Genomic DNA, 57081 nt, shown 5'->3' on the forward strand with positions numbered 1-57081 from the left:
TGGGACAGTGCCGCACCGAAGCTGTCCTGGATGCGCCTGAGTGCCGCTTCGTCCTTGCCCTCGAAGCGCAGCACCAGCACCGGTGTGGTGTTGGAGGCGCGGCACAGTCCCCAGCCGTCCGGGTAGTCGACGCGGATCCCGTCGAGCGTGGTCTTGACGCCGTCGGTACCGAAGTCGCCCTCGCGTGCCAGGCGTTCGACCAGCGCGAACTTGGTCTCGTCGGTGACGGTGATGTTCAGCTCCGGGGTGCCCAGGTCCTGGGGATAGCGGTCGAAGAAGGCATCGGCGTCCCGCTCCTGGCGGGAGAGGATCTCCAGCAGGCGGGCGGCGCCATAGAGGCCGTCGTCGAAGCCATACCAGCGCTCCTTGAAGAAGATGTGACCGCTCATCTCGCCGGCGAGCTGGGCGCCGGTTTCCTTCATGCGACCCTTGATCAGCGAGTGGCCGGTGCGCCACATTTCCGGCGTGCCGCCGGCCTCCTCGATCACCTGGGCCAGGTTGCCGGTGCACTTGACGTCGAAGATCACGCGCGCCCCGGGGTTGCGTGAGAGCATGTCCTCGGCGAAGGCCATCATCAGACGGTCGGGATAGATCAGCTCGCCCCGGGGAGTGATCACACCCAGGCGGTCGCCGTCGCCGTCGAAGGCCAGGCCGATATCGGCGCCGCTCTCCTGGACGGTGCGGATCAGGTCCTCGAGGTTTTCCGGCTTGCCCGGGTCCGGATGATGATTGGGGAAGGTGCCGTCGATCTCGGCGAACAACGGGGTCATGTCGGCCCCCAGTCTCTCGACCAGCATGGGGCCCAGTTCGCCGGTGACGCCGTTGCCACAGTCCACCACCGCCTTGAGCGGGCGCGCGAGCGAGACGTCGCCCAGGATGCGCTCGAGGTAGGCCGCGCGGACGTCCTCTTCGCGGACCTGCCCCTGGCCGTGGCTGAGATCGCCTTCCACGATGCGGCGATAGAGCGCGGTGATGGCATCCCCGGACAGCGTCTCGCCGCCGAGCACGATCTTGAGTCCGTTGTAGTCGGGCGGATTGTGACTGCCGGTGATCACCACGCCCGAGGCGCTCCCCTCGAGCACATGGGTGGCGAAGTAGAGCACCGGGGTCGGCACCATGCCGATGTCGATGACGTCGCGCCCGGAAGCGGTGAGGCCGCGAGTCAGAGCGGCCTGCAGGCGCGGGCCGGAGAGGCGTCCGTCGCGGGCCACGATCACCGTGGACTCGCCACGCGCGGCGGCCTCGCTGCCGATGGCCTGGCCGATCCGCTCGACGGTCTCCTCGGTCAGGGTGTCGTCGACGGTGCCGCGAATGTCATAGGCACGGAAGATGGAAGCAGGTACGGAGTTGGCTGTCTGGGTCATTGGACTATCCCTAATTGGTAATGACGGACTCGGCAGGCCGCGCCGCGTATCGGCGCGGGTCCCGCGTTCCAGGCCCGGGCGTCTCGTCCTTGTGCGATCCTTGCCCGCGACCGTGTGGCTCGCTGCGTCGGCGCTAGCGGCGACCGGAGCTGCCGAAGCCGCCTGCACCGCGCCGGCTGGCGTCGAAGTCTTCGACCACGTCGAGTTCGGCCTGTACCACGGGGACAAGCACATACTGTGCCAGGCGTTCGCCCGGCTCGAGCGTGAACTCATGGTGACCGCGATTCCAGACCGAAATCATCAGCTCGCCCTGGTAGTCGGAATCGATCAGGCCGACCAGGTTGCCGAGCACGATGCCGTGCTTGTGCCCCAGGCCGGAGCGCGGCAGGATCATGCCGGCGAGACCGGGATCGGCGATATGGATGGCCAGTCCGGTGCGTACCAGCTCGCACTGGCCGGGAGCGAGGGTGAGCGGGGCATCGAGCAGGGCGCGCAGGTCCATGCCGGCACTGCCGGTGGTGGCGTAATGCGGCAGCGGGAAGTCGCGAACCCGGTCGTCGAGGATCTTGACGGCCAGCTTGGGTATGGTCTGTCCAAGGGTGGCCGCGTGAGGCCTGGCGGGGTGTGGGGGGGATAACGTGTCAGCCATGGGGGTTCCTGTCAGGAGGATGGGGTCTCGTGGCTGGCGGTCAGGCGCTCGAGAATCGCCTCGAAGACCGCCGAGGCCAGCGTCTGCTTGGTTTGTGCCGGCAATTCGCGACGTCCCGGTGAGCGGTCATCATCGCGCCACAGCAACAGGGCCGCATTGTGGTCGGCCCCGAAGCCCAGCCCTTCCTGCGACACGTCGTTGGCGACGATCATGTCCAGCCCCTTGCGCAGGAGCTTGTCTCGGGCATAGGCCTCGAGGTCGCGGGTTTCGGCGGCAAAGCCGACGACGAAGGGGCGGATCCGGCGGTCGAGGGCGGCGATCTCGGCGATGATATCGGGGTTCTTGGCCAGCTTCAGGGTCAGGTCGTCGCGCTCCGCGGTCTTCTTGAGCTTGTGTTCGGCGACGTGTTCGACCCGATAGTCGGCGACGGCCGCGCAACCGATGAAGACATCGCTCTGCTCGGCGAGCCGGCGCGACGCTTCGAACATTTCCTGGGCCGACTCCACATCGAGGCGCTCGACGCCCGGGGGCGTGTCCAGGGACACCGGGCCGCTGATCAGCTTGACCGTGGCGCCCCGACGGACGGCCGCCTCGGCCAGCGCATAGCCCATCTTGCCCGAGCTATGGTTGGACAGGTAACGCACCGGGTCGATGGCCTCGCGCGTGGGGCCGGCGGTGATGACGATGGTCAGGCCGCGGGCGTCGGCTGTCGCTCGAGACGGAGCGAAGAGGGACGACGTCACGGCCAGCAGGGATTCCAGGATCGTCTCGGGCTCGAGCATGCGGCCGGGGCCGATATCGCCGCATGCCTGGTCGCCGGCATCGGGGCCCAGCAGCCGCCAGCCATCGTCCTCGAGTTGCCGGGCATTGCGCTGGGTGGCGGGATGGCGCCACATGGCCTGGTTCATGGCCGGGGCCATCACCCGTTCGGCATCGCTTGCCAGGCACAGGGTGGTCAGCAAGTCGTCGGCATGGCCGTGGGCCAGACGTGCCATCAGGTCGGCGGTGCCCGGCGCGACCAGGATCAGCTCGGCCCAGCGGGCCAGCTCGATATGTCCCATGCCGGCCTCGGCCTCCGGATCGAGCAACGAGGTCCGTACCGTTTCGCCGCTCAGTGCCTGGAGGGTCAGCGGGGTGATAAAGGCCTGGGCCCCCTCGGTCATGACCACGCGCACCTCCGCGCCGGCCTTCTTCAGGAGCCGCGCCAGCTGGGCGCTCTTGTAGGCAGCGATACCGGCACTGATGCCGAGCAGAATGCGTTTGCCGAGCAGTGTTGACATGACACGATCCGAACCGGAATCCAGGCACCTACCTTATCATCAGCGCCGGGCTTTGCGTAGCCACGGCAAGCTGGACAACGGCGGCGACACTGGTAGTTTGGTGGAGTGAACAGCAGACGCAAGGAGGCGTCGATGTCGATTCGTGACTGGCCGGAAGGCGAGCGGCCCCGGGAAAAGTTGCTCGCCCTGGGCGCGGCCGGACTGTCGGATGCCGAGTTGCTGGCCATCTTCCTGCGGGTGGGGGTGAAGGGGCGCTCGGCAGTGGATCTGGCCCGCGACCTGTTGACGGGGTTCGGCGGCCTGCGCCAGTTGCTGGAGGCCGATCGCACACGGTTCTGTGCCGAGCACGGCCTGGGCGAGGCCAAGTACGTCCAGCTCCAGGCGGTGCTGGAGCTTTCCCGGCGCCATCTGGCCAGTCAGCTCGAGCGTGGCGGTGCCCTGACCTCACCGGCACTGGTACGCGCTTATCTGGCGTCGCAGTTGCGCCACCTCGGGCATGAGGAGTTCGCTGCGCTGTTCCTCGACAGCCAGCATCGGGTGATCCGCTTCGAGTCGTTGTTTCGCGGCACCCTGGACAGTGCGTCGGTGTATCCCCGGGAGGTCGCCCGGCGCGCCCTGGAGCTGGGGGCCGGGGCGATCATCTTCGCGCACAACCACCCCTCCGGCGTCGCCGAGCCCAGCGACGCCGATCGCCGCATCACCGATCGGCTCAAGGAGTCGCTGGGCCTGTTCGAGATTCGGGTGCTGGACCATTTCGTTGTCGGTGACGATGAGGTAGTATCCTTTGCCGAACGCGGCTGGTTGTAGGGTGCCGGGCCGCTTGGGCTTGCCGTGGACCACCAGGTCTGGTATAAAGTGCACCCTTTGAATTCCCTTGGGTTAAATAAGGGGCAGTGAGACGGTGGCCAGCCGTTCGCCCTACCCGGTTTGCCCGACAGGTTTTGAACAACTCGCCAAGCGGTTGGAGGCTCCCATGTCCAAAGTATGTCAGGTTACCGGCAAGCGCCCGGTGACTGGTAACAATGTATCGCACTCCCAGCGCAAGACTCGCCGTCGTTTCTTGCCCAACCTGCATACCCACCGTTTCTGGGTGGAGTCCGAGAAGCGCTTCGTCAAGCTGCGTATCTCCTCCAAGGGTATGCGTATCATCGACAAGAAGGGCATCGAAGCGGTGCTCGGCGATATCCGCAAGCGCGGTGAAAGCATCTAAGGGGGCATGAGTCATGCGTGACAAGATCAAGATGGTGTCCAGCGCCGGTACCGGCCATTTCTACACCACCGACAAGAACAAGCGGAACACCCCGGACAAGCTCGAATTCAAGAAGTTCGATCCGGTGGTCCGCAAGCACGTGATGTACAAGGAAGCCAAGATCAAGTAAGCCTTGATCGCTTCCACCGCAGGCGAGAGTCTGCCCCGGAACCCGGCTCGCGCCGGGTTCTTGTGTATCTGAGCCTCGCCAGCAGGAATCGCCATGCCCGAGTTGCCCGAAGTCGAGACCACGCGCCGCGGTATTGCCCCGCACGTCGAGGGGCGTGAGATCCGCGAGGTGATCGTCCGCGAACGGCGCCTTCGCATGCCGGTCCCGGAGGGGATCGAGGACGCCTTGATCGGCGCCCGTGTCGGCACGCTCGGCCGACGGGCCAAGTACCTGCTGGTACCCGTCGCCGGTCCGCTTGGCGAGGCGTCGACGCTGCTGTGGCACTTGGGCATGTCGGGCAGCCTGCGCATTGCGCGCATCGGCGAGTTGCCGAAAAAGCACGACCATGTCGACCTGGTGCTGGAAGACGGTGCCATCCTGCGCTATCACGACCCCCGCCGTTTCGGCTTCATCGACTGGCTGCGGGGCGCCATCGAAACCGACCCGCGGTTGGCCCGGCTGGGGCCGGAACCCCTGTCGCCGGAATTCGATGCTCGGCGGCTTTATGCGCTGTCACGCAAGCGTCGCATTGCCGTGAAACCCTTTCTGATGGACAGCGCCGTGGTGGTCGGGGTGGGTAATATCTACGCCGCCGAGGCGCTGTTTCTGGCCGGTATCGATCCGCGTCGTGCCGCCGGACGTATCTCGCAAGCGCGCTATGAGCTGCTGGCGGCAGCCGTGCGTGAGGTGCTGGCGGCGGCCATCACCCAGGGTGGGACGACGTTGCGCGACTTCGTCAGCGGCACCGGTGAGCCGGGCTACTTCGCCCAGCGCCTCAATGTCTACGGTCGCGTTGGCCAGCCCTGCCGGCGCTGTGGCGCCGAACTCCAACTGGTGACCCTGGGCCAGCGGGCCAGCGTGTTCTGCGGCTCCTGCCAGACGTGAGCGAGCCACCGGCATCCGTCGAGTTTTGCCCGACGGGGGCCGTGGCGCGTTAGAATGCCTTTTTACCTACTCCCGTTTTCTGCATGTCGGAGATCTCCGTGACCGAACGCCTGCGCTTGAAGAAGAATGCCGATCGCCGTTTGAAGGCCGGCCATCTATGGCTGTATTCCAACGAGATCGACACCCAGGCCACGCCGCTCAAGACCTTCGAGCCGGGCGCCCAGGCAGTGATCGAGGCCGCCAATGGCAAGGCGATGGCGGTGGCCTATGTCAACCCGCACTCGTTGATCTGCGCGCGCGTGGTGTCCCGCGATCCCAATGTCCGCCTCGATCGCTCGCTGCTGGTGCATCGCCTGAAGCAGGCACTCGGATTGCGCGAGCGGCTGTTCACCAAGCCTTTCTATCGCCTGATCCATGGTGAAGGCGATCTGCTTCCGGGGTTGATCGTCGATCGCTTCGATGACGTCCTGGTGGTGCAGCTCAACACCCTGGGGATGGAGCGTCTGGGCGAGGAAGTCGTCGCCGCGCTGGACAAGGTATTGTCGCCACGGGCCATCGTATTCAAGAACGACTCGTCGGGGCGCCGCCAGGAGCAGCTCGAACGCCAGGTATCGCTGGTCAAGGGGGAACTGCCCGAACAAGTGCTGCTGGAAGAGAATGGCGTGCGCTTTGCGGTGCCGGTGCTCGAGGGCCAGAAGACCGGCTGGTTCTATGACCATCGTGCCAATCGCGCCTGGTTGAACGGCTTGGTGGCCGGCAAGCGGGTACTGGACGTGTTCAGCTACATCGGTGGCTGGGGCGTGCAGGCGGCGGCGCATGGGGCCAGCGAGGTGCTGTGCATCGATGCCTCGGGCGAGGCCCTGGAGCGGGTCGCCGAGAATGCCGCCCTGAACGGCCTGACCGAGCAGGTGGCTATCGGTGAGGGCGATGCCTTCGAGGTGCTCGCGGCGCTCAAGGCCGACAACGAGCAGTTCGACGTGGTGATCCTCGACCCACCGGCCTTCATCAAGAAGCGCAAGGACATTCCCAACGGCGAGCGGGCCTATTCGCGACTCAATCGCGAGGCCATGCGGTTACTGGGGCGTGACGGCCTGCTGGTCTCGGCGTCGTGTTCCATGCATCTGGCACCGGAGCGTCTGATGGAGTGCATACGGGGGGCGGTGCGTCACCAGGATCGCCATGGCCAGGTGATCTACCAGGGACACCAGGGGCCCGACCATCCGGTACATCCGGCGATTCCCGAAACCGCCTACCTCAAGGCATTGGGCGTGCGAGTCTTCAGGGATTGATGCCATGGCGGACTATGTACGGGTATTTCGGCACTCCAACGCCCTGCTGGTCAGCCATATACAGAATGTCCTGATCGCGGCGGGGATTCCCGCCGAACTGCGCAACATGACCCTCGGCGGCGGGGCCGGTGAGCTGCCGCTGGGGGAGTGCGAGCCCGAGGTCTGGGTGGCGGCGCACAATGCCGCGCGCGCCGACGCCCTGGTGCGGGAGAGCCTGCAAGGTGCCAGCGACCCGGCACCCGACTGGGTCTGCCCCCACTGTGGCGAGTCACTGGGGGGCGCCTTCGAGACTTGCTGGAAATGCGGCACCGACCGTTCCCATGGAGCCTGATACGTCCCTGAGCGGTCGTGCTCGGCGCATGCCCGCCGGGTATGTCGAGATCTACGGTGCCGCCCTGATGCCCGAATAGTGAACCGGAAATCTTCTCGAATCGCGGTGTCCTGGCAAGATATCATCCGGATTTTCGAGCAATATTTGCGAGATCGCTGCGAATTCTCGTGTGGTTTTATCATGATTGCTCCGCTGTGCTGTAATGAGACATAGACGTCTCATCGCGTCGCGATCTCACACGTTAATTCGGAGGTGTCATGAAGATTGCCGTGCCCAAGGAAATCAAGAACCACGAGTATCGCGTGGCGCTGACACCTACTGGCGCCCGCGAGCTGGTGAACCGAGGTCATCAGGTCAGACTGCAGGCGGGTGCCGGGGAGGGTGCCGGCTTTCCCGACGCCGACTACGAAGCGGTGGGAGCCTTGCTCGAAGCCGATGTTGCCAAACTGTGGGAGGACGCCGAACTGATCCTCAAGGTCAAGGAGCCGCAGCCCGAAGAGGTCGAGCGTCTGGCCGAAGGGCAAATCCTGTTCACCTACCTGCATCTGGCAGCCGAGGAGGAGCTTACTCGGGGCCTGATGAACAGCGGGGCGACCTGCATCGCCTACGAAACCATCACCAGCCCCCAGGGCGGCCTGCCATTGCTGGCGCCGATGAGCGCGGTAGCGGGGCGTATGGCGGTGCAGGCCGGTGCCCACAGCCTGGAGAAGGCCCAGGGTGGTGCCGGCATGCTGCTGCCGGGGGTGCCGGGGGTGCCGCCGGCCCGGGTCACGGTGATCGGCGGTGGTGTGGTCGGTGAAAATGCAGCCCGCATGGCCCTGGGATTGGGAGCCGAAGTCACGATTCTCGACAAGTCGTTATCGCGCCTGGAGGTGTTGGATCATCGCTATCAGGGACGCTTGAAGACAGCCTACTCCACGACCGACGCCATGGAGGAGGCGATCCGTGAATCGGATCTGATCATCGGCGCGGTACTGGTGCCCGGTGCGGCGGCCCCCAAGTTGATCACTCGCGCCCAGCTCAAGGACATGAAACCCGGTAGCGTGCTGGTCGACGTGGCCATCGACCAGGGCGGCTGTTTCGAGACCAGCCGGGCGACCACCCATGCCGAGCCGACCTATGTGGTCGATGGCGTCGTACACTACTGCGTGGCCAACATGCCCGGCGCCGTGGCGCGGACCTCGACCCAGGCACTGACCAACGCCACCTTGCCGTTCGTCATGGCGCTGGCCGACAAGGGCTGGAAACGGGCGCTGGCTGACGATCCGCATTTCCTGCCCGGACTCAACGTGCATGCCGGCCAGGTGACCTATCCCGCGGTGGCCGAGGCCTTCGGCCTGGACAGTGTCGATCCCGCTAGCCTGGTGAAGTAAAGGACGCACGACACGCCACCCCGGTCGCCTTGACCGGGGTGGCGCGGTAAACTGGGTCCACTTGCCATTTACCCAGTGGATCAGTCCGATTTCATGACCAAGACACGTGTTCTTACCGGTATCACCACCACCGGCACGCCGCATCTCGGCAACTACGTCGGTGCCATCAAGCCAGCCATCGCCGCGAGCCAGGACCCTAGCGTCCAGTCCTTCTACTTCCTCGCCGATCTGCACTCCCTGATCAAGTGTCAGGACCCGCGGCGGGTGCAGGAGTCGCGACTGGAGATCGCCGCCACCTGGCTGGCGCTGGGGCTGGATACCGACAACGCCATCTTCTATCGCCAGTCGGACATTCCCGAGATCCCCGAGCTCACCTGGCTACTGTCCTGCGTCTGTGCCAAGGGGCTGATGAACCGTGCCCACGCCTACAAGGCGGCGGTAGCGGAGAACGAAGCCGCCGGTGACCAGGATCCCGACAAGGGCATCACCATGGGGTTGTTCGGCTATCCGGTGCTGATGGCCGCCGACATCCTGCTGTTCAACGCCCACAAGGTGCCGGTGGGGCGTGACCAGATCCAGCATATCGAAATGGCCCGCGACATGGCCGGGCGCTTCAACCACCTCTACAAGGGCGACTTCTTCACTCAGCCCGAGGCGGTGGTCGACGAGAAGGTGGAGGTGCTCGGTGGTCTCGACGGACGCAAGATGTCCAAGAGCTACAACAACACCATTCCGCTGTTCGTGTCCGAGAAGAAGCTGCTCAAGCTCGTCCGCAAGATCAAGACCAACTCGCTCGAGCCCGGTGAACCCAAGGATCCGGACACCTGCACCCTGTTCCAGATCTATTCGGCCTTCGCCACCGTGGAGGAAAGCGAAGCCATGCGCCAGCAGTATCTCGAGGGGATCGGCTGGGGTGAGGTCAAGAATCGGGTCTTCGAGTATCTCAATGCCTACCTGCGCGAACCCCGCGAGCGTTATCTGGCGCTGATGGAGGACCCAGGCCATATCGAGGCGGTCCTCGAGAAGGGCGCCGAGCGGGCCCGGGCCGAGGCCGCGTCCCTCATGGACCGCTTGCGTCACGCGGTGGGACTGGGTCGCTTCATCTGATCCCCTCAAGGAGAGAACCTCGTGCCCCGGCTCTGGCCGGGGTACGTCCTTATCGGGGCCCGTCATGGTAAAGTAACGGCCTCAGGCGCCGCCAAGAGCGTCTACGGTCCAGACCCGATGTCCACAATCGCGCGAGACGAGAGATGAACGAACCAGGCAAACGACCGCTGTACGTGCCCTATGCCGGGCCCACCCTGCTGGAAATGCCGCTGCTCAACAAGGACAGTGCCTTTACCCTCCAGGAACGCATCGCTTTCAACCTGATCGGCCTGCTGCCGCACAACGTCGAGTCCATCGAGGAACAGGCCGAGCGCGTCTATCGCCAGTACCGGCTGTGCCAGAGTGACCTCGCCCGGCATATCTTTCTGCGCGCCATCCAGGACGACAACGAGACGCTGTTCTTCCGCCTGCTGGAGGAACACCTCGAGGAGATGCTGCCGATCATCTATACGCCCACGGTGGGCGAGGCCTGCGAGGAATTCTCCAATATCTATCGCAACCATCGCGGCCTGTTCATCTCCTATCCCGACCGCGAATACATGGATGACATCCTGCGCAGTGCCACCAAGGACAAGGTGAAGGTGATCGTGGTCACCGACGGCGAGCGTATTCTGGGCCTTGGGGATCAGGGTATCGGCGGCATGGGCATTCCCATCGGCAAGCTGTCGCTGTACACCGCCTGCGGCGGCATCAGCCCGGCCTACACGCTGCCGATCATGCTCGACGTGGGAACCAACAATCAGGCGCTGCTCGACGACCCCATGTACATGGGCTGGCGTCACGAGCGGATCTCCCAGGACGAGTACGATGCCTTCGTCGCCGACTTCATCACCGCGGTGAAGCGTCGCTGGCCGAATGTGTTGCTGCAGTTCGAGGACTTCGCCCAGTCCAATGCCATGCCGCTGCTCGAGCGTTACCGCGACGAACTGTGCTGTTTCAACGACGACATCCAGGGCACCGCGGCGGTCTGCGTGGGGACCCTGATGGCGGCCTGCAAGGCCAAGGGCGAGAAGGTCAGCGACCAGCGTGTGGCGTTCGTCGGCGCCGGCTCGGCGGGCTGCGGCATCGCCGAGCAGATCATCGTGGCGATGCAGGCCGAAGGGCTCTCGGAGGCCGAGGCCCGGGCACGAATCTTCATGATCGATCGGCATGGCCTGTTGACCGCCGACATGGACGGCCTCTACGACTTCCAGTCACGCCTGGCGCATGCGCCGGCCAAAGTGGCGGAGTGGGGCACACGTGGTTTGCTGGAAGTGGTGCAGAATGCCCGTCCCACGGTACTCATCGGTGTCTCCGGCCAACGCGGCCTGTTCACCAAGGAGGTGATCCAGGCGTTGCACCAAGACTGCGCTCAGCCGCTGGTAATGCCGCTGTCCAATCCCACCTCGCGGGTCGAGGCCACCCCCGAGGAGATTCTCGGCTGGACCGACGGCCAGGCCCTGGTGGCGACCGGCAGCCCCTTCCTGCCGGTGACATTGAAGGGCGAGACGTTCCCCATCGCCCAGTGCAATAACGCCTACATCTTCCCCGGCATCGGCTTGGGAGTGATCGCCGCCAAGGCCTCGCGGGTGACCGATACCATGCTGATGGCGGCCTCCAATGCGCTGGCCAAGGGGGCGCCCATGGTCAAGCATGGTGAAGGCGCGCTATTGCCGGCGCTTGGCGATATCCGCGAGATCAGCCAGGCCATCGCCTTCGATGTCGCCAAGCAGGCCCAGGCGGATGGCGTGGCGCTGACCAGTGACGACGAGACGCTATGGACGGCCATCGAGCGCAACTTCTGGTACCCGCGCTATCGCGAGTATCGTCGCCGGGCGTTTTGAGCCACGGGCCACGAGCTACGGGCAGTTTGCGGGTGTTCGAAACCGACCACAATTCTGCTCGAAGCTCGAAGCTCGAAGCTCGAAGCTCGAAGCTCGAAGCTCGAAGCTCGAAGCTCGATCATGCCGTACCGATCATCTTGCGCAGCACGTAGTGCAGGATGCCGCCGTGGCGGTAGTACTCCAGCTCGTTGGCGGTGTCGATACGGCACAGCGCCTCGAGCTTCTTCTCGCCCTTGTCGCTGCCGATCGTCACCTCGACCTTGCCGCCCGGGGTCAACTCGCCGAGCCCTTCGATGGAGATCGTCTCGTCGCCGGTCAGGCCCAGTGTCTTGCGGCTTTCCCCCTCGGGGAACTGCAGCGGCACCACCCCCATGCCGATCAGGTTGGAGCGGTGGATGCGCTCGTAGGACTCGGCGAGCACCGCGCGCACGCCGAGCAGGCGAGTGCCCTTGGCCGCCCAGTCGCGTGATGAGCCGGTACCGTACTCCTTGCCGGCAATCACCACCAGGGGCGTGCCTTCCTCCTGGTATTTCATCGCCGCGTCATAGATCGCCATCTGCTCGCCGCTCGGCACGTGGCGGGTATAGCCGCCCTCGACGCCGGCGAGCATCTCGTTCTTGATGCGCACGTTGGCGAAGGTGCCGCGCATCATCACCTCGTGGTTGCCGCGCCGCGAGCCGTAGGAGTTGAAGTCGAGCGGTTTGACGCCGCGCTCCTGCAGGTAGCGCCCGGCAGGGCTGTCGGGCTTGATGGCGCCGGCCGGTGAGATGTGGTCGGTGGTCACCGAATCACCGAGCATGGCCAGGATGCGGGCGTCCTTGATGTCCTCCACTGGCGCGGGCTCCCTGCCCATGCCCTCGAAGAATGGTGGGTGCTGGATATAGGTGGAATCTTCCGACCATTCGTAGACCTGGCTCTGCGGTACGTCGATGGCCTGCCAGACCTCGTCGCCGTCGAAGACCTCGGCGTACTCCTTACGGAACATGTCGGTCTTGACCTGCTCCACCGCTTCGGCGATCTCGGTCTGGGAGGGCCAGATATCCTGCAGGTAGACCGGCTTGCCGTTCCGGTCGACGCCCAGCGGTTCCTTGGAGAGGTCGAGGCGTACATTGCCGGCCAGGGCGTAGGCCACCACCAGCGGCGGCGACGCCAGCCAGTTGGTCTTGACCAGTGGGTGTATGCGACCCTCGAAGTTGCGGTTGCCGGAGAGTACCGAGGCCACGGTCAAGTCGCCGTCTTCGATGGCCTCTTCGATGGCTTCGGGCAGTGGCCCGGAGTTGCCGATGCAGGTGGTACAGCCATAGCCCACCAGGTTGAAGCCCAGCGCGTTGAGGTCGTCCTGCACGCCGCCGGCAGCCAGGTAGTCGGTGACCACCTTGGAACCCGGCGCCAGGGAGGTCTTGACCCAAGGCTTGGTCCTGAGCCCTTTCTGCAGCGCCTTTCTGGCCAGCAAACCGGCGGCCATCATCACGCTGGGGTTGGAGGTGTTGGTGCAGGAGGTGATGGCGGCGATCACCACGGCGCCGGGGTTGAGCTTGAAGGCCTCGCCGTCGAGGGTGACGTCCTGGCTGTCGTGATGCTCGTAGCTTTCCTCGATCCCCACCGCGGTCTGGCCGCCTTCGGAGAACAGGCGTCCCTTCTCGGTGGACGGCAGTTCCCCGCCGTTCTCGTGCATCAGCTTCTCGAAGGTGGCCTTCATGTCGGACAGCGCGACTCGGTCCTGAGGCCGCTTGGGACCGGCCAGGCTGGCTTCGACGTCGCTCATGTCGAGGTGCAGGGTGTCGCTGAAGATCGGCTCGGCACCCGGCTCTCGCCACAGGCCCTGTTCCTTGCAGTAGGCTTCCACCAGCGTCACCTGGGGCTCGCTGCGGCCGGTCAGGCGCAGGTAGTTCAGCGTTTCGTCGTCGACCGGGAAGAAGCCGCAGGTGGCACCGTATTCCGGGGCCATGTTGGCGATGGTGGCGCGGTCGGCCAGCGGCAGGTCCTGGAGACCGTCACCGTAGAACTCGACGAACTTGCCGACCACCCCCCGCTGGCGCAGCATCTGGGTCACCGTCAGCACCAGGTCGGTGGCGGTGATGCCCTCGCGCAGCTTGCCGGTCAGCTTGAAGCCGACCACTTCGGGGATCAGCATCGAGACCGGCTGGCCGAGCATGGCGGCTTCGGCCTCGATCCCACCCACGCCCCAGCCGAGAATGCCCAGGCCGTTGATCATGGTGGTGTGGGAGTCGGTGCCCACCAGGGTGTCGGGATAGGCGAAGGTCCTGCCGCCTTCCTCCTTGGCCCATACCGTCTTGCCCAGGTACTCCAGGTTGACCTGATGGCAGATGCCGGTGCCCGGCGGCACCACGCGGAAATTGTCGAAGGCGTCCTGCCCCCAGCGCAGGAATTCATAGCGCTCGCGGTTGCGCGCCATCTCGATGGTCACGTTGTCGCGAAAGGCGGTGGGATTGCCGTACTTGTCGACCATCACTGAGTGGTCGATGACCAGGTCCACCGGTGACAAGGGATTGATGCGTGAAGGATCCTCGCCGAGTTTCGCCACTGCGGCGCGCATCGAGGCCAGGTCGACCACCCCTGGTACCCCGGTGAAATCCTGCATCAGCACCCGCGCCGGGCGATAGCCGATCTCACGGCTCGAGCGTGCCTCTCGTTGCCAGTCGACCAGCGCCTGCACGTCCTCGCGGGCAACGCTCTCGTCATCGGCGAAGCGTAGCTGATTCTCGAGCAGTACCTTGAGGGTGATGGGCAGCCGTGAGATGTCCCCCAGCGCCTCCGCCGCCTTGGGCAGGCTGTAGTAGTGATAGACGCGCTCGCCCACCGTCAGGCAGGCAAGCGTGTTCGGTACGGAATCGGCGCTCATGGTCTTCTCCTCATCGGTGAAGGGTCATCCGGGCGGGACTATTCGTATCACATGGTCATGATAGATGCTGTTTTCAAGCACTGCCGATGGCTCCAGCCGACCGGCCTCAGCGACTATGCTGTGAAAGAGGGCCGGCGATTCGTCCCGGCTCGATCACAACGACTTGAAAGCATCGTGCACTGCCCCCAATGTACATGGCTTGGTGGGCAGTGCTGTCGTGTAGGGGGCGCAGCATGCATGAGGAAATGTTGACCTCGCAAACGGTGCACTGCCCGTATTGCGGCACCGAATTCGACCTGCTGGTGGATGCCAGTGAGGGGAGCCATCAGACTTGGGAGGACTGCCCGCGCTGCTGCGCGCCGATCCAGGTCCGGGTGGCGGTATCGCTGCATAGCGGTGAGCTCGAAGGCATAACCCTCTGCCGCGATGACGAGGCCTTCTAGGGGCTGGTCACGGCTCAGGGCCGGATAGGGATTGGCTATATTGCCGATTGGGCTTATCAAATTGCGCTATTCTGGCATCTGCCTTTAGGCTGGATGTCGTTTTTCACCCTCCATTGATTCACCTCAATCTCAAGGAGATTTGCATGAGCGTACTGGTTGGACGTCAAGCACCCGATTTCGAAGCTGCGGCTGTCCTGGGTGACGGTTCCATCGTCGAGAATTTCAAGCTGTCCGACAGCAACGGCAAGCTGCGCGTGCTGTTCTTCTGGCCGCTGGACTTCACTTTCGTGTGCCCGTCCGAGATCATCGCCCACGACAACCGTCTGGCGCAGTTCAAGGAGCTCGGCGTCGAAGTGATCGGGGCGTCCATCGACTCCCAGTTCACTCACCACGCCTGGCGCAAGACCGCGCCGGAGAAGGGCGGTATCGGTGAAGTCGGCTTCCCCATCGTGGCCGACGTCAAGCACGAGATCACCCAGGCCTACGGCATCGAACATCCGGAAGCCGGCGTCGCCATGCGCGCCTCCTTCCTGATCGATGAACACGGTGTCGTCCAGCACCAGACCGTCAACAACCTGCCGCTGGGTCGCAACGTCGACGAGATGCTGCGCATGGTCAAGGCGCTCAAGCATCACCAGAAGCACGGTGAAGTCTGCCCGGCCGGCTGGGACGAAGGTGAGGAAGGCATGCAGGCCGACGCGGAAGGCGTCGCCAAGTACCTGGGCGCTCACTCCCAGGAACTGTGAGCCTTCGGGCTGGCAGCGAGGCGGCCTGCGGGCCGCCTCTTTGCATTGCGACCCGCGAGGTGAGGCGGTGTTACAATGAAAATGGTGCAGTGCACTGTGGCATGGTGATACGGCGGTCATGCCAGAATGCATCTGTTGTCAACTGGACAGCTTTTCCCGTCAGCTCGAGTCCCGAGGTTTCCTTATGAGCGAAGTGCGCCACGAACGCCTGATCATTCTCGGCTCCGGCCCGGCCGGTTATACCGCCGCCGTCTATGCCGCCCGCGCCAACCTCAAGCCGCTGCTGATCACCGGCATGCAGGCCGGTGGTCAGTTGACGACCACCACCGATGTCGACAACTGGCCCGGTGACGATGTCGGCGTGCAGGGGCCCGAGTTGATGGAGCGCATGCGCAAGCATGCCGAACGCTTCGATACCGAGGTGCTGTTCGACCATGTCAACGAGGTCGAGCTGCGCGAACGTCCCTTCACCCTCAAGGGCGACAACGGCACCTACACCTGCGATGCGCTGATCATCGCCACCGGTGCCAGTGCCCGCTACCTGGGGCTGCCTTCCGAACAGCGCTTCATGGGGCAGGGAGTGTCTGCCTGCGCCACCTGTGACGGCTTCTTCTACCGCAATCAGGAAGTCGTGGTGGTGGGCGGCGGCAACACCGCCGTGGAAGAGGCCCTGTACCTGTCGAACATCGCCTCCAAGGTGACCCTGGTGCATCGCCGCGACAGCCTGCGGGCCGAGAAGATCCTGCAGGACAAGCTGTTCGACAAGGTCGAGAACGGCAATATCGCGATCGAGTGGAACCATACCCTCGACGAAGTGCTGGGCGATGACACCGGCGTGACCGGTGTACGCCTGAAGTCCACCGAGAATGGCGCGACCAAGGAGCTATCGGCACCGGGCGTGTTCATCGCCATCGGCCATACGCCCAACACCGCGATCTTCGAGGGTCAGCTCGATATGCAAGGCGGCTACATCAAGGTGCGTTCGGGGCTGGACGGCAACGCCACGGCCACCAGCGTGCCGGGGGTGTTCGCGTCCGGCGATGTCATGGATCACGTCTACCGCCAGGCGGTCACCTCGGCGGGCAGCGGCTGCATGGCCGCGCTCGACGCCGAGCGTTATCTCGATGAACTGGCCTAGGCTATTGGCTTCGGGCTTCGGGCTTCGGGCTTCGGGCTTCGGGCTTCGGGCTTCGGGCTTCGGGCTTCGGGCTTCGGGCTTCGGACTTCGGGCTTCGGGCTTGATACAATCTTGCCGTAGCTCGTAGCTCGTAGCTCGTAGCTCGTAGCTCGTAGCTCGTAGCTCGTAGCTCGTAGCTCGTAGCTCGTAGCTCGTAGCTCGTAGCTCGTAGCTCGTAGCTCGCGCGCAGCGCGTCAATAATGCGGCGGCCTGTCCTCCTCGGGCTGCCAGCCGCCTTCCCTGTCGTCGCCCGCCTGTAGCGCCTGCTGCTGCTCACGCAGACGACGCTGGATCAGGTCGCTGATGCGTTCGAGCTGCGACAGCCGCTGTTCCTGGGCGGCCACCGCCTGGTCCAGGGTATCCAGCCAGTGTTCCTGATAAGCGATGCGGCTCTCCAGGTCGTCGAGCCGTGCCCGCTGGTGCGCGAGCGAGACGTCCGCTGTCATGTTAGAATCATCTGGTTGAGTGTTGCCGTTCATCGCGACACCTTCGCTGTGTAAGTCGACGCCCAGTGCTCCTCGTGCCGCTGGGCATTCATCATGATCGTTTATCCATTGCCACAACAAGAGAACTCGAGGTCCATGAATCGCAAGGTCTTACTTCGTTGTAGTCTGATAAGTCTGTTACTCGCTGCTCCTGCTCCGTTGTTGATCGCCCTGTTCGTTTCCTTCACCGGGGGCGTTCTGTCGCGGGAACTGTTTGCCGCTCTCGAACTCGGGGGGGTGGGCGCCGTCTATCTGGCCGCGGCCGTGGCGGTGTTCGTGCTGTTGCTGGCCGCCACATTGGCGCTCAATGTGCTGACCCCGCAATTGGCTACCCTGGCCGAGGTCGAGGACGATGATCGCGAGATCGGCGAGGTCAAGTGGTTCAACGTCAACAAGGGGTATGGCTTCATTACCCGTGACAGCGGTGAAGACGTCTTCGTGCATTTTCGCGCCATTCGCGGCAAGGGGCATCGTACCCTGGCCGAAGGCCAGAAGGTACGCTACCACGTGATCGAGAATGAGCGCGGATTGCAAGCCGATGATGTGACAGTTATTACCTGACGTTGCCGACACACGATTCGGCGCCCCGCCCGGCTCTGCCTGGTGGGGCGTCGTCGTATTTACTGCCCCGAATCCGGCCAGTCGATCGCCTCCTCCCGACCATCGGGCAGGACCCGCCAGAAGCGATCGGGATCGTCGCCGGGCTGCCAGCCGCCCAGCGAGCAGCGCACTTCGCAGTCGAGCCGCATGGCGGCCTCGCGGGCGCAATCCACGTCCCGCGGCCAGGGGGTGGCACTGCTGTCGAACCACAGGCTGGCGTAGCCATCCGCCGCTTGCTCCACCAGCAGCACGGGAATGCGATGCCCGTCGCTATGACCGGTGGTGCGCGCCTGACGCTTGCCGCTGCGTTGCAGGGGCGGGGCATCCAGGCATTCAGCGAGCCAGGCGTTCAAGGTGTCGAGGGATACCCGGGCCAGGTAGATTTCGATATCGGGATAGCGCTGCATGTGGGACCTCAGTAGGCCGGCGAGGGAGCGACGAACAGGCGTTCGAGAATGGCCTCGTAGATATCGCTCAGGGTGTCCAGGTCGGCGGCGCGAACCCGTTCGTTGACCTTGTGGATGGTGGCATTGAGCGGTCCCAGCTCGACCACCTGGCTTCCCAAGGTGGCGATGAAGCGGCCATCGGACGTCCCGCCCGCGGTGGACAGCTCCGGCCGTCGGCCCAGCACGTCCTCGACGCCGGCCAGCGAGGCGTCCACCAGTTCGCCTGCGGCGGTAAGGAAGGGTTCGCCGTTGAGCGTCCAGTCGAGGCGGTAATCGAGCCCATGGGCATCGAGAATCGCCTCGGCACGTTCGCGCAGTTGCCAGTGGGTGACCTCGGTGGAATAGCGGAAGTTGAAGATCACCTCCAGATCACCGGGAATCACGTTGGTGGCGCCGGTGCCCGAGCGGATATTGGAGATCTGGAAGCTGGTGGCGGGGAAGAAGGTGTTGCCATCGTCCCAATGCTCGCGTACCAGGGCGTCCAAGGCCGGGGCGGTTTCGTGGATCGGGTTGCGCGCCAGGTGGGGATAGGCCACATGGCCTTGCATGCCCTTGACGTGCAGCACGCCGCCCAGCGAACCGCGTCGCCCGTTCTTGATCACGTCGGCGAGGGCATCGGTGGATGAGGGCTCGCCGACGATGCAGTAGTCGAGGCGCTCGTGGGCCTCGCGCAGGTGCTCGACCACCGCCCGGGTACCATCAATGGCCGGGCCTTCCTCGTCGGAGGTGATCAGGAAAGCGAGCTTGCCGTCGTGCTCCGGGTGCGCGGTCACGAAGCGCTCCACGGCGGTGACCATTGCCGCCAGGCTGCCCTTCATGTCGGCGGCGCCTCGCCCGCAGAGCATGCCGTCGTCGTCGATGCGCGGTTCGAAGGGCGGGTACTGCCAGTGAACGTCCGGGCCGCTGGGCACCACATCGGTATGGCCCGCGAAGGCCAGCACCGGACCGTGATGGCCGCGAACCGCCCAGAAGTTCTCGACATCACCAAAGGGCAGGCGGTCGACATGAAAGCCCAGCCGCTCGAGACGCTCGATCATCAGTGCCTGGCAGCCGACATCGTCGGGGGTCACCGAGGGGCGGCGCATCAGGTCGATGGCCAGTTCGAGGGTCGGCGAAAGAGGGCTGGCGGCGGGGTCGGGAATGGGCATGCGTCATCCTGGGTGGCGAATCGAAAGGCAGTGGCGGCGCCCACCGATGGGGGCGCCGCTGCGATCAGTCGTTGGCGTGCAAGGCTTCGTTCAGCGCAATGGCGCTCTTGTTGGTCAAGCACTCGATGCGGCCATTGAGGGAGTTGCGGCGCAGCAGCAGGTCGTCCTGGCCGGCCAGTTCGCGGGCTGCCACGGTCTTGACCTCCTGGCCCTGGTCGTCGAGCACCATGACCTTGGCGCCGGCGGTGATATACAACCCGGCCTCGACGGTGCAGCGGTCGCCCAGCGGGATGCCGATACCGGCATTGGCGCCGACCAGGCAGCCTTCGCCGACCTTGATGATGATGTTGCCGCCGCCGGACAGGGTGCCCATGGTCGAACAACCACCGCCCAGGTCGGAGCCCTTGCCGACTGTCACGCCGGCGGAAACGCGCCCCTCGATCATGCCCGGCCCCACGGTGCCGGCGTTGAAGTTGACGAATCCTTCGTGCATCACGGTGGTGCCTTCGCCGAGGTAGGCGCCCAGGCGCACGCGTGCGGTGTCGCCGATGCGTATGCCCTTGGGCACCACATAGTCGGCCATCTTGGGAAACTTGTCGACACAGTCCACTGACAGGTGACGACCTTCCAGGCGGGCCTTGAGACGCCGTGCCGGCAACTCCTCGATGTCGATGGCGCCTTCGTTGGTCCAGGCCACATTGCGCAGCAGGCCGAACATGCCGGTCAGGTCGATGCCATGCGGTTCGACCAGTCGATGCGACAGCAGGTGCAGCTTGAGATAGACCTCGGGGGCGCTTTGCGGCGGTTCGTCGGTTGCCAGGAACATCGCCACCAGCGGCCGATGGCTCGAGGCCAGCGTTTCGGCGAGTTCGGCCTGCTCGGCGTTGCCGGCGGCCTGGAAGGCCTTGGCCAGCTCGCTGCAGTGCTCGGGCAGGAAACTGACCGCCGCGTTACCTGCGGGCGCGTCCAGCACTCGCTGGGCCGCTTCGACCAGGCGTGCATCGGGTTCGAGCAGTGGCGCAGGATAGTAGATTTCCAGCCAGTCGCCCTGGGTGTTCTGGGTGCCGATTCCGAGTGCGAAGCTCAGCATGGGGGATGTCCTCTAGCGTGATGAAATGAAGAAGGGCCTGGCAGGCGGCTAGCCCATCAGCCTGTCGTATTCGCCGTCCCGGTAGCCGACGAGGATCGTGTCGCCGGTATCCAGCAGCGGGCGCTTGATCAGTGTCGGGTGTCCCAGCATCAGCTCCCGGGCACTGTCGGCATCGATGTCCCGTTTTGTGGCCTCGTCGAGATGGCGCCAGGTGGTACTGCGCTTGTTGAGCAGCGTCATCACCGGGACCTGTGTCAGCAGGTGCTCGAGCAGGGCCGCCGACAGGCCGTCCGCGCGCAGGTCGTGGAACTGGTAAGCAATACCCTTGCTGTCCAGTACCTTGAGGGCCTTGCGACAAGTATCGCAGTTCTTGAGGCCATACAGGGTCAGCATGTGTGGAACTCCTTAGCGACGTTCGAGGAAGCGACGGATGCGATGTGCGCCTTCGACGGTGGCCTCGACGTCGGCGACCAGTGCCAGGCGCACCCGTCCGGCCCCGGGATTGGAGCCATCGGTGCTGTCGCGACTCATGTAGCGTCCGGGCAATACGCTGACGTGCTCCTCGGCGTAGAGCGTTCGGGTGAAGGCTTCGTCGTCACCGCCAGGGACCGCCGGCCATAGATAGAAGCTGGCCTCTGGGGTGGGAAAGTCCATCACCGGGGCGAGGATCTCGGTGACCGCGGCGAACTTTTCGCGATAGGCATCGCGGTTGGCACGGACGTGCGTTTCATCCTGCCAGGCGCTGATCGAGGCGCGTTGCAGCGGTAACGACATGGCGCAGCCGTGATAGGTGCGATAGCGCTTGAAGGGGGCGATCAGTGCCGCGTCGCCTGCCACGAAGCCCGAGCGCAGCCCCGGCAGATTGGAGCGCTTGGACAACGAGTGGAAGACCAGGCAGCGTCGATAGTCGTGGCGCCCCAGTACCGCGCAGGCCTGCAACAGGCCGGGAGGGGGAGCGGCTTCATCCAGGTACAGTTCCGAATAGCACTCGTCGGAGGCGATGATGAAGTCGAACTCATCGGCCAGCGCCAGCAGCCGCTGGAAGTCGGACAGTGGTGTCACCGCGCCGGTGGGGTTGCCCGGTGAACAGAGGAAGACGATCTGCACATTGCGCCAGGTGTCGGGGCTTACGGCGTCGAAGTCCGGGCGAAAGTCGTGATCGTCACGGCAGTCGAGGTACAGTGGCTCGCCGCCGGCCAACAGCGTGGCGCCCTCGTAGATCTGATAGAAGGGGTTGGGCACCGCGACCTTGGCCGGGCGCGAGCGATCCAGGGCGGCCTGGACGAAGGCGAAGATCGCCTCGCGGGTGCCGTTGACCGGCAATACCTGGGCGTCCGGGTCGAGACCCTCGAGCCCGAAGCGGCGTCGTGCCCAATCGGCAATCGCCGCGCGCAGTTCCGGAAGACCCTGGGTTGCCGGGTAGCGCGCCATTTCGTGGCGATAGGCATGCAGCGTCTCGAGCGCCTTCGCATAGGGTGCATGCTGGGGCTCGCCGATGGTCAGCGGGATATGGGCCAGCGCCTCGGGAGGCGCGACACCCGCTTTCAGCGTGGCGAGTCGCTCGAAGGGATAGGGCTGCAGGGCGTCGAGATCGGGGTTCATGGGTGTCCTGGCTGCCCCTCGCGGAGGCGCTTTATCGTTATCGGGGCGCGATGCCTTTGGCGCCGTGCCGAGTGTCATGCATAGGCAGGCGATTATAGGGAAGCTGCCCCGGCGCCTCAAATTCGGCAGGGGTTAGACACTGAGCACTTCGGTCAGCCGCGCGCGCAGGCGCTCCTGGCGCTCGGGGTCGGTGAGCGGCTGGCCTGCCTTGGTGGTAATGAAGAACACGTCCTCGACGCGTTCGCCGAGGGTGGCGATCTTGGCCGCCGACAGGGCGATGTCCTGCTCCATGAAGATACGCCCCACCCGGGCCAGCAGGCCGGGGCGGTCGGGAGCCACCAGCTCGAGCATGGTGCGCTCGTTGGCCGGGTCCTGCTCGATGGCGACCTGGGTCGGCACCTTGAAGTGCTTGAGCTGGCGCGGCGTGTGGCGGGTGACGATCTGTGGATAGTCGTCCGGGTCGTCGAGCTCCTCCTCCAGGTGGCGACGGATGTCGTCGAGCCGGGCCTTGTCACGAATGGGATCGCCGTCGTCGTCGAGGACGATGAAGGTGTTGAGCGTCCAGTCGTTGCTCGAGGTGGCGATGCGCGCGTCATGGATCGACAGCCCGAGCTGCTCCATGGCCGCGGCGGTGGCGGCGAACAGGTCATCCACCGAGCGGGTATGGATGAACACCTTGGTGCCCCCTTCGGCCATGTCCTCGGTGGGTGCGCTGATCAGGATCAGCGGCAGTGGGGAGCCGTCGTGGGCCAGAATGCCCTGGGTCTGCCACACGATCTCGCTGGGCGCATACTGCAGGAAATAGTCCTCGCCCAGCGACTCCCAGAGGCGGTCGACCCGCCGGAGATCGGCACCGACGGTGGCCAGCAGGCTGCGTGCCTCCTCGCGGGTTTCACGTACCCAGTCGTCACGGTCCAGGGGATTCTCCAGGCCACGGCGCAGGGCGCGCTTGGTCTCGGCGTGCAGCTGACGCAGCAGCGAGGCCCGCCAGCCGTTCCACAGCGAGGGGTTGGTGGCGTTGATGTCGGCCACGGTCAGTACGTAGAGGTAGTCGAGGTGAACCTCATCGCGCACCTGGACCGCGAAGTCGCGAATCACGTCGGGGTCGGTGATGTCGCGCTTCTGGGCGGTCTTCGACATCAGCAGGTGGTTCTCCACCAGCCAACTGACCAGTCGGGTGTCGCGAGGCGACAGCCCATGGCGCTCGCAGAATGCCTCGGCATCGCGGGCGCCGAGGATCGAGTGATTGCCGCCACGGCCTTTGCCGATGTCGTGATAGAGGCCGGCGATCCACAGCAGTTCGAGCTTGGGTAGCTGATGGACCAGCACCGCCGCCACCGGGAAATCCCCGCGGCCCTCGGGCTCGCGGAAGCGCTGCACGAACTTCAGCAGGCGCAGGGTATGGGCGTCGACGGTATAGATATGGAACAGGTCGTGCTGCATCAGCCCCACCGCCTGGCCGAATTCCGGCAGGTACTTGCCAAGCACGCCGTAGCGGTTCATGCGTCTGAGCTGACGCGCCACGTTGCCGCCGCAGCGCAGCAATTCCATGAACAGGCTCTGATGGCGGACGTCGTCGCGGAACAGGTCGTCGATGCGGTGGCGGTTGTCACGGATCAGGCGGATGGTCGAGGCGCGCACGCCCTCGATTTCCGGGTGCTGGGCCATTAGCAGGAACAGCTCCAGCAACGCCGCCGGGCGGTGGTGGAAGACCCGCGGGTGCCGCGCCTGGATATAGCCGCCCTTGACCTCGAAACGGGCGTTGAGCGGCTTGGTTTCGAGCTTCTCGTGACCGCGCAGGATCACCTCGTCGAAGTGCTGCAGCAGCATGTCGTTGAGCCCGGCCAGCGCCGTGACGTGGCGATAGTAGCGCTTCATGAATTGCTCGACGGCCAGTCGCTCGGGAGTATCGCGGTAGCCGAACAGCTCGGCGATGGTGCGCTGGTGGTCGAACAGCAGGCGGTCCTCGGCACGCCCGGTGAGCATATGCAGGGCGTAGCGTACCTGCCATAGGAAGGCTTGGCCCTGGCTGAGGATGCGCAACTCGGCGTCGTTCATGAAGCCGCTGTCGACCAGGTCCTCGTAGCGCTGGCTGTCGAAGTGTCGCTTGGCCACCCAGCCGATCATCTGGATGTCGCGAAGCCCACCGGGCGAGCTCTTGATGTTGGGCTCGAGGTGGTACTCGGAGTTGTTGTAGCGATAATGGCGGGCGATCTGTTCCTGCCACTTGGCCTCGAAGAAGCGATCCGCCGGCCACAGTCGGTCGGTGGAAAGGCGTGCCTGCATGGCTTCGCGCAGCCGCTCGGGGCCGGCCAGGGTGCGGGTTTCCAGAAGGTTGGTGATCACCGTGACGTCGGCTGCAGCCTCGCGTTCGCAGTCGGCGAGCGAACGCACGCTGTGGCCGATCTCCAGGCCGATGTCCCACAGCAGGGTGATGAACTCGGTCAGCGGCTCTCGATAGGACGTGTCATCATCGTCTTCGAGCAGCAGCATCAGGTCGATGTCCGAGTGAGGGTGCAACTCGCCACGCCCATAGCCGCCCACCGCGAGCAGCGCGATGCCGTCGTCGGGCCAGGCATGTCGCGACCAGGCGATTTCCAGCAGGCGATCGAGGCACCAGGCACGACCGTGGATCAGGTCGCGAATATCGGCGCCCGCGCGGAAACGCGCATCGAGGCGTGTCTGTATCGCTCGCAAGGCCTCCTTGAAGGGGGCGATGGGTGAGCGGTGACTGTCGAGCTCGGCGCGCAAGGCCGCCGCGTCAAACAAGCTCTCGTCGGGTGCAAAGCGATAATGGTGCAGTAGCATAGGGTGGCTAAGCTTCGAGGAAGCTTAGGTCTTCTTCGCCGCGGGCGGTAAGCACTTCGACCCCCGTCGCGGTGACCAGCAGGGTATGTTCCCACTGCGCGGAGAGGCTCTTGTCCTTGGTGACCGCCGTCCAGCCGTCGCGCAGCACCTTGGTGCGGTAGCCGCCGACATTGATCATCGGTTCGATGGTGAAACACATGCCTTCCGCCAGTTCGATGTCGGCCTCCGGGGCGTAGCCATCGTAGTGCAGCACCTGGGGTTCCTCGTGGAAGACCGCGCCGATGCCGTGGCCGCAGAAATCACGTACCACCGAATAGCCGTTGGCCTCGGCGTGCTGCTGGATCGCCCTGGCCAGCGCCGAGAGGCGAGCACCGGGGCGCACCTGAGCGATGCTGTGGTACAGGCACTCCTGGGTGACACGCGACAGCCGCTCGCCCTGGATGCTCTCGCCGATGATGAACATCATGCTGGTATCGCCGTGGTAGCCGTCGGCGGTCTTGACGGTGATGTCGATGTTCATGATGTCGCCTTTCTTGAGCTTCTTGGCGTCATCGGGGATGCCGTGGCACACCACATGGTTGATCGAGGTGCAGATCGACTTGGGAAAGCCGTGGTAATTGAGCGGCGCGGGCGTGGAACCGAGTTCGTGGACGATGTAGTCGTGGCACAGGCGATCCAGTTCGCCAGTGCTGACGCCGGCCTGGACATGCGGGGTGATCATTTCCAGCACGCTGGCAGCCTGGCGTCCGGCTTCGCGCATCTTGTCGATCTCGTCGGGCGTCTTGATGGGAACGTTCATGGACTCTCGAAAGCTGGGGGTGGAGTGCCGGCCCGGTGGCGCGTGACCAGAAGCAACGAGGGCTTGGCAACGAGGCGGGCGTCTTCATCTTGGTGTCGATCTATGGTATAAAGCTGCGCGCTTTCCTGCAATCGTTGTGCCGGTCGCCGTCAACTCGCATTTGAGCGATGCGTTGCCGGCAACGATACTGGAAAGTGCGTATCAAGAACGCCTTGAAATCACACATGCACCGTCACATGGTCCCGGGTGCTGTCGGTTCATCCCGGCGGTCGGATCCATGGGGTGCATGGAGGCCTAACCCGATAGTTTTCAGGAGTCATCCATGGCACAAGTCAATATGCGTGACCTGCTCAAGGCAGGCGCCCACTTCGGCCACCAGACCAAGTACTGGAACCCGAAGATGAGCAAATTCATCTTCGGTGCGCGCAACAAGATTCACATCATCAACCTCGAGCACACCCTGCCGGCGCTGAATGAAGCGGTCGATGTGGTCGAGAAGATGGCTGCCGCCAACAACAAGATCCTGTTCGTGGGCACCAAGCGCAGCGCCAGCAAGATCATCAAGGAAGAGGCGAACCGGGTAGGCATGCCCTTCGTCAACCATCGCTGGTTGGGCGGCATGCTGACCAACTACAAGACCATCCGCGTTTCCATCAAGCGTCTGCGCGAACTCGAAGCGATGCATGAAGACGGCACCTTCGACAAGCTGACCAAGAAGGAAGTGCTGATGGCGACCCGCGAGCAGGACAAGCTCGAGCGTTCCGTGGGCGGCATCAAGGAGATGGGCGGTCTGCCCGACGCGCTGTTCGTGATCGACGTCGACCATGAGCGCATCGCCATCAACGAAGCCAACAAGTTGGGCATCCCGGTCATCGGTGTGGTCGATACCAACTCCGACCCGGATGGCGTCGATTACGTGATCCCCGGCAACGATGACTCCATCCGTGCCATCCAGATCTACGTGCAGGCCATCGCCGATGCCTGTGCCAAGGCGAAGGAAGGTCGTCCCGATGAATTCGTCGAAGTCTCCTCCGAGACCAACGAAGTCGCCGAGTGATGTCACCGCACCTGCCCTGACTGTCACAACGGTGCGCCAGACTGGCTGGGCCGCCATGACAGGCGGGGTGGGTGGGAAGGGGGCTTTGGCCCCCTTTTTCCCGCCGCCTTCATCCGGCCCGCGGGATGCGTTTCCCCCCGAATACCGACGTCAAATCTAGAGGTTACTATCATGGCAGCTATTAGCGCGTCTCAGGTCAAGGAACTGCGCGAGCGCACCGGACTCGGCATGATGGAGTGCAAGAAGGCACTCACCGAGGCCGGTGGCGATATCGAGAAGGCCATCGAGGACCTGCGCAAGAATTCCGGCCTCAAGGCCGCCAAGAAGGCCGGCCGTACCGCCGCCGAAGGGGCCGTCGTCACCCGCGTTGCCGAAGATGGCAGCTACGGCGTGATGCTGGAGGTCAATTCCGAGACCGATTTCGTCGCCCGCGACGAGAACTTCACGGCATTTGCCGACAAGGTGCTGGCCAAGGTCTTCGAAGCCAAGTCCGACGATATCGCCGCCATCATGGCCGGCGAGCTGGAAGAGACTCGTGAGCAGCTGGTGCAGAAGATCGGCGAGAACATCTCCGTGCGTCGTGCCTGTGTCGTCGATGCGCCGCAAGGCGGCCTGGTCGGCGAATACGTCCATGGCGGCCGTATCGGCGTGCTGACCCTGCTCTCCGGCGGTTCCGCCGAGGTGGCCAAGGACGTCGCCATGCACGTCGCCGCCATCAATCCGGCCGTGGCGCGCCCCGAAGACATGCCCCAGGAACAGCTCGACAAGGAGAAGTCGATCATCCTGGCCCAGCCCGACATGGCCGGCAAGCCGGCGGAGATCGCCGAGAAGATGGTTCAGGGCCGCCTGAAGAAGTATCTGGCCGAGAACAGCCTGACCGAGCAGCCCTTCGTCAAGGACCCGAACCAGAGCGTAGCCGCCTACGTCAAGGCAGCCGGCGGTGAAGTGGTCGGTTTCGTGCGCTTCGAAGTGGGCGAGGGCATCGAGAAGGAAGAGGTTGATTTTGCCAAGGAAGTGATGGAACAGGCTCGCCGTAGCTGAGGTCCGATCTTCCAGGTTCGTGATGGCGTGCGCGCGAGCGCACGCCTTCGTGTATCCGTCTGACGGTTTTTGCCAGCCGTCGATTGAAGCGCCAGAATTCCCGACGACGTGTCAAGGAGACCTGCCCATGCCCTCATCCCCGGAGTATCCCGCCGCTGCGGAACGTAGCAGCAAGGCCGAGCGCGGTGCCAAGTCGAAGTACAAGCGTATTCTGCTCAAGCTGTCCGGCGAAGCCCTGATGGGTGAACATGATTTCGGTATCGACCCCAAGGTCCTCGACCGCATGGCGCTGGAAATCGGCCAGCTGGTGGGTATCGGCGTGCAGGTGGGTATCGTGGTGGGAGGAGGAAACCTGTTCCGCGGCGCGGCGCTGAACGAGGCCGGCATGGATCGCGTCACCGGTGACCACATGGGGATGCTGGCCACGGTGATGAATGCGCTCGCCATGCGCGATGCGCTGGAACGTTCCAACATCCGTTCGCGAGTGATGTCGGCGATTCCCATGAGTGGCGTGGTCGAACATTACGATCGTCGCACCGGCATTCGCTACCTGACCTCGGGAGACGTGGTATTGTTTTCCGCCGGAACCGGTAATCCGTTCTTTACCACGGATTCGGCGGCCTGCCTGCGTGGTATCGAGATCGATGCCGATGTGGTGGTCAAGGCCACCAAGGTGGATGGGGTCTACGACAAGGACCCGGTCAGGTACCCCGATGCAGTGAAATACGAGCGCCTGACCTACGATGAAGTGCTTGACCAGAAACTTGGCGTGATGGATTTGACCGCTATCTGCCTGGTGCGGGACCATGACATGCCAGTTCGTGTCTTCGACATGAACAAGCCTGGGGCGCTGCTGAATCTGGTCGTGGGTGGCAAGGAAGGCACGCTGATAGATAGAGGGTAGAACCGTGATCAACGAGATCAAGAAAGACGCCGAATCGCGCATGAAGAAGAGCCTAGACGCCCTCCATGCCAACTTCAACAAGATCCGAACCGGCCGCGCGCATACCAGCATCCTGGATTCGGTGACCGTGGACTATTATGGTTCGCAGATGCCGATCAACCAGGTGGCCAGCATCAACGTCGAGGATGCGCGCACCCTGTCGGTGGTGCCTTGGGAAAAGAGCATGGTGCCCAAGGTGGAAAAGGCCATCATGACGTCCGATCTGGGTCTGAATCCGGCGACGGCCGGCAGCGTGATTCGCGTACCGATGCCGATGCTCACCGAGGAGACCCGCAAGGGCTATATCAAGCAGGCGCGCAGTGAGGCCGAGGGTGCCCGGGTCGCGGTACGCAACGTGCGGCGCGATGCCAACAGCGACATCAAGGCACTACTCAAGGAGAAGGAAATCTCCGAGGACGAGGAGCACCGTGCCGAGGACGAGATCCAGAAGCTGACCGACAAGTACATCGCTGAGATCGACAAGCTGCTGGAAGCCAAGGAACATGATCTGATGCAGGTCTGAGGACAGGCGGACGCTTGCGTCCGCTGCCTTTTTCCTCCATGCGAGACCCCATGACTTCACCGCAGTCTTCCAAGTCCCGGCAGTGCGACCTCTCGCATTGCGGGCCGCCACGGCATGTGGCGATTATCATGGATGGTAATAACCGCTGGGCCCGTGCCCGGGGGCTGTCCAGTGTGCGCGGTCACCGTGCAGGTGTGGAATCCGTTCGCGCCGTGATTCGTCGTGCCGCCGAGCGCGGCGTCGAAACCCTGACGCTGTTCGCCTTCTCCAGCGAGAACTGGAAGCGACCCGCCGCCGAGGTCAGTGCGTTGATGGAGCTGTTCCTGATGGCGCTCAAGCGTGAGGTCAAGAAGCTCCATGAGCATGACATCCGCCTGACGGTCATCGGCGCACGCGAGGGCTTTTCGTCGTCGATCCAGAAGCATATCACGCGTGCCGAGCACCTCACCCGCGACAATCGCGGCATGCACCTGGTGATCGCCGCCAATTACGGCGGGCGCTGGGACATCGCTCAGGCGGCGCGGCGCCTGGCCGAGCGAGTCGAGGCCGGCGAGTTGACAGCCAGCGAGATCGACGAGCGCTCGCTGGATCGAGAGACCTGCCTGGCCGACGAGCCGCCGGTGGACCTGTGCATTCGCACCAGTGGTGAACAGCGAATCTCCAACTTCCTGCTGTGGCAACTGGCGTATGCCGAGTTCTACTTCACGCCACTGCTGTGGCCGGATTTCAATGGTGAGGCCTTCGATCTGGCCATCGACGACTTTTGCCGGCGGCAGCGCCGCTTCGGCATGACCGACGAACAGATCGAGGCGCAGGGTGCTTAGACAACGCGTACTGACAGCGTTGATATTGGTGCCGCTGGCGCTGGCCGGCCTGTTCGGGTTGAGCGGCGCCCCCTTTGCCCTGTTTACCGGTGCCATCGTGCTGCTTGCGGCATGGGAATGGGTCAATCTGGCTGGATTCGAGGCCGCGAAGGTGCGACTGGTGGGGGTGGCGAGCGTCGCATTGGCCATGCTGCTGTTGTGGGGCAGCGGCGCGGCGCATGCCGTCTGGCCGCTATGGCTGGGGGCTATCGGCTGGCTGGCCAATCTCTATTGGATCGTGCACTACCCCGAACGGCAGGAACAGTGGAGGGCACGCCCTCGTCGTCTAGTGATGGGGCTATGGATATTGTTGCCCTGCTGGGTGGGTTTCATCGCGCTGCGCGACAGCGGCGCCGAATGGCTGCTGTTCGTGCTGCTGCTGGTGTGGTGCGCCGATACCGGCGCCTATTTCGCCGGTCGCGCCTTCGGTCGACACAAGTTGGCGCCGCGAGTCAGTCCTGGCAAGTCCTGGGAGGGCGTGCTGGGCGGCATGGCGGCCGCGACGCTGCTGGCGCTGGTCTTTGCGGTGTGGCTGGGGCTAAGCGTCGGCCAGACCCTGGGTCTGGTGGTAATCACCCTGATCGTGACCCTGGTCTCGGTGCTTGGTGATCTGCAGGAGAGTATGCTCAAGCGTCTCCGCGGCATCAAGGATTCCAGCGCCTTGCTGCCGGGTCATGGCGGTGTGCTCGACCGCATCGACAGCCTGACGGCAGCGGTGCCGGTCTTCGCCCTGTTGCGGCTATGGATATGAGTGCTCATGCTTGAAGCGAGGCCCGACATGACTGGCGCTTTCCACCGCCCCCAGGCGGTCACCGTGCTGGGGGCCACCGGTTCGATCGGTGCCAGCACCCTGGATGTGATTACCCGCCATCCCGGTCGTTATCGGGTGTATGCCTTGACTGCGCACCATTCCCGAGAGCGGTTGGCACAGCTATGCCTGGCGCACCGACCGGCAAGGGCGGTGCTGGCCGCGGAAGACGATGCCACCTGGCTGCGTGCACGACTGGGCGAGGCCGGCCTTGCCACCGAGGTGCACTGGGGCGAGGCGTCCCTGATCGAAGTGGCCCAGTCGAGTGAAGTGGATGTGGTGATGGCAGCCATCGTGGGGGCCGCCGGCTTGCTGCCGACGCTCGCCGCGGTGCGCGCCGGCAAGCGGGTGTTACTGGCCAACAAGGAGGCCCTGGTGATGTCGGGGGCCCTGTTCATGGAAGCCGTGGAACGCCATCGTGCCATATTGATGCCCATCGATTCCGAACATAATGCCATCTACCAGTGTCTACCCGCTGAGCATCGCGGCGGACTTGCCCGTATCGGGGTCACGCAACTGCTGTTGACGGCCTCCGGCGGTCCTTTCCTGGGCTGGCATCGCAGCCACCTGGCGGCAGTGACTCCCGACCAGGCTTGTGCCCACCCCAACTGGGCGATGGGGCGCAAGATCTCGGTGGACAGTGCCACTCTGATGAACAAGGGGCTGGAATTGATCGAGGCCTGCTGGCTGTTCGACGCCCGACCCGACCAGGTGCAGGTGGTCGTGCATCCGCAGAGTGTGATCCACTCCATGGTCGCCTACGGCGACGGCTCGGTGATCGCCCAGCTCGGCAATCCGGACATGCGTACGCCGATCGCCTATGGCCTGGCCTGGCCGGAGCGCATCGAGGCCGGGGTCGAGGCGCTGGACCTGTTCCAGGTGGCGCGGCTGGACTTCCAGGCAGCCGATGAGGAGGCTTTCCCTTGCTTGCGCCTGGCCCGTGAGGCCATGGCCGCAGGGGGAACCGCACCGGCGGTGCTCAATGCCGCCAACGAAGTGGCGGTAGGGGCCTTCCTGGCGGGACGGTTGACGTTCACCGGTATCGCCGAGGTGGTCGAGCAAGTGCTCGATGCCTGTCCACGGCAGGTCGCAGAGGAACTCGAGGTGATTCTCGAGGAGGATCGTCGGGCGCGCTGCCGTGCCGAGCGTTCTCTGGAACGCTATCGCTAGGAGAACCGAAATATGGGCGTGATCCAGAATGTGTTGGCGGTGATCGTGGTGCTGGGGCTGTTGATCACCTTCCATGAGTTTGGCCATTTTTGGGTCGCCAGGCGCTGTGGCGTCAAGGTGCTGCGCTTCTCGGTGGGCTTCGGCAAGCCGATCTGGTCGCGTATCGATCGTCACGGAACCGAATTCGCCGTGGCCGCCATCCCGCTGGGGGGGTACGTCAAGATGCTCGACGAGCGTGAGGCCCCGGTTGCCCCCGCCGAGCAGGACCAGGCCTTCAACCGCAAGGATGTGTGGCAACGCATCGCCATCGTCGTTGCCGGCCCCTTGGCCAACTTCCTGCTGGCCGTCGTCGCCTACTGGCTGCTGTTCGTGGTCGGCACCTCCGCGGTGGCACCGGTAATCGGCAGTGTGGCGCCCGGGTCGCCGGCCGAGCAGGGTGGGCTGGAGCCCGGGCAGGAGATCGTTGCGGTACAAGGGGAGGCGGTGCGTTCCTGGGATGACGTCAACCTCAAGCTGGTGGCGGCCATTGGCGCTCGTGGCGAATTGCGCGTGAGCGCTCGTGATGAGGGTGATAGCCAGGCACAGGAGTACCGTCTGCCGGTGGATGGCTGGTTGGTGCGTCAGGACCCGCCGCAGCCTCTGCCGAGCTTGGGGGTGACACCCTGGCGACCGCCCTTGCCGGCAGTGCTGGGCCAGGTGATCGATGGCGAAGCCGCTGCCGAGGCCGGGTTGCAGGTCGGTGATGAGATCCTTGCCGTGAATGGGGAACGCATCGATGACTGGATGCATTTCGTCGATCTGGTTCGGGCCAACCCCGGCGAGACGTTGACGCTGGAAGTCGCACGTGGCGAGCAGCGTCTGTCGCTCGAACTCACGCCAAGGCGCAACGAGATCGACGATGGTCATGCCATTGGTTATATCGGGGCCGGTGCCGAGCCGGTAGAGTGGCCCGAGGAGTATCTTCGCGAGATCCGTTACGGCCCCGTGGCCGCGGTAGGGCAATCGCTATCGCGCACCGGTGAGATGACGTTGCTGACCTTGGATGCCATTCGCAAGATGTTCGTCGGTCTCATCTCGCCATCCAATCTGTCGGGGCCGATTACTATCGCCCGTGTTGCCGGTGACTCGGCACGTACCGGGGTGGAGAGTTTCGTCGGCTTTCTGGCGTACCTGTCGATCAGCCTGGGAATTCTCAACCTGTTGCCGATTCCGGTCCTCGACGGCGGCCATCTCGCTTATTACCTGATCGAAGTGGTGCGCGGCAAGCCGGTGTCCGAGCGGGCCCAGGCACTGGGGCTGCGGATCGGGCTGGCCCTGGTCGGCGGCTTGATGTTGATGGCGCTTTACTTCGATTTGATGAGGCTGTGATCGAGGTGGTGCGGCGTGGCCACCACCCAATCGCCAGGGGGCAGGAAGCCCGAGGCTCGCGCCTTCGGCCTTGTCAGTCACCCTCCCCAATGTATAAGGTGCCTGTTTGACACGCGGGCAGACCCAACTCGAGCGAATCGACTGCATGAAATTCAAGACCATCGGATTGGCGGCGCTGCTGCTTACCAGCGCACAGGTAGCACGGGCAGAACCTTTCAATGTTTCCGACATTCGAGTAGAAGGCCTGCAACGCGTTTCTGCAGCTTCTGTATTCAATGCTTTCCCGATCAGCACCAACGATCGCGTCGATGAGCGAGAGCTGGCACAGGCGGCCCGCGAACTCTTTAGGACTGGCTTGTTCGACGACATACAGTTGGCCCGTGACGGCGACGTGCTGATCATCCAGGTGGAGGAGCGTCCCTTTATCACCGAGCTCAATATCACCGGCAACTCGCAGATTTCCGAGGAAGAACTGCGTAAGGGTCTGCGTGAGTCGGGATTGGCCGAGGGGCAGGTGCTGCAGCTTTCGACCCTGGAAGAGATCCAGCGCGAGCTCGAAGGCGTCTACCAAGCGCAGGGTCGCTACAGTGCCAATATCGACGCCGAGGTCGAGGAGATCGACGCGAGCCGGGTGCGAGTCAACATCGATATCAACGAAGGCGCGGTGGCCAATATCCGTCAGATCAACATCGTCGGCAACCAGGCATTCGACGACGATACCCTGCGCGAAGCCTTCGAACTCGAGGACCGACCGGGCTGGCTCTTCGGCTGGTTCTCCAATGACGAATACTCTCGCGAACGACTCTCCGGTGACCTGGAACGCCTGCGTTCCTACTATCTGAATCGTGGTTACGTCAATTTCAACATCACCTCGACTCAGGTGTCGATCAGTCCCGACAAATCGCAGATCTTCGTTACCATCAATGTCGATGAGGGACAGCAATTCCGCATCGGCAGCATTCATTTCGCCGGCGACTTGCGGATCCCCGAGCCGGAAGCCCGTGAGCTGGTGCAGGCCGTACCCGGCGAGGTCTTCTCGCGCAGCGATGTCACGGCCTCGTCGGAAGCCTTGCGTTCTCGTCTCGGTGCCGATGGTTTCGCCTTCGCCAGCGTCGATGGCGTGCCCGAAGAGACCGGAGACGGGGAAACCGTGGACGTGACCTTCGTGGTCGATCCAGGGCGACGTGCCTATGTGCGGCGCATCAATTTCGTCGGCAATACGACGACCCAGGATGAGGTCCTGCGCCGCGAGATGATCCAGATGGAGGGGGCGCCGGCGTCCACTGAGCAGATCAGCCAGTCGCGCCAGCGCCTCGAGCGCCTGGGTTTCTTCCGCCAGGTCGATGTGGAAACCCAACCGGTGCCCGGTGAGCCCGATCAGCTCGATGTCACCTACAATGTCGAAGAACAGCCGTCGGGATCGATCTCGGCGAGCATCGGTTTCTCGCAGAGCGCAGGGGTCATCTACGGGGCAGCGTTGTCGCAGAACAACTTCCTGGGGACGGGCAACCGCGTCAATATCGGCGCCCAGCGCAGCGACACCTTTACCGATCTGAATTTCGGCTTCACCGACCCCTATTGGACGCTGGACGGTATCTCGCGCGGCTATAACCTGTTCTATCGCGAGACCGATTACGAGGACTCGGACATTTCCACCTACTCCACCGATGCCTATGGTGGAGGCATCAATTTCGGCTATCCGATCAACGAGCTGTCGCGCTTGAATTTCGGTGTCGGCGTCGAGGATCTGTCGATCAGGACCTATAGCGATACCGCCTCCGAGATCGTGCGCTATGTCGACGATCAGGGGACCGATGCCCAGAGCCTCAAGCTGACGGCCAGCTGGACACGCAACAATCTCAACCGCGGGGTCATGCCCACCGCCGGCGATTACCAGCGCCTGTCGCTGGAAACCGCCACGCCGGGCAGCGATGCCGAGTACTACAAGCTACGTTTTCGTGCCCAGCAGCTATTCGCCCTCAATGACGACTGGTCGCTGAAGTTCGGCACCACGCTGGGCTATGCCGATACCCTGGGAGGTGACGATCCCTATCCCTTCTACGAGAACTTCTTCTCCGGTGGTCTCGGCTCGGTGCGCGGCTTTACCGCCAATACCCTGGGGACGCGGACAACGCCACGGGGAAGTGGAGAAGACCGCACCATGGGCGGCAACGTGCTGGTGGAAGGTTCCGCCGAACTGCTGTTCCCGATGCCTTTCGTCGAGGATCGGCGCTCGTTCCAGACCGGCTTCTTCTTCGATGCCGGCAATACCTTCCTGACCGACTGCTATGAAGTGCTGGAAGACGATACCTCGCTCTGCCAGTCGGGTGTCGACCTGGGGGAACTGCGGTACAGTGTGGGGATTGGCCTGTCCTGGCTGACGCCGGTGGGGCCGCTGACCTTCAGCGTGGCGGAGCCGCTCAACGACAAGGAGGGTGACGATACCCAGTTCTTCCAGTTCTCGCTGGGGCAGACCTTCTAAGACGCCAACCGACTGACAACGGATCACGAGGAGAGTAAGCATATGCGTAAATTGACCGGAGCCCTGTGCCTCGGCCTGCTGGGGGCCTTCGCGTTACCGGCACAGGCAGCGGACGTGGCGGTGCTCGACTGGCGTGAAGCCTTGCTGGCCACCGACTCGGCCCAGAGTTCCATGAACCAGTTGCGGAACCAGGTCAGCGGCCAGCAGCAGCAGGCCCAGGCCCTGGGGCAGGAGTTGCAGCAGCTGCAGCAGCGCCTGCAGCAGGACAGCGCAGTGATGTCCGAAAGCGAGCGCCAGTCCGCCCAGCAAGAGTTGCAGCAGAAGGGCGCCCAGTTCCAGCAACTGCGCGGCCAGATTGCCCAGGCCCAGCAGCAGGCCGAGCAACAGTTTCTCGAACAGGCCCAGCCCAAGCTGGAACAGGCCGTGGAGCAGGTTGTCTCCCGCCATGACGTGAAGATTCTGGTAGACCGCGATGCGGTGATTCACGTCGAGGACGGCCTTGACCTGACCAATGAAGTCACCCAGATCCTCAACTCGCTCAACTGAGTCGGCGGGGTGCCAGACGGTGCCCGCGACCCCCGATCAATAAAACGCCCATGAATAACGCCCAAGCCCACGCCTTCACGCTGGATGAAATCGCCCAACGACTGGGGGCGCGGCTGGTCGGTGATGGCTCTCGGCGGGTCAGTGGCCTGGCAACGCTGAGCGATGCCGGCCCGGAGGACATCACCTTCCTGGCCAACCGGGCCTATCTCAAGCACCTGGCCGGCACGCGTGCTGCTGCCGTGCTGCTGCATCCCAGCCATGTCGACGACTGCCCCACCGCCTGTCTGACGCTGGACAACCCTTACCTCGGCTATGCCGAGCTGTCGACCTTGTTCGATCCGTTGGCGGCCCGCGACGCGCCGGGGGTCCATCCCTCGGCGGTGGTGGCCGAGGGGGTGAGCCTGGGGCAGGAGGTGCAGATCGGTCCCCAGGCGGTCATCGAGGCCGGCGTCAGGCTGGGTGATCGGGTCATCATCGGCCCGGGGAGCGTAGTGGGCGCCGACGCACAGATCGGCGAGCATTCGCGCCTGCACGCCAATGTCACCGTCTGCCATGGTGTGGTGATCGGCAAGCGTGCCATCCTGCACAGCGGCTGCGTGATCGGTGGCGACGGTTTCGGCTTCGCCCATGACGGCGGCCGCTGGCACAAGATCGCCCAACTCGGTGGGGTGATCCTCGGCGACGACGTCGAGGTCGGCAGTTGCTCGAGTATCGATCGTGGTGCCTTGGGCGACACCGTCATCGGCAACGACGTCAAGATCGATAGCCAGGTGCAGATCGCCCATAACGTGCAGATCGGCGATCATAGTGCGCTGGCCGGGTGTGTGGGCATCGCCGGCTCGACCAGGGTCGGCAAGCATTGCATGCTGGGCGGTGGCGTGGGGCTGTCCGGCCACCTGTCCCTGTGCGACGGCGTACAGGTCACCGGGATGAGCCTGGTCACCAACTCGATCCATCAACCGGGGGTGTATTCCTCTGGCACCGGCGCCATGGGCAATGCTCAATGGCGCAAGAATGCGGTGCGCTTCAAGCAACTCGACGATATCGCCAAGCGACTGATTCGTCTCGAGAAGGAACAACGCAGCCGTTGAGTGGCACGGGCGGGCGCTATCATCCATGGCCCCGCCACAGCCAGGGAGGCGGACCCCCGCCATTGCGTGCTCGCCCGTGAGGTGAGCACTTCGTCATTTCAGAGGTCGCATCGATGGTAATGGACATCAACGAGATTCGTGAGTACCTGCCTCACCGCTATCCCTTTCTGCTGATCGATCGGGTCAACGAGCTCAAGCTGGGCGAATCGATCGTCGCTTACAAGAATGTCAGTATCAACGAGCCGTTCTTCAACGGCCACTTTCCGCTTCACCCGATCATGCCGGGTGTCTTGATCGTCGAGGCCATGGCGCAGGCCTGCGGCATCCTGGGGTTCAAGACCGTCAACAAGCTCCCGGCGGATGGCTATGTCTACTATCTGGTCGGCAGCGACAATGTGCGCTTCAAGCGGCCGGTAATGCCTGGCGACCAGCTGCATCTGGAAGCCACGGTGGTGCGCGAGAAGCGGGGAATCTGGAAGTTCGCCTGCCGGGCCACGGTGGAAGGTGAGCTGGCCTGTGAAGCTGAGATCATCTGTGCCGAGAGGAAGGTCGCTTGATACATCCCACTGCCATCGTAGACCCCGGGGCCCGACTGGCCGAGGACGTCGAGGTCGGTCCGTTCAGCATCATCGGACCGCAAGTGGAGATCGGCGCCGGAAGCCGGGTCGGACCACATGTGGTGATCAAGGGCCCCACTCGCCTGGGAGAACGGACTCGCATCTTCCAGTTCGCCTCGGTCGGGGAGGACTGCCAGGACAAGAAGTACGCCGGTGAGCCGACACGCCTGGTGATGGGTGACGACAACGTCATCCGCGAGGGTGTGACCCTGCACCGGGGGACCGTCCAAGGTCGTGGTGAGACGACCATTGGCAGCCGTAACCTGCTCATGGCCTACGCCCATGTCGGGCACGACTGCGTGATCGGTGACGACTGCATCCTCGCCAACCAGGTCACCCTGGCCGGCCACGTCACGCTGGGCGATTTCGCCATTCTCGGCGGGCTCTCCGCGATTCACCAGTTCTGCTACTTCGGCGCCCATGCCATGGCGGGTGGTGGCTCGATCATCACCAAGGACACCCCGGCCTACGTGATGATCAACGGCAACCCGGCCCAGGCCCATGGGTTGAACCTGGTAGGGCTGAAACGCCGCGGCTTCTCGAGCGAGGCCATCAAGGCCCTGGGTGAGTCCTACAAGCTGGTCTACCGCCAGGGGTTGACCGTCGAGCAGGCGCTGGCCGAGATCGAAACGCGCTTTGCGCTGCCCGAGACCGAGACGTTCGCCGCGTCGATCAAGGTCTCCACCCGCGGTATCATCCGGTAGGTCATGGCGGCGCCGAGAATCTACATCGTCGCTGGCGAATTGTCGGGTGATATCCTCGGCGCGAGCCTGATGCGTGCTCTCAAGGCCCGGCATGCCGATATCGAATTTCGCGGCATCGGCGGGCCGCGGATGATCGCCGAGGGCATGGTCAGCCGCTATCCGCTGGAGACGCTGTCGGTGATGGGGCTGGTCGAGGTCATCAAGCACTTGCCCGGCCTGGTTCGCGTGCGTCGCGACCTCAGGAACGACGCCCTGGACTGGCGGCCCGACATCATGCTCGGCATCGATGCCCCTGACTTCAACCTGGGCCTCGAGCGTCAGCTACGCCAGGCCGGCATCACCACGGCGCATTACGTCAGCCCCTCGGTGTGGGCCTGGCGTCAGGGGCGGGTCAAGGGCATCGCCCGGGCGGTGGATGCCATGCTGACCTTCCTGCCGTTCGAGGCCGAGTTCTATCGTCGCCATCGTGTGCCGGTCGCCTTCGTCGGCCACCCCCTGGCCGATGAACTGCCGCTCGTCAATGATCGTGTCGCCGCCCGGGCCGGACTGGGACTGGACGTCGATGGCCCGCTGCTGGCGATGCTGCCCGGCTCACGGGCCAACGAGATCCGTTTTCTCGGGGCGACGTTTCTGGATGCCGCCGAACGGCTCTGCCACCGCCGTCCCGCGCTGCGGGTGGTGATTCCCGCCGCTACCCCACAGCGTCATGCGGAACTGGCGGCACAACTGGCGTCACGCCCGCGACTCGCCGGGCGTGCCACCCTGCTCGACGGCTGCTCGCGCGAGGCCATGGTAGCCAGCGATGCGGTGCTATTGGCCTCGGGGACGGCGGCACTGGAGGCGATGCTCTGCCATCGGGCGATGCTGGTCGCCTACAAGATGGCGCCGGCCACGCATTGGCTGGCCAGGCGTCTGGTCAAGACCGAGTGGATCTCGTTACCTAACCTGATCGCCCGCGAGTCGCTGGTGCCGGAACTGGTCCAGGAGGCGGCCAGTGCCCCGGCCATCACCGAGCGACTGGAGGCGATGCTCGATGACGCGGCCGGCCGTGTGGCCCTGGAAGCGCGCTTCGCGCAGATGCATGCGCAGCTGCAACGCGGAGCCAGTACACGCGCCGCCGAGGCCATCGAGGCCTTGATGGATGGTCGCGAGCTGCCGGCCAGTGTGGCCCCGGAGGTCGTCGATGCAGGTTGATTATCCGGAACTGGTCATCGAGTATGGCGGCGGGCTGCTGGCCGGTGTCGACGAGGTGGGACGGGGGCCCCTGATCGGAGCGGTGGTGGCGGCGGCGGTGATTCTCGATCCCGCGCGTCCCATCGACGGTCTGACCGACTCCAAGGCGCTCTCTGCCCCCCGGCGTGAGGCGTTGGATGTCGAGATCCGCCGCCATGCCCTGGCCTTTGCGGTGGCCGAAGCCTCGGCCCAGGAGATCGACGAGCTCAATATCCATCATGCCACGCATCTGGCCATGCGCCGTGCCATCGACGCCCTGGTGCCGAACGCCGAATATCTGCTGGTGGACGGCAATTGTCTGCCCGGGCATCATGTCCCCGGTCAGGCGCTGGTCAAGGGGGATGCCCGCCATCCAGCGATCGGGGCCGCCTCGATTCTGGCCAAGGTGGCGCGAGACGCGCAGATGCGCGAGCTCGATGCACGACACCCGGGATATGGCTTCGCGCGCCACAAGGGCTATCCCACGCCGGAACATCTGGCGGCGCTCGAACGCCTGGGGCCGCTCCCCGACCATCGCCGTTCCTTTGCCCCGGTCAAGCGTCAACTCGCGCTGTGGTGATGCCTGACCTTTCCTTGCAACTTGAGCCCATGACCTTGCTATGACCACGACACCTCCTTTCGTCCATCTGCGCGTGCACAGTGAATTCTCTCTCGTCGATGGCCTGGTGCGTTTGAAACCGCTGGTCAAGTCGACGCTCGAGATGGGCATGCCGGCGGTCTCGGTGACCGACGAGGCCAACCTGTTCGGCCTGGTCAAGGCCTACAAGGCCGCCCAGGGGGCGGGACTCAAGCCGATCATCGGTGCCGACCTGTGGTTGGCCAACCCGCATGACGAGGGTCACCCCTACCGGCTGACACTGCTGGCCATGAATGACGCAGGCTACCGCCACCTCACCGAGCTGATTTCCCGGGGCTGGCTGGAAGGCCAACGCCACGGGCTGGCGATTCTCGACAAGGAGTGGATCTTCGCCCAGAGTGAGGGGCTGATCGCCCTGTCCGGTGCCCGCGAGGGCGAGATCGGGCGCTTCCTGCTGTCCGATCATGCCCAGGAAGCGCGCGAATTGCTGGCCGAGTGGCAGCGCCATTTCCCCGGTCGCTTCTATCTCGAACTGCAGCGCACCGGGCGCCAGTACGACGAGGAATGCCTGCATCTGTCGGTGGCACTGGCCCTGGAAACCGATACCCCGGTGGTGGCCACCAACGACGTGCGCTTCCTGTCCCGCGAGGAGTTCTGGGCCCACGAGACCCGGGTGTCGATCGGGGAAGGCAAGGCGCTGGACGACCCGCGACGCGAGCGCCGCTATAGCGAAGAGCAATATCTCAAGAGCCCCGCGGAGATGGCGGAACTGTTCGCCGACATTCCCGAGGCGCTCGAGAACAGCGTGATGATCGCCGCGCGCTGTAATGTGGAGGTACGCCTCGGCGAGATATTCCTGCCCGAGTTTCCGATTCCCGAGGGCATGACGCAGGACCAGTTCTTCCGCAAGATTTCCCACGACGGCCTTACCGAGCGCCTCGATGCCCTGTACCCGGTCGAGCGGTATCCCCGCGATAGCCAGGAGTGGAGCGAGATAGAGGCGGTCTACCGCCAGCGGCTGGATTTCGAGCTCGACGTCATTCTCCAGATGGGGTTCCCGGGCTACTTCCTGATCGTCATGGACTTCATCCAGTGGGCCAAGGACAACGACGTGCCGGTGGGACCGGGACGTGGCTCCGGCGCCGGTTCGCTGGTGGCCTATGCGCAGAAGATCACCGATCTCGACCCCATCGGCTACGATCTGCTGTTCGAGCGCTTCCTCAACCCCGAGCGTGTCTCGATGCCCGATTTCGACGTCGACTTCTGCATGGAAAAGCGCGACCGGGTCATCGAATACGTGGCCGACCGCTACGGCCGCAATGCGGTGTCGCAGATCGTCACCTTCGGCACCATGGCCGCCAAGGCGGTGGTGCGCGACGTGGCGCGCGCCCAGGGCAAGCCCTATTCGCTGGGCGACAAGCTCTCCAAGCTGATCCCCTTCGAGGTCGGCATGACCCTGGCCAAGGCCGTCGAGCAGGAGCCGGCGCTGGTCGAGTTTCTGGAGAGCGATGAGGAAGCCCAGGAAATCTGGGACATGGCGGTCAAGCTCGAGGGCATCACCCGCGGCACCGGCAAGCATGCCGGCGGGGTCGTGATCGCACCCACCAAGCTGACCGACTTCTCGCCGCTGCTGTGCGACGAGGACGGCAGCGGCCTGGTGGTGCAGTTCGACAAGAACGACGTCGAGGAGGCCGGGCTGGTCAAGTTCGACTTCCTCGGCCTGCGCACCCTGACCATCATCGACTGGGCGCTGGAGATGGTCGACAAGGTGCGCGCCGTGGAAGGGCAGGGGCCGCTGGATATCACCCGCATTCCGCTGGACGACGGCCCAACCTTCGAGATGCTCAAGAAGGCCGAGACCACCGCGGTATTCCAGCTCGAATCGCGCGGCATGAAGGAGCTGATCAAGCGCCTGCTGCCCGACTCCCTCGAGGACATGATCGCCCTGGTGGCGCTGTTCCGCCCCGGGCCGCTGCAGTCGGGCATGGTCGACGACTTCATCAACCGCAAGCACGGCCGCGCCGAGATCTCCTACCCGCATCCGGACTACCAGCACGAGCTCCTGAAACCGGTGCTCGAGCCCACCTACGGCATCATCCTCTACCAGGAGCAGGTGATGCAGATCGCCCAGGTGATGGCCGGCTACAGCCTGGGTCAGGCCGACCTGCTGCGCCGCGCCATGGGCAAGAAAAAGCCCGAGGAGATGGCCAAGCAGCGTGCCGGCTTCATGGAAGGCTGCGCAGCCAACGGCATCGACCGCGACCTGGCGGGCAACCTCTTCGACCTGGTAGAGAAGTTCGCCGGCTACGGCTTCAACAAGTCCCACTCGGCGGCCTATGCCCTGGTGTCCTATCAGACCGCCTGGCTCAAGGCCCACTACCCGGGCCCCTTCATGGCCGCCGTGCTGTCCACCGAGATGGACAATCTCGACAAGGTGGTGCCGCTGATCGAGGAGTGCCGGCATCTGGGGCTGACCGTGACGCCGCCGGACGTCAATGTGGGCGGCTACAAGTTTACCGTCGATGAGACGGGCCGGGTGATCTACGGGCTGGGCGCCATTCGCGGCGTCGGCGAAGGTCCCATCGGCGCCATCGTCGAGGCGCGCACGGAAGGCGGCCCGTTCCACGATCTGTTTGATTTCTGCCGCCGGGTCGACCCCAAGCGCATGAACAAACGCACCCTGGAGGCGCTGATTCGCTGCGGTGCCCTGGACAACCTGGGGCCGTCGCGAGCGGTGCTCAGTGCGGCACTGGAGGCGGCGCTCAAGGCCGCGGCCCAGAACCTGACCAACCAGAGCCTGGGCATGGTCGATATGTTCGGTGAGGCCTTCGTCGATGAGGAGGCCGGCGATGCCTATGCCGATTATCGCGGTGTCCGCGACTGGAGCGACAAGGAACGCCTGGCCGGCGAGAAGGAGACCCTGGGGCTCTACCTTACCGGCCATCCCATCGACGAATACGAGCATGAGCTCAAGCGCTTCGTGTCGACCCGCATCAGCGATCTGCGCCCATCCCGGGAGTCGCAGCGCGTCGCCGGGCTGGTGGTCGGCATGCGCACCATGAAGTCCAAGCGCGGCGACACCATGGCCTTCGTGACTCTCGACGATCGTACCGGACGTATCGAGGCCTCGCTGTTCGGTGAGCTGTTCGAACGGCTGCGTGGCCGCCTGGACGCCGACCAGGTGCTGATCGTCGAGGGCGAGGTGTCCAGCGACGACTATTCCGGTGGCCTGCGCCTGCGCGGCAAGGAGATCACTCCCATGGTCGAGGCGCGGACCCGCTATGGCGAAGCGGTGGAACTGTCGGTGGACGGCACTCGATCCAACGGCCGCCTGATCGACAGCCTGCGCAATAGTCTGACCCCGTTTTGCGATGCCTCGGGCCTGCCGGTGCGTCTGGAATACCGCAACGCCTCGGCCCGTGGCTGGCTGGAGCTGGACGAGCAGTGGCGTGTCTCCCCGGCCGACGAGTTGCTGATCGCGCTGCGCGAGGTGGAGGGGCAGGATGGGGTGCGCCTCAAGTATCGCTGATCCAGTTGCCGATGCCTCGTCACGAGCCTGTCTTGCGCCAGAGGGCCAAGCTGCGATAATGCCTCACACTTTTGCGATGATTCTTACATGACAGCCGTTGCCTCCAGGCTGCCTGACTCCCAACAAGCTGAAACTCTATGAATCCCAACTATCTTGACTTTGAACAGCCCATTGCCGAGCTGCAGGCGAAGATCGAGGAACTGCGGCTGGTCGGCAACGATAGCAAGATCAATATCAACGACGAGGTCGCCAAGCTCGAGGAAAAGAGCAAGAAGCTGACCGAACAGATCTTCCGCGATCTCACCGCCTGGCAGGTCTCGCAGTTGTCGCGACATCCCAAGCGACCCTATACCCTCGACTATCTCGAGCACATATTCAGCGATTTCGACGAGCTGCACGGCGACCGTCACTTTGCCGACGATGCCGCCATCGTGGGGGGCGTGGCACGCCTCGACGACAAACCGGTGATGGTCATCGGTCACCAGAAGGGGCGCGACGTCAAGGAGAAGGTGCGCCGCAACTTCGGCATGCCGCGCCCGGAAGGCTATCGCAAGGCCTGCCGTCTGATGGAAATGGCCGAGCGCTTCAAGATGCCGGTACTGACCTTCATCGACACGCCCGGTGCCTACCCCGGGATCGACGCCGAGGAGCGGGGCCAGAGCGAGGCCATCGCCTACAACCTGGCGGTGATGTCGCGTCTCAAGACGCCGATCATCTCCACCGTGGTGGGCGAGGGCGGTTCTGGCGGTGCACTGGCGATCGGCGTGTGCGACGAACTGCAGATGTTGCAGTATTCCACCTATTCGGTGATTTCCCCGGAAGGCTGCGCGTCGATCCTGTGGAAGAGCGCCGAGAAGGCCTCCGAGGCCGCGCACGCCATGGGCATCACCGCCGAGCGCCTCAAGGAGCTGGGGTTCGTCGATACGCTGATCAAGGAGCCGCTCGGTGGCGCTCATCGCCATCCGGTCACCACCGCCGAGCGAGTCAAGCAGGCGCTGCTGGAAAGCCTGGATCGCTTGCGGGCGATGAATACCGAAGCGCTTCTGGAGCGCCGTTATGAGCGGCTGATGAGTTACGGCGCCCCGGCCTGACGCGGCCTCCGGCTCGGCCGTGCGGTGTTGACAGCCGGGCCGAGCGTAGTGTTTCCCTATTTCCATACGGACTCCGCGTTCTCAGCGATTTTGCCTGATACCGTGTCCCGGTTGGGCCATCGCCCGCCGCGGGTTCGCGAGTCGGGGGGAGGTCCGGCATGTCGTTACAGTCATCGATCGATAACGCCCTGGCGCAAACCTCACCGGGGCGTCCCGTCTGGGTCGCCGTCTCGGGGGGGCTCGACTCCTGTCTGCTGCTGACCCTGGCGGCGTCCGCCGCCAGGCGACACCCCCGAACGCTGTACGCGCTGCACGTGAATCATGGCCTGCAGGCCGCCGCCCGCGAGTTCGAGACGCACTGCCGTCGGCTGTGCTCGCGGCTCGGCGTGCCGCTGTTCGTCGAGCGAATCGAGGTGTCGGTGAGCAATGGATTGGGGGTGGAAGGCGCGGCCCGCGAGGCCCGCTATGCGGCTTTTGCTCGTCGTGTGGCGATCGGCGATACGCTGTGGCTGGCGCAGCACCGCCGCGACCAGGCCGAAACCTTCCTGCTCGCAGCCCTGCGCGGCAGCGGTGTGCGCGGACTCGCGGCGATGCCCCACGAGCGCGATTGGCGGGGTCGCTGCCTAATACGCCCTTGGCTCGACGTCCCGCGTGCGACGCTGGAAGACGCAGCGTCACGCTCGGGGCTCGAGTGGATCGAGGATCCCAGCAATACCGATCAGGGGCTGGACCGCAATTTTCTGCGTCACCGCGTCCTGCCCCTGCTGGAAAGCCGTTGGCCGGCAACCCAGGCATCGCTGGCTCAGGCCGCCTCCCTGGCCGGAGAGGCCGATATCCTGCTGGGCGACCTGGCGGCCCTGGATCTGGCGGCTGCCGGGGGAGACCCGGGATGCCTGTCGGTGGCGTCCCTGGCCGGGCTCTCGCCGCCGCGTCAGCGGCTGTTGATTCGCGACTGTTGTGCGCGTCTGGGGCTGGCGTTGCCCGGCGGAGCACGGCTCTCATCGCTGCTGGATCAGCTCGAGGCCAGATACGACGCCGAGGCGTGTGTCGCCTGGGAGGGTGGCGAAGGCCGCATCTGGCGAGGGGCGCTCTATCTGCAGGCCCCATTCGCTGCGCTACCCGCGGACTGGCAAACCGAGTGGGACGGGGCAGCGGCGTTGCAGACGCCGGTGGGACGCCTCACGCTCGGGTTGCAGGCCGAGAGTGGCGAGAGATGTGGTTTGTGGTTGCGCGCTCGGCAGGGCGGTGAACGCCTGGAATTGGCCCATCGAGGGCGGCGCGACCTCAAGCGCTTGTTGCAGGAGTGGGAGGTCCCCCCCTGGCAGCGTTCCCGGCTGCTGGTCGCCTGGCACGGCGATCGGGTGGCCGCCGTACTGGGAGAGGGGCTGCCGGGTGGTGGTGTTACGAGTGCAGGTTGGCGGCTGCTTCCAGGGGCGGTTCGAGCGCCAGCTGAAAACCGGCCGTCCGTTGATACTCGGCTTCCCGCTCGAGATCGTTGATCAGCAATGCCTGGTCGCTCAGCGTACGCGTCAATGTCAGGTGCAGCGCGTCGCCGTTGGCGCGCAACTGGAAATCCCGCACGGCCTGTTCGGGACGCGAATGGTTGAGAATCACCGCCAGGCGCAGCAGACGCGCCAGCCGTCCTAGGGTCGTCTGGTTGGCCGGCAGGGCATCGAACTCCTTGGTCGGGAACTTGCGGCGATGCGCGCGAACCAGAAAGGCCAGCGCCTGCTGCTCCGGCCGTGAGAAGCCCGGCAGGTCGGAGTTTTCCAACAGATAGGCGCCATGGCGGTGGAATTGGCTATGGGAGATGGCCAGGCCGGCTTCGTGCAACTGGCCGGCCCAGTCGAGAAACTGGCCCTGGTCGTCGTCGATTTGCCAGGCGCCCCCAACCTGGGACAGGGCCTCTCGAGCGGTAGCGGCGACGTTGTCGGCCTGGCGGGCGTCGACGCCGTAACGGCGGCGCAAGGTGCCCAGCGTCTGTAGACGCGAATCTTCGGCGGTATTGCGACCGGCCAGGTCGTAGAGCACGCCTTCGCGCAGGGCACCATCGGAATAGCGCATGTGCTCGAGGTCGAAAGCCTCGAAAATGGCACACAGAATGGCGATGCCGGCGGGAAAGACCGTCGCACGGTCCTCCTTCAGACCGTCCATGGCGACCTTATCGAGGCGCTTGCATTTGATCAGGCGCTTGCGCAGGGCCAGCAGGCCCCGGCGCTCGACCATCCCTTCGGGGCTCTCGCCGCTGGCGGCGAGCACCGCGGCGGCGGCCTTGATGGTGCCGCTGGATCCCACCGGGTCGACCCAACCCAATTCGAGATAGTGACGTCGGATATTGGCCAGCTCGGACATCGCCGCCAGCTCCGCCTGACGGAAGCGCTTCTCAGTGATCTCGCCATCGGCAAAGAATTGCTTGGTGAAGGCTACGCAGCCCATATGCAGGCTTTCCAGTGCCAAGGGCTCGAAATTTTCGCCGATGATGAACTCGGTGGACCCACCGCCAATATCGACGATCAGCCGCCGTCCATGCACGTCGGCCAGGGCATGTGCGGCTCCCAGATAGATCAGACGGGCTTCTTCGCGCCCCGCGATGATCTCGATGCCGTGCCCCAGCAAGGCTTCGGCGCGCTCGATCAGCGTCTGGCTGTTGACGGCGGCACGCAGCGCGTTGGTGCCCACTACCCGGAGGTGGGAAGGAGGGGTATCATCGATGAACGGGGCGAAGCGTGCCAGGCAGGCCAGCGCCCGGTCCATGGCGTCCTCGCTCAGGTGATCATGATTGTCGAGTCCGGCGGCGAGTTGTACCTTCTCGCCAAGCTTGGCGACGACCTGCAGCTCGCCATCGTGGTAGTTGGCAACCAACAAGTGAAAGCTGTTGGAGCCCAGGTCGATGGCAGCGAGACGCTGTGGTCCTTGGGCAGGCGTCCTGCGCATGGCCGTATACCGGGTCATGGAGCGTTCCTTTGGTCTGGATGGGTCAAGGTTGCGGGGCACCGGGAAGCTTGTCAATCGCCGAGCGGGGGGACAATGTCGGTCCAATTGATGTAGAATGCGTACAAGGCTTGCGTTTGCTTCTGCGCTTGACTACCATCGAGACGTTCGCCTGTTCCGAATGCTTCCCGACCGTTACACGGCGTACCCGTCACGGTCTAGTACCCAAGCCGTCAGTAAGCCCGCTAATTCCGTTTCGTGATCATGAGCATGGCGTCATCAGCCGCTCATCAGGCGACATGAACACTGCTTCCCTCGATGTTGGTATCGCCCATGGCGTTTCTACGTGAAACGGCCACCAGGCGGCCATATCTGGAGAGAGGATGCCTCCCGGGCTCTGAACGCACCACGCGGCGTATCGTCACCGCCTCCTGTCTTTTCCCGGCGCCTGGCCGCCACGCTGACACGAGCAATTTCTGAACAAACCGATGAATCTTACCGAACTCAAGCAAAAGACCGTGCCGGAGCTTTTGGATATCGCCCGCGAAATGGGTATCGATAACCTGGCCCGGTCACGCAAACAGGACATCATCTTCGCCATCCTCAAGAAGCATGCCAAGAGCGGCGAAGACATCTATGGCGATGGCGTGCTGGAGATCCTGCAGGACGGCTTCGGCTTCCTGCGCAGCGCTGATAGCTCCTATCTTGCCGGCCCCGACGACATCTACGTCTCACCGTCACAGATTCGCCGTTTCAATCTGCGCAAGGGCGACTCCATTTCCGGCAAGATTCGTCCTCCCAAGGAGGGCGAGCGCTATTTCGCGCTGTTGAAGGTCAATCAGATCAACTTCGACAAGCCGGAGAACGCCAAGCACAAGATCCTGTTCGAGAACCTGACGCCGCTGTTCCCCCAGGAACGCCTGGTGATGGAGATCGGCAATGGCTCGACCGAGGATCTTACGGCGCGGATCATCGATCTCACCGCTCCCATCGGCAAGGGCCAGCGCGGCCTGATCGTGTCGCCGCCCAAGGCCGGCAAGACGCTGATGCTGCAGAACATCGCCACCTCGATCACGCGCAACAACCCCGAGTGCCACCTGATCGTGCTGCTGATCGACGAGCGTCCGGAGGAAGTGACCGAGATGTCGCGTACGGTGCGCGGCGAGGTGGTGGCCTCGACCTTCGACGAGCCGCCGGCACGTCACGTCCAGGTCGCCGAGATGGTCATCGAGAAGGCCAAGCGCCTGGTCGAGCACAAGAAGGACGTGGTCATTCTGCTCGATTCCATCACCCGCCTGGCGCGGGCCTACAACACCGTCGTGCCGTCTTCCGGCAAGGTGCTGACCGGCGGTGTCGATGCTCACGCCCTGGAAAAGCCCAAGCGCTTCTTCGGCGCGGCGCGCAATATCGAGGAAGGCGGCAGCCTGACCATCCTCGCCACGGCGCTGGTCGATACCGGTTCCAAGATGGACGAAGTGATCTTCGAGGAATTCAAGGGAACCGGCAACATGGAAGCCCACCTCGACCGCAAGCTGGCCGAGAGACGCGTCTATCCGGCGCTCAATATCCGTCGCTCCGGCACCCGTCGCGAGGACTTGATCGCTTCCGAAGACGAGATGCAGCGCATGTGGATCCTGCGCAAGCTCTTGAATCCCATGGAAGATACCGCGGCTACCGAGTTCCTGATCGATCGTCTGAAGGACACCAAGACCAACCTCGAATTTTTCGAGGCCATGAAACGCCGCTGATCAGGAGCCATTGCACTCATTACGCTCCTGACCGACGCGGGCGGCGGAGATGGAACGGAAAATCGAAGGGGCCGCATGCTATGCTGCCCCTTTTGTCGTTCGGGTAACGGGAAAACCGGATGAAGTATAAGGACTTGCGCGAGTTTATCGCGGCCCTGGAAGAAGCGGGGGAGCTGCAGCGGGTCACCGCCGAGGTCGATCCCTACCTGGAAATCACCGAGATCTGTGACCGCACCCTGCGTGCCGGTGGCCCGGCACTGTTGTTCGAGAACGTCAAGGGCCACGACATGCCGCTGCTCGGCAACCTGTTCGGCACCCCCAAGCGGGTGGCGCTGGGCATGGGGCAGGACTCGGTCGAGGCCTTGCGCGAAGTCGGCAAGTTGCTGGCCTTTCTCAAGGAACCCGATCCCCCCAAGGGGTTCCGTGACGCCTGGGACAAGCTGCCGATCTTCAAGCAGGTAATGAGCATGGGGCCCAAGACCCTGCGCAGTGCCCCGGTGCAGGAAGTCGTGCTCGAAGGCGATGCCGTCGACCTCGATCGCCTGCCCATCCAGCATTGCTGGCCCGGCGACGTTGCGCCCTTGGTCACCTGGGCACTGGTGGTCACCAAGGGACCACACAAGAGCCGCCAGAACCTGGGCATCTATCGCCAGCAGAAGCTTTCCCGGAACCGCCTGATCATGCGCTGGCTGTCACACCGTGGCGGCGCTCTGGACTTCCAGGAATGGCAGGCCGCTCATCCCGGCGAGCCCTTCCCGGTGGCAGTGGCGCTGGGGGCCGATCCAGCGACCATCCTCGGCGCGGTGACCCCGGTGCCGGACTCGCTGTCCGAATACGCTTTCGCTGGGCTGCTGCGCGGCTCGCGTACCGAACTGGTCAAGTGCGGGCATGCCGACCTCGAGGTGCCGGCGTCGGCGGAAATCATCCTGGAAGGGTTCATCTATCCCGACGATACGGCGCCGGAAGGCCCCTATGGCGATCACACCGGCTACTACAACGAGGTCGAGACCTTTCCGGTGTTCAGCGTGGAGCGCATCACCCACCGCCGCGACCCCATCTATCATTCGACCTACACCGGACGTCCGCCGGACGAGCCGGCGATTCTCGGCCTGGCGTTGAACGAGGTCTTCGTGCCGATCCTGCAGAAGCAGTTTCCCGAGATCGTCGACTTCTACCTGCCGCCGGAGGGTTGCTCCTATCGCATGGCGGTGGTGACCATGAAGAAGCAGTATCCGGGCCATGCCAAGCGCGTGATGATGGGAGTGTGGAGCTTCCTGCGCCAGTTCATGTACACCAAGTTCGTGGTGGTGCTCGACGACGACGTCGACGCGCGTGACTGGCAGGACGTGATCTGGGCCATTACCACCCGTATGGACCCGGCCCGTGATACGGTGGTGGTCGAGAACACGCCCATCGATTATCTCGATTTCGCTTCCCCGGTGGCAGGCCTGGGCTCGAAGATGGGCCTGGATGCCACCGGCAAGTGGCCCGGGGAAACCGATCGCGAGTGGGGCACGCCCATCGTCATGGATGAGCGCATCAAGACGCGGGTCGATGCTCGGTGGGAGGAATTCGGTATCGCCTTGCCCGCCGCGGGCTACGCTATAGACAAGAGGATCCCATGACGGCAAGGACCCTGACCTGCCATGTGACGACGGTGGAAGATCTGACCCCCGATGTATTCCGGGTGCGTCTGGAAGGGCGTGCCGAGGCCATGGCCCATGCCCCGGGCCAGTATCTGGAGCTCAAGCTCGACGACACGACCTGGGTGCCGTTCTCGATTGCCAACGCTCACGCCGGGGATGGCGCGCTCGAGTTGCATATTCAGCACTGGCCGGAGCGTGCCAACTCGGCGCGGCTGCGTGAATTGGTGCAGCACGCCGCCCAGCTCACCCTGCGCTTGCCGGATGGCGACTGTGTGCTGGATACGACGAGTGACCACCCCCTGACGTTGATCGCCGCCGGTACCGGCTTCGCGCAGATGAAGGCCATCGTCGAGGCGTCGCTGGCCACGGATCCGGCGCGCCCGATCGACCTGTGGTGGGCGGTACGTGAACGGCGTGATCTGTATCTGGAAAGTCTGGCTCGCCAGTGGGCGGCCGACCACGTTCACTTCCATTTCCATGGCGTGATCGAGACGCCCCCGGAAGCGGATTTCGATGACACCCGTGTGACCGCTCATGTGGGGCGTGTCGATCAGGTACTAGCCCGTGAACTCGTCGATGTCCGTGGGCACGATGTCTATATTTCCGGTTCGCCAGGCATGGTCTACGCCTGCATCGATGTCCTGGCGTCGCTGGGCCTCGAGTCGTCGCGTGTATTCTCGGACGTCTTCGCCTATGCGCCGCGCACCCCTCTGGTGCCTACGGTGGGCAGCCTGAGGCGGGGAACCGGTTCATGAGCGTCTCGCCGATCCTGATCACCGGTGGCGCCCAGCGCCTGGGACGCTACTGTGCCGAACGCCTGCTCGACGACGGCCATCCGCTGATCGTCAGCTACCGTCGCGATCGTAACGAGCTCGAGGCGCTGCGCCGCCGAGGCGTGGTGACGCTGCAGGCCGATTTCGCCTCAGAGGCCGGGATTCTGGACTTTATCGCGCGACTCAAGGCCGAGACCTCATCGCTCCGAGCCATCGTTCACAATGCCGGCGATTGGGCCCCCGACAGCCTGGGAAACGATGCCGGCAGCAACTTCGAGCGGTTGTTCCGGGTGCACATGCAAGCCCCTTATCTGATCAATCTGCATTGCCGCGAACTGCTCGAGGCGGCCGGCGAGCCCCAGCGCGACATCATCCACATCACCGACCATGTAGCGCTCAGAGGCTCAAGGAAGCATGCCGCCTATGCCGCCACCAAGGCCGGACTCGACAACCTGACCCTCTCCTTTGCCGCCATGTATGCACCAACCATCCAGGTCAATGCCATCGCCCCGGCGCTGATCATGTTGGGAGAGGACGACGACGAGGCCTATGCCGAGGAAGCGAAGGCCAAGTCCGCCATGGAAATGATTCCCGGACCAGGCGTCATCTACCAGAGCCTGCGCTACCTGCTCGACAACCGTTACGTTACCGGTATGACTCTGCCGGTCGATGGCGGGCGACACCTGGGGTAGAATAGGCGGCATCTTTCGGTCATCGCTGCATGAGGAAACGCAAATGGCAGAGTACGATCCCAACTTCAAGGACGAGAGCGGCTTGCTGGCCGTATTCCTGGGGCTCGCGGTACTGGTTGGCATGGCGGCCTTGCCGGCAACCATCGCCTGGATACAACTGCTGGGTTAAGTAAGGCTTGCCAAGGCCTCTCAGCCGTGTAGGATAAAAATCAGGATTTCAGGAGACAGCCCCATCATGACCGTCGATCTCGCCATGCCATCTGTGAACGCGATGCCCGTTTGTGGCGACGCGTTCCGTGTGCCGCTGGCCGAGTGTCCGGTCTGGTATTGGAGCTATTGGTTTAGCGCCGGCGTGCCGGCGGCGAGGTCATGTTGACCTGAACCGCGAGGCACGCCCAACCACGGGTTGCCTCCACCACTCTTCACCCCCGGTCGGCAACCCGATCGGGGGTTTTTCGTTATGAGGAGGAAGATCATGGTCGAACGTATCGCGGATATCGCCCGAGTCCCGAGCAGCCACTATTATGCGGGTTACGGCAGCTGGCGATTTAGCGATATCCGGTCGGTACAGTTCGCCACCTCCGGCCGGCAGATCAGTGGTGGCCTGACAGTACGATGTTCGATACCTTGCCAAGGACACTATCAATGACTGCCCAGCTTTCCATGACCGAGACCCCCGCCGCGGAGACCGCCCCGACACGCGGCGACAGTCTGCCCACCCCCCAGGCCCTGCGCCAACGCTTTCCCGTCGATGTGGCGCTCAGAGAGTGTATCCAGGCCCATCGTGAGGCCGTTCGCGACATTCTCGACGGCCGTGACGACCGCCTGTTGGTGGTCGTCGGCCCCTGTTCGATTCACGACCCCCAGGCCGCACGCGAATATGCTGAGCATCTCAGCGTGCTGGCACGGCAGGTGGAGGACCGCCTACTGCTGGTGATGCGCGTCTATGTGGAAAAGCCGCGCACCACCGTGGGCTGGAAGGGCCTGGCCTATGATCCGCACCTCGATGGCAGCAACGACATGGCGCATGGCCTGGCCGCCTCGCGTGAATTGATGCGCGATATCGCCGCCTTGGGGCTGCCGGTGGCCACCGAGTTGCTGCAGCCCATGCTCGCGCCCTACCTCGAGGATCTGCTGGCCTGGACGGCGATCGGGGCGCGCACCACCGAATCGCAGATCCACCGCGAACTGGCCAGTGGCCTGGAGGCGGCGGTGGGGTTCAAGAATGCCACCGACGGCGATGTCGGTGTCGCCATCGACGCGATCCGTGCCGCGGCGCATGGCCATCGTCACTTTGCCCTGGACCTCGATGGCCGCGCCTTCATGCGTGAGACTCCCGGCAATCCCTACACGCACGTGGTATTGCGTGGCGGGCATGGCGAGCCGAACTACCAGGCGGAAGCCGTGTGCGCCTGTCGTCGGGCGTTGGAAAAGGCCGGGCTCGAGCCGCGCCTGATGGTCGATTGTAGCCACGCCAATTCGCGCAAGGACCATCGCCGGCAGAGCGAAGTACTGCTGGATGTGTTGGGTCAGCGCCTGGCCGGGGACCGCAGTCTGATCGGGGTGATGCTCGAGAGTTACCTGCATGGGGGCAAACAGCCCCTGCAGCCGGGGGCGCTGCGTCATGGCGTCTCGATCACCGACGCCTGTCTGGGCTGGGAGAGGACCGAGCACCTGCTGCTGACCGTCGCCGAGCGCTTGCGCTAGCGGACCCCGATACGTCGATCATGAGATGGACGACTCGCCGGCAGCGCGAGGAGCAGGGCTTGCCGCAGGAGGTCGCCTACGCCTTGGCGGCGTAGGCATAGAGCAGGGTCTCCTGGGCGCTGATCGGTGCGCTGTCGCCGGGGTGTTGCTTGAGATAGGTGCCGTCGGATTGCAGCAGCCAGCTCTGGCAGTTGTCCACCAGATAGGTTTCCAGGTCCTTGCGGATCCGCGCGGCGAGCTTCCTGTCGAGGAGCGGGAAGCAGGTTTCCACACGATGGAACATGTTGCGTTCCATGAAGTCAGCGCTTGAAGCCCACGCCTCGGACTTGCCGTCGTTGTTGAAGTAGAACACCCGGGTGTGTTCGAGGAAGCGGCCGATGATCGAGCGTACGCGGATATTGTCCGAGACGCCCGGGACGCCGGGACGCAGGCAGCACATGCCGCGGATGATCAGGTCGCACTCCACGCCGGCCTTGGAGGCGCGGTAGAGGGCGCGGATCAGCTTGGGCTCGGTGAGCGAGTTGCACTTGATGATCAGGTGGGCGCGTTTGCCCTTCTCGGCCAGGGCTGCTTCGCGCTCGATCATCGCCACCAGGCGGTCGTGCAGGGTGAAGGGGGCGTGCAGCAGGGTTTCGATGCGGCGCGCCTTGCCCATGCCCGATAGCTGCTGGAAGACCTTGTGCACGTCTTCGCACAATGTCGCGTTGGCGGTGAACAGGCTGTAGTCGGTATACAGCTTGGCGGTCCTGGAGTGGTAGTTACCGGTGCCGAGATGCACATAGTAGCGCAGCTCGCCCTTCTCGCGGCGCACGATATGCAGCATCTTGGCATGGGTCTTGTACGCCATGACGCCGTAGATGACGATGGCGCCGGCTTCCTGCAGCCGCGAGGCGAGCGCCAGGTTGTCGGCTTCGTCGAAGCGGGCGCGGAGCTCGATCACCACGGTGACTTCCTTGCCGTTGCGCGCCGCTTCCACCAGCGCCCTGACGATAGGCGACTCGGCGCCGGTGCGATACAGGGTCTGCTTGATGGCCAGCACGGCCGGGTCACGGGCGGCTTCGGCGAGCAGATCCTCGATCGGGGCGAACGACTGGAAGGGGTGATGCAACAGGATATCGCCATCGGCGATGGCATCGAACAGGCTCGTTCCCTTCTGCAAGGGCTTGGGCAGGCCCGGGGTAAAGGGGCGGTAGCGCAGCTCGGGACGATCCACGTCCGCCAAGACGGCCATCATGCGGGTCAGGTTGACCGGACCGTTGACTCGATACAGGTCAGTCTCGCCGAGTTCGAACTGCTTGAGCAGGAAGGCCGCCAGGTCGTCGGGACAGTTGTCGGCCACCTCCAGGCGCACGCCACTGCCGTAACGCCGCGCCAGCAGTTCCCCGCGCAGCGCCGAAGCCAGGTCCGAGACCTCCTCCGGGTCCATCGACAGGTCAGCGTTGCGGGTCAGGCGGAACTGGTAGCAACCGCGTACCGCCATGCCGGGGAAGACCTCCTGGGCATGGGCGTGGATCATCGATGACAGGAAGACATATTCGGTGAATCCCTCGGTGCACAACGCCTGGGGCAGGGCGATCAGCCGCGGCAGCGAGCGCGGGGCGGGGAGAATGGCCAGTCCGCCCTCGCGACCGAAGGCATCCTTGCCTTCGAGCTCGACGATGAAGTTTAGGCTCTTGTTGACCAGACGCGGGAAGGGATGCGACGGGTCGAGGCCGATGGGGCTGATCACCGGCATGATTTCGTCTTCGAAATAATCGCGTACCCAGCGTGACTGTTCCTCGGTCCAGTGATCGCGGCGCCGAAAGCGCAGTCCCTGCTCTTCGAGGGCCGGAATCAAGGCCTGGTTGAGGACGCGATACTGACGGTCCACCTGCTCGTGAGTGATGCGCGAGATCTCGGCCAGTGCCTGGCGCGGGGTCATGCCATCGGCGCCGGTTTCCTCGTGGCCCAGGGCGAGCTGGTGCTTGAGACCGGCGACGCGGATCTCGAAGAACTCGTCGAGGTTCGACGAAAAGATCAGCAGGAACATCAGCCGATCGAGCAGGGGATGCGAGGTGTCCAGGGCCTGTTCCAGCACCCGGATGTTGAACTGCAGGTTGGTCAGCTCGCGGTTGAAATACAGCGAGGAATCATCCAGGTCGGCTTGCATGGCGGAAGACGACTTGGCATGAATGCCGGTGCGAGTGCGATTGACCCGCAATGGTGGTGGCTCACC

General features: G+C 64.2%; 52 protein-coding genes (2 of these 52 only partly in view). 38 read left to right on the forward strand and 14 right to left on the reverse strand.

Annotated elements, in window-relative coordinates:
- The 3 genes from ACFOEV_RS11985 to coaBC all read right to left on the reverse strand — a co-directional run.
- Positions 1 to 1364: the 5' portion of a phosphomannomutase/phosphoglucomutase gene (locus tag ACFOEV_RS11985; RefSeq protein ID WP_386774200.1), read on the reverse strand. It extends 31 nt beyond the left edge of the window; only the first 1364 of its 1395 coding nucleotides appear in the window; its start codon is at positions 1362 to 1364; its stop codon lies off the left edge, out of view.
- Positions 1365 to 1497: 133 nt separating this feature from the next.
- Positions 1498 to 2013, reverse strand: a complete 516-nt coding sequence (gene dut, locus ACFOEV_RS11990; RefSeq protein ID WP_386774202.1) for a dUTP diphosphatase — start codon at positions 2011 to 2013, stop codon at positions 1498 to 1500.
- Between the two features lie 11 nt (positions 2014 to 2024).
- On the reverse strand, positions 2025 to 3293 hold the full coding sequence (gene coaBC, locus ACFOEV_RS11995; RefSeq protein ID WP_386774204.1) for a bifunctional phosphopantothenoylcysteine decarboxylase/phosphopantothenate--cysteine ligase CoaBC: 1269 nt from the start codon (positions 3291 to 3293) through the stop codon (positions 2025 to 2027).
- Between the two features lie 132 nt (positions 3294 to 3425).
- On the opposite strand from coaBC, the gene radC reads away from it, so the two are divergent.
- The 9 genes from radC (at position 3426) to ACFOEV_RS12040 (ending at position 11519) form a co-directional block, all read left to right on the forward strand.
- On the forward strand, positions 3426 to 4100 hold the full coding sequence (radC, locus tag ACFOEV_RS12000; RefSeq protein ID WP_386774206.1) for a RadC family protein: 675 nt from the start codon (positions 3426 to 3428) through the stop codon (positions 4098 to 4100).
- A gap of 166 nt (positions 4101 to 4266) precedes the next feature.
- Positions 4267 to 4503, forward strand: a complete 237-nt coding sequence (rpmB, locus tag ACFOEV_RS12005; protein WP_386774208.1) for a 50S ribosomal protein L28 — start codon at positions 4267 to 4269, stop codon at positions 4501 to 4503.
- Positions 4504 to 4516: 13 nt separating this feature from the next.
- Entirely contained in the window at positions 4517 to 4672 is a 156-nt protein-coding gene (gene rpmG, locus ACFOEV_RS12010) for a 50S ribosomal protein L33 (protein ID WP_189469998.1), read from the forward strand.
- 93 nt (positions 4673 to 4765) lie between these two features.
- Positions 4766 to 5596 carry a bifunctional DNA-formamidopyrimidine glycosylase/DNA-(apurinic or apyrimidinic site) lyase gene (mutM, locus tag ACFOEV_RS12015; protein ID WP_386774210.1) on the forward strand — a complete coding sequence of 277 codons (831 nt, stop codon included), beginning with the start codon at positions 4766 to 4768 and terminating at the stop codon, positions 5594 to 5596.
- A gap of 98 nt (positions 5597 to 5694) precedes the next feature.
- The gene (locus tag ACFOEV_RS12020) at positions 5695 to 6885 is read left to right on the forward strand and encodes a class I SAM-dependent rRNA methyltransferase (RefSeq protein ID WP_449280239.1); all 1191 of its coding nucleotides are present in this window, start codon (positions 5695 to 5697) and stop codon (positions 6883 to 6885) included.
- Positions 6886 to 6889: 4 nt separating this feature from the next.
- Entirely contained in the window at positions 6890 to 7216 is a 327-nt protein-coding gene (locus ACFOEV_RS12025) for a putative signal transducing protein (RefSeq protein ID WP_386774214.1), read from the forward strand.
- Positions 7217 to 7473: 257 nt separating this feature from the next.
- Positions 7474 to 8589, forward strand: coding sequence for an alanine dehydrogenase (gene ald / locus ACFOEV_RS12030; protein WP_386774216.1), 1116 nt, complete (start codon positions 7474 to 7476; stop codon positions 8587 to 8589).
- Between the two features lie 93 nt (positions 8590 to 8682).
- On the forward strand, positions 8683 to 9696 hold the full coding sequence (gene trpS, locus ACFOEV_RS12035; protein ID WP_386774218.1) for a tryptophan--tRNA ligase: 1014 nt from the start codon (positions 8683 to 8685) through the stop codon (positions 9694 to 9696).
- A 143-nt stretch (positions 9697 to 9839) separates the two neighbouring features.
- A complete protein-coding gene (locus tag ACFOEV_RS12040; protein ID WP_386774220.1) occupies positions 9840 to 11519 on the forward strand; it encodes an NAD-dependent malic enzyme in 1680 nt (559 codons plus the stop codon).
- A gap of 118 nt (positions 11520 to 11637) precedes the next feature.
- Here ACFOEV_RS12040 and acnA read toward each other — a convergent pair whose 3' ends face one another.
- Entirely contained in the window at positions 11638 to 14382 is a 2745-nt protein-coding gene (gene acnA / locus ACFOEV_RS12045; RefSeq protein WP_386774222.1) for an aconitate hydratase AcnA, read from the reverse strand.
- Positions 14383 to 14615: 233 nt separating this feature from the next.
- Here acnA and ACFOEV_RS12050 point away from each other — a divergent pair, with 233 nt between their 5' ends.
- The 3 genes from ACFOEV_RS12050 to trxB all read left to right on the forward strand — a co-directional run bounded on the left by ACFOEV_RS12050 (position 14616) and on the right by trxB (position 16709).
- Complete coding sequence (locus ACFOEV_RS12050) at positions 14616 to 14825, forward strand: CPXCG motif-containing cysteine-rich protein (RefSeq protein WP_386774224.1); 210 nt, start codon at positions 14616 to 14618, stop codon at positions 14823 to 14825.
- A gap of 143 nt (positions 14826 to 14968) precedes the next feature.
- Entirely contained in the window at positions 14969 to 15571 is a 603-nt protein-coding gene (locus tag ACFOEV_RS12055; RefSeq protein ID WP_386774226.1) for a peroxiredoxin, read from the forward strand.
- A 184-nt stretch (positions 15572 to 15755) separates the two neighbouring features.
- Positions 15756 to 16709, forward strand: a complete 954-nt coding sequence (gene trxB / locus ACFOEV_RS12060) for a thioredoxin-disulfide reductase (protein WP_386774228.1) — start codon at positions 15756 to 15758, stop codon at positions 16707 to 16709.
- Between the two features lie 233 nt (positions 16710 to 16942).
- Here trxB and ACFOEV_RS12065 read toward each other — a convergent pair whose 3' ends face one another.
- Complete coding sequence (locus tag ACFOEV_RS12065) at positions 16943 to 17194, reverse strand: SlyX family protein (RefSeq protein WP_386774230.1); 252 nt, start codon at positions 17192 to 17194, stop codon at positions 16943 to 16945.
- A gap of 135 nt (positions 17195 to 17329) precedes the next feature.
- On the opposite strand from ACFOEV_RS12065, the gene ACFOEV_RS12070 reads away from it, so the two are divergent.
- Positions 17330 to 17794 (forward strand): cold-shock protein, encoded by a 465-nt coding sequence (locus ACFOEV_RS12070; RefSeq protein WP_386774232.1) that lies wholly within the window; start codon positions 17330 to 17332, stop codon positions 17792 to 17794.
- A 59-nt stretch (positions 17795 to 17853) separates the two neighbouring features.
- On the opposite strand, the gene ACFOEV_RS12075 is transcribed toward ACFOEV_RS12070, so the two are convergent.
- The 7 genes from ACFOEV_RS12075 to map form a co-directional block, all read right to left on the reverse strand.
- Positions 17854 to 18240 carry a hypothetical protein gene (locus tag ACFOEV_RS12075; protein WP_386774234.1) on the reverse strand — a complete coding sequence of 129 codons (387 nt, stop codon included), beginning with the start codon at positions 18238 to 18240 and terminating at the stop codon, positions 17854 to 17856.
- A gap of 8 nt (positions 18241 to 18248) precedes the next feature.
- Positions 18249 to 19427 carry a succinyl-diaminopimelate desuccinylase gene (gene dapE, locus ACFOEV_RS12080; protein WP_386774236.1) on the reverse strand — a complete coding sequence of 393 codons (1179 nt, stop codon included), beginning with the start codon at positions 19425 to 19427 and terminating at the stop codon, positions 18249 to 18251.
- 64 nt (positions 19428 to 19491) lie between these two features.
- Positions 19492 to 20517 carry a 2,3,4,5-tetrahydropyridine-2,6-dicarboxylate N-succinyltransferase gene (gene dapD, locus ACFOEV_RS12085; RefSeq protein ID WP_386774238.1) on the reverse strand — a complete coding sequence of 342 codons (1026 nt, stop codon included), beginning with the start codon at positions 20515 to 20517 and terminating at the stop codon, positions 19492 to 19494.
- A 48-nt stretch (positions 20518 to 20565) separates the two neighbouring features.
- Positions 20566 to 20910: an ArsC family reductase gene (locus ACFOEV_RS12090; protein ID WP_386774240.1), complete on the reverse strand. Its 345-nt coding sequence runs from the start codon at positions 20908 to 20910 to the stop codon at positions 20566 to 20568.
- Positions 20911 to 20922: 12 nt separating this feature from the next.
- Positions 20923 to 22119 carry a succinyldiaminopimelate transaminase gene (gene dapC, locus ACFOEV_RS12095; RefSeq protein ID WP_386774242.1) on the reverse strand — a complete coding sequence of 399 codons (1197 nt, stop codon included), beginning with the start codon at positions 22117 to 22119 and terminating at the stop codon, positions 20923 to 20925.
- Between the two features lie 132 nt (positions 22120 to 22251).
- Complete coding sequence (locus ACFOEV_RS12100) at positions 22252 to 24927, reverse strand: [protein-PII] uridylyltransferase (RefSeq protein WP_386774244.1); 2676 nt, start codon at positions 24925 to 24927, stop codon at positions 22252 to 22254.
- Positions 24928 to 24934: 7 nt separating this feature from the next.
- Entirely contained in the window at positions 24935 to 25726 is a 792-nt protein-coding gene (gene map / locus ACFOEV_RS12105) for a type I methionyl aminopeptidase (protein ID WP_386774246.1), read from the reverse strand.
- A 322-nt stretch (positions 25727 to 26048) separates the two neighbouring features.
- Here map and rpsB point away from each other — a divergent pair, with 322 nt between their 5' ends.
- The 18 genes from rpsB (at position 26049) to tilS (ending at position 46868) form a co-directional block, all read left to right on the forward strand.
- The gene (gene rpsB / locus ACFOEV_RS12110; protein WP_386774248.1) at positions 26049 to 26783 is read left to right on the forward strand and encodes a 30S ribosomal protein S2; all 735 of its coding nucleotides are present in this window, start codon (positions 26049 to 26051) and stop codon (positions 26781 to 26783) included.
- A 171-nt stretch (positions 26784 to 26954) separates the two neighbouring features.
- Positions 26955 to 27824 carry a translation elongation factor Ts gene (tsf, locus tag ACFOEV_RS12115; protein WP_386774249.1) on the forward strand — a complete coding sequence of 290 codons (870 nt, stop codon included), beginning with the start codon at positions 26955 to 26957 and terminating at the stop codon, positions 27822 to 27824.
- A 127-nt stretch (positions 27825 to 27951) separates the two neighbouring features.
- Positions 27952 to 28728 carry a UMP kinase gene (gene pyrH, locus ACFOEV_RS12120; protein WP_386774251.1) on the forward strand — a complete coding sequence of 259 codons (777 nt, stop codon included), beginning with the start codon at positions 27952 to 27954 and terminating at the stop codon, positions 28726 to 28728.
- Between the two features lie 4 nt (positions 28729 to 28732).
- On the forward strand, positions 28733 to 29290 hold the full coding sequence (frr, locus tag ACFOEV_RS12125) for a ribosome recycling factor (protein ID WP_386774253.1): 558 nt from the start codon (positions 28733 to 28735) through the stop codon (positions 29288 to 29290).
- A 50-nt stretch (positions 29291 to 29340) separates the two neighbouring features.
- Positions 29341 to 30114, forward strand: a complete 774-nt coding sequence (gene uppS / locus ACFOEV_RS12130) for a polyprenyl diphosphate synthase (RefSeq protein WP_386774255.1) — start codon at positions 29341 to 29343, stop codon at positions 30112 to 30114.
- Positions 30107 to 30904 carry a phosphatidate cytidylyltransferase gene (locus ACFOEV_RS12135; protein ID WP_386774257.1) on the forward strand — a complete coding sequence of 266 codons (798 nt, stop codon included), beginning with the start codon at positions 30107 to 30109 and terminating at the stop codon, positions 30902 to 30904. The genes uppS and ACFOEV_RS12135 overlap by 8 nt, the downstream gene beginning before the upstream one ends.
- Positions 30905 to 30931: 27 nt before the next feature.
- Entirely contained in the window at positions 30932 to 32131 is a 1200-nt protein-coding gene (ispC, locus tag ACFOEV_RS12140; RefSeq protein WP_386774259.1) for a 1-deoxy-D-xylulose-5-phosphate reductoisomerase, read from the forward strand.
- A gap of 12 nt (positions 32132 to 32143) precedes the next feature.
- The gene (gene rseP, locus ACFOEV_RS12145; protein ID WP_386774261.1) at positions 32144 to 33499 is read left to right on the forward strand and encodes a sigma E protease regulator RseP; all 1356 of its coding nucleotides are present in this window, start codon (positions 32144 to 32146) and stop codon (positions 33497 to 33499) included.
- Between the two features lie 145 nt (positions 33500 to 33644).
- On the forward strand, positions 33645 to 35981 hold the full coding sequence (gene bamA, locus ACFOEV_RS12150; RefSeq protein ID WP_386774263.1) for an outer membrane protein assembly factor BamA: 2337 nt from the start codon (positions 33645 to 33647) through the stop codon (positions 35979 to 35981).
- 42 nt (positions 35982 to 36023) lie between these two features.
- Positions 36024 to 36527, forward strand: a complete 504-nt coding sequence (locus tag ACFOEV_RS12155; protein WP_386774265.1) for an OmpH family outer membrane protein — start codon at positions 36024 to 36026, stop codon at positions 36525 to 36527.
- Positions 36528 to 36577: 50 nt separating this feature from the next.
- A complete protein-coding gene (lpxD, locus tag ACFOEV_RS12160) occupies positions 36578 to 37618 on the forward strand; it encodes a UDP-3-O-(3-hydroxymyristoyl)glucosamine N-acyltransferase (protein WP_386774267.1) in 1041 nt (346 codons plus the stop codon).
- Between the two features lie 113 nt (positions 37619 to 37731).
- On the forward strand, positions 37732 to 38175 hold the full coding sequence (fabZ, locus tag ACFOEV_RS12165) for a 3-hydroxyacyl-ACP dehydratase FabZ (RefSeq protein ID WP_386774269.1): 444 nt from the start codon (positions 37732 to 37734) through the stop codon (positions 38173 to 38175).
- Positions 38172 to 38939, forward strand: coding sequence for an acyl-ACP--UDP-N-acetylglucosamine O-acyltransferase (lpxA, locus tag ACFOEV_RS12170; RefSeq protein WP_386774271.1), 768 nt, complete (start codon positions 38172 to 38174; stop codon positions 38937 to 38939). The genes fabZ and lpxA overlap by 4 nt, the downstream gene beginning before the upstream one ends.
- A 3-nt stretch (positions 38940 to 38942) precedes the next feature.
- Positions 38943 to 40133 (forward strand): lipid-A-disaccharide synthase, encoded by a 1191-nt coding sequence (lpxB, locus tag ACFOEV_RS12175; RefSeq protein WP_386774273.1) that lies wholly within the window; start codon positions 38943 to 38945, stop codon positions 40131 to 40133.
- Positions 40123 to 40731, forward strand: coding sequence for a ribonuclease HII (gene rnhB, locus ACFOEV_RS12180; RefSeq protein ID WP_386774275.1), 609 nt, complete (start codon positions 40123 to 40125; stop codon positions 40729 to 40731). The genes lpxB and rnhB overlap by 11 nt, the downstream gene beginning before the upstream one ends.
- A gap of 40 nt (positions 40732 to 40771) precedes the next feature.
- Positions 40772 to 44278 (forward strand): DNA polymerase III subunit alpha, encoded by a 3507-nt coding sequence (gene dnaE, locus ACFOEV_RS12185; RefSeq protein ID WP_386774277.1) that lies wholly within the window; start codon positions 40772 to 40774, stop codon positions 44276 to 44278.
- Positions 44279 to 44415: 137 nt separating this feature from the next.
- Entirely contained in the window at positions 44416 to 45369 is a 954-nt protein-coding gene (gene accA, locus ACFOEV_RS12190; protein WP_386774279.1) for an acetyl-CoA carboxylase carboxyl transferase subunit alpha, read from the forward strand.
- A gap of 158 nt (positions 45370 to 45527) precedes the next feature.
- Positions 45528 to 46868 (forward strand): tRNA lysidine(34) synthetase TilS, encoded by a 1341-nt coding sequence (gene tilS / locus ACFOEV_RS12195; RefSeq protein WP_386774281.1) that lies wholly within the window; start codon positions 45528 to 45530, stop codon positions 46866 to 46868.
- On the opposite strand, the gene ppx is transcribed toward tilS, so the two are convergent.
- Positions 46771 to 48321: an exopolyphosphatase gene (gene ppx / locus ACFOEV_RS12200; protein WP_386774283.1), complete on the reverse strand. Its 1551-nt coding sequence runs from the start codon at positions 48319 to 48321 to the stop codon at positions 46771 to 46773. The two genes, tilS and ppx, sit on opposite strands and share 98 nt — an antisense overlap.
- 467 nt (positions 48322 to 48788) lie before the next feature.
- On the opposite strand from ppx, the gene rho reads away from it, so the two are divergent.
- The 7 genes from rho to ACFOEV_RS12235 all read left to right on the forward strand — a co-directional run bounded on the left by rho (position 48789) and on the right by ACFOEV_RS12235 (position 54866).
- Positions 48789 to 50048, forward strand: coding sequence for a transcription termination factor Rho (gene rho, locus ACFOEV_RS12205; protein ID WP_386774285.1), 1260 nt, complete (start codon positions 48789 to 48791; stop codon positions 50046 to 50048).
- A gap of 119 nt (positions 50049 to 50167) precedes the next feature.
- Positions 50168 to 51673, forward strand: coding sequence for a 4-hydroxy-3-polyprenylbenzoate decarboxylase (gene ubiD, locus ACFOEV_RS12210; RefSeq protein ID WP_386774287.1), 1506 nt, complete (start codon positions 50168 to 50170; stop codon positions 51671 to 51673).
- Positions 51670 to 52449 carry an NAD(P)H-flavin reductase gene (locus ACFOEV_RS12215; protein ID WP_386774288.1) on the forward strand — a complete coding sequence of 260 codons (780 nt, stop codon included), beginning with the start codon at positions 51670 to 51672 and terminating at the stop codon, positions 52447 to 52449. Before ubiD ends, ACFOEV_RS12215 begins: the two co-directional genes overlap by 4 nt.
- Complete coding sequence (gene folM / locus ACFOEV_RS12220) at positions 52446 to 53159, forward strand: dihydromonapterin reductase (protein WP_386774290.1); 714 nt, start codon at positions 52446 to 52448, stop codon at positions 53157 to 53159. Before ACFOEV_RS12215 ends, folM begins: the two co-directional genes overlap by 4 nt.
- 43 nt (positions 53160 to 53202) lie before the next feature.
- A complete protein-coding gene (locus ACFOEV_RS12225) occupies positions 53203 to 53328 on the forward strand; it encodes a hypothetical protein (protein ID WP_386774292.1) in 126 nt (41 codons plus the stop codon).
- Positions 53329 to 53394: 66 nt separating this feature from the next.
- Positions 53395 to 53535 (forward strand): hypothetical protein, encoded by a 141-nt coding sequence (locus ACFOEV_RS12230; protein WP_386774294.1) that lies wholly within the window; start codon positions 53395 to 53397, stop codon positions 53533 to 53535.
- Between the two features lie 269 nt (positions 53536 to 53804).
- The gene (locus ACFOEV_RS12235) at positions 53805 to 54866 is read left to right on the forward strand and encodes a 3-deoxy-7-phosphoheptulonate synthase (RefSeq protein ID WP_386774296.1); all 1062 of its coding nucleotides are present in this window, start codon (positions 53805 to 53807) and stop codon (positions 54864 to 54866) included.
- A gap of 76 nt (positions 54867 to 54942) precedes the next feature.
- Here ACFOEV_RS12235 and ppk1 read toward each other — a convergent pair whose 3' ends face one another.
- Positions 54943 to 57081, reverse strand: the 3' portion of a protein-coding gene (gene ppk1, locus ACFOEV_RS12240; protein WP_386774298.1) for a polyphosphate kinase 1. 84 nt of this gene lie beyond the right edge of the window; only the last 2139 of its 2223 coding nucleotides appear in the window; its start codon lies beyond the right edge, outside the window; its stop codon occupies positions 54943 to 54945.

It is taken from the genome of Litchfieldella rifensis (assembly GCF_042646605.1).
GTDB lineage: Bacteria > Pseudomonadota > Gammaproteobacteria > Pseudomonadales > Halomonadaceae > Litchfieldella > Litchfieldella rifensis.

Excerpts from the sequence above, each read along its gene's own strand:
- dut (WP_386774202.1), bottom strand. The coding sequence starts at position 2,013 with ATGGCTGACACGTTATCCCCCCCACACCCCGCCAGGCCTCACGCGGCC.
- coaBC (WP_386774204.1), bottom strand. The coding sequence starts at position 3,293 with ATGTCAACACTGCTCGGCAAACGCATTCTGCTCGGCATCAGTGCCGGT.
- radC (WP_386774206.1), top strand. The coding sequence starts at position 3,426 with ATGTCGATTCGTGACTGGCCGGAAGGCGAGCGGCCCCGGGAAAAGTTG.
- rpmB (WP_386774208.1), top strand. The coding sequence starts at position 4,267 with ATGTCCAAAGTATGTCAGGTTACCGGCAAGCGCCCGGTGACTGGTAAC.
- rpmG (WP_189469998.1), top strand. The coding sequence starts at position 4,517 with ATGCGTGACAAGATCAAGATGGTGTCCAGCGCCGGTACCGGCCATTTC.
- mutM (WP_386774210.1), top strand. The coding sequence starts at position 4,766 with ATGCCCGAGTTGCCCGAAGTCGAGACCACGCGCCGCGGTATTGCCCCG.
- ACFOEV_RS12025 (WP_386774214.1), top strand. The coding sequence starts at position 6,890 with ATGGCGGACTATGTACGGGTATTTCGGCACTCCAACGCCCTGCTGGTC.
- ald (WP_386774216.1), top strand. The coding sequence starts at position 7,474 with ATGAAGATTGCCGTGCCCAAGGAAATCAAGAACCACGAGTATCGCGTG.
- trpS (WP_386774218.1), top strand. The coding sequence starts at position 8,683 with ATGACCAAGACACGTGTTCTTACCGGTATCACCACCACCGGCACGCCG.
- ACFOEV_RS12040 (WP_386774220.1), top strand. The coding sequence starts at position 9,840 with ATGAACGAACCAGGCAAACGACCGCTGTACGTGCCCTATGCCGGGCCC.
- acnA (WP_386774222.1), bottom strand. The coding sequence starts at position 14,382 with ATGAGCGCCGATTCCGTACCGAACACGCTTGCCTGCCTGACGGTGGGC.
- ACFOEV_RS12050 (WP_386774224.1), top strand. The coding sequence starts at position 14,616 with ATGCATGAGGAAATGTTGACCTCGCAAACGGTGCACTGCCCGTATTGC.
- ACFOEV_RS12055 (WP_386774226.1), top strand. The coding sequence starts at position 14,969 with ATGAGCGTACTGGTTGGACGTCAAGCACCCGATTTCGAAGCTGCGGCT.
- trxB (WP_386774228.1), top strand. The coding sequence starts at position 15,756 with ATGAGCGAAGTGCGCCACGAACGCCTGATCATTCTCGGCTCCGGCCCG.
- ACFOEV_RS12065 (WP_386774230.1), bottom strand. The coding sequence starts at position 17,194 with ATGACAGCGGACGTCTCGCTCGCGCACCAGCGGGCACGGCTCGACGAC.
- ACFOEV_RS12070 (WP_386774232.1), top strand. The coding sequence starts at position 17,330 with ATGAATCGCAAGGTCTTACTTCGTTGTAGTCTGATAAGTCTGTTACTC.
- ACFOEV_RS12075 (WP_386774234.1), bottom strand. The coding sequence starts at position 18,240 with ATGCAGCGCTATCCCGATATCGAAATCTACCTGGCCCGGGTATCCCTC.
- dapE (WP_386774236.1), bottom strand. The coding sequence starts at position 19,427 with ATGCCCATTCCCGACCCCGCCGCCAGCCCTCTTTCGCCGACCCTCGAA.
- dapD (WP_386774238.1), bottom strand. The coding sequence starts at position 20,517 with ATGCTGAGCTTCGCACTCGGAATCGGCACCCAGAACACCCAGGGCGAC.
- ACFOEV_RS12090 (WP_386774240.1), bottom strand. The coding sequence starts at position 20,910 with ATGCTGACCCTGTATGGCCTCAAGAACTGCGATACTTGTCGCAAGGCC.
- dapC (WP_386774242.1), bottom strand. The coding sequence starts at position 22,119 with ATGAACCCCGATCTCGACGCCCTGCAGCCCTATCCCTTCGAGCGACTC.
- ACFOEV_RS12100 (WP_386774244.1), bottom strand. The coding sequence starts at position 24,927 with ATGCTACTGCACCATTATCGCTTTGCACCCGACGAGAGCTTGTTTGAC.
- map (WP_386774246.1), bottom strand. The coding sequence starts at position 25,726 with ATGAACGTTCCCATCAAGACGCCCGACGAGATCGACAAGATGCGCGAA.
- rpsB (WP_386774248.1), top strand. The coding sequence starts at position 26,049 with ATGGCACAAGTCAATATGCGTGACCTGCTCAAGGCAGGCGCCCACTTC.
- tsf (WP_386774249.1), top strand. The coding sequence starts at position 26,955 with ATGGCAGCTATTAGCGCGTCTCAGGTCAAGGAACTGCGCGAGCGCACC.
- pyrH (WP_386774251.1), top strand. The coding sequence starts at position 27,952 with ATGCCCTCATCCCCGGAGTATCCCGCCGCTGCGGAACGTAGCAGCAAG.
- uppS (WP_386774255.1), top strand. The coding sequence starts at position 29,341 with ATGACTTCACCGCAGTCTTCCAAGTCCCGGCAGTGCGACCTCTCGCAT.
- ispC (WP_386774259.1), top strand. The coding sequence starts at position 30,932 with ATGACTGGCGCTTTCCACCGCCCCCAGGCGGTCACCGTGCTGGGGGCC.
- rseP (WP_386774261.1), top strand. The coding sequence starts at position 32,144 with ATGGGCGTGATCCAGAATGTGTTGGCGGTGATCGTGGTGCTGGGGCTG.
- bamA (WP_386774263.1), top strand. The coding sequence starts at position 33,645 with ATGAAATTCAAGACCATCGGATTGGCGGCGCTGCTGCTTACCAGCGCA.
- ACFOEV_RS12155 (WP_386774265.1), top strand. The coding sequence starts at position 36,024 with ATGCGTAAATTGACCGGAGCCCTGTGCCTCGGCCTGCTGGGGGCCTTC.
- lpxD (WP_386774267.1), top strand. The coding sequence starts at position 36,578 with ATGAATAACGCCCAAGCCCACGCCTTCACGCTGGATGAAATCGCCCAA.
- fabZ (WP_386774269.1), top strand. The coding sequence starts at position 37,732 with ATGGTAATGGACATCAACGAGATTCGTGAGTACCTGCCTCACCGCTAT.
- lpxB (WP_386774273.1), top strand. The coding sequence starts at position 38,943 with ATGGCGGCGCCGAGAATCTACATCGTCGCTGGCGAATTGTCGGGTGAT.
- rnhB (WP_386774275.1), top strand. The coding sequence starts at position 40,123 with ATGCAGGTTGATTATCCGGAACTGGTCATCGAGTATGGCGGCGGGCTG.
- dnaE (WP_386774277.1), top strand. The coding sequence starts at position 40,772 with ATGACCACGACACCTCCTTTCGTCCATCTGCGCGTGCACAGTGAATTC.
- accA (WP_386774279.1), top strand. The coding sequence starts at position 44,416 with ATGAATCCCAACTATCTTGACTTTGAACAGCCCATTGCCGAGCTGCAG.
- tilS (WP_386774281.1), top strand. The coding sequence starts at position 45,528 with ATGTCGTTACAGTCATCGATCGATAACGCCCTGGCGCAAACCTCACCG.
- ppx (WP_386774283.1), bottom strand. The coding sequence starts at position 48,321 with ATGACCCGGTATACGGCCATGCGCAGGACGCCTGCCCAAGGACCACAG.
- rho (WP_386774285.1), top strand. The coding sequence starts at position 48,789 with ATGAATCTTACCGAACTCAAGCAAAAGACCGTGCCGGAGCTTTTGGAT.
- ubiD (WP_386774287.1), top strand. The coding sequence starts at position 50,168 with ATGAAGTATAAGGACTTGCGCGAGTTTATCGCGGCCCTGGAAGAAGCG.
- ACFOEV_RS12215 (WP_386774288.1), top strand. The coding sequence starts at position 51,670 with ATGACGGCAAGGACCCTGACCTGCCATGTGACGACGGTGGAAGATCTG.
- folM (WP_386774290.1), top strand. The coding sequence starts at position 52,446 with ATGAGCGTCTCGCCGATCCTGATCACCGGTGGCGCCCAGCGCCTGGGA.
- ACFOEV_RS12225 (WP_386774292.1), top strand. The coding sequence starts at position 53,203 with ATGGCAGAGTACGATCCCAACTTCAAGGACGAGAGCGGCTTGCTGGCC.
- ACFOEV_RS12230 (WP_386774294.1), top strand. The coding sequence starts at position 53,395 with ATGACCGTCGATCTCGCCATGCCATCTGTGAACGCGATGCCCGTTTGT.
- ACFOEV_RS12235 (WP_386774296.1), top strand. The coding sequence starts at position 53,805 with ATGACTGCCCAGCTTTCCATGACCGAGACCCCCGCCGCGGAGACCGCC.